This window comes from Aquaspirillum sp. (genome assembly GCF_055136605.1).
On sequence record NZ_JBSQVP010000007.1, the window covers coordinates 1 to 52,068 of the forward strand.

Annotated in this window: 50 protein-coding genes; 12 read left to right on the forward strand and 38 right to left on the reverse strand. The window is 53.1% G+C overall.

Annotated elements, in window-relative coordinates:
* Positions 1 to 145 precede the first annotated feature (145 nt).
* The 15 genes from ACTBZS_RS02320 to ACTBZS_RS02390 all read right to left on the reverse strand — a co-directional run bounded on the left by ACTBZS_RS02320 (position 146) and on the right by ACTBZS_RS02390 (position 16,140).
* Positions 146 to 370 carry a YdcH family protein gene (locus ACTBZS_RS02320; protein WP_460430194.1) on the reverse strand — a complete coding sequence of 75 codons (225 nt, stop codon included), beginning with the start codon at positions 368 to 370 and terminating at the stop codon, positions 146 to 148.
* A gap of 256 nt (positions 371 to 626) precedes the next feature.
* A complete protein-coding gene (gene mmsB, locus ACTBZS_RS02325; RefSeq protein ID WP_022652490.1) occupies positions 627 to 1,517 on the reverse strand; it encodes a 3-hydroxyisobutyrate dehydrogenase in 891 nt (296 codons plus the stop codon).
* 36 nt (positions 1,518 to 1,553) lie between these two features.
* A complete protein-coding gene (locus ACTBZS_RS02330; protein WP_463043157.1) occupies positions 1,554 to 2,702 on the reverse strand; it encodes an enoyl-CoA hydratase/isomerase family protein in 1,149 nt (382 codons plus the stop codon).
* A 19-nt stretch (positions 2,703 to 2,721) separates the two neighbouring features.
* Positions 2,722 to 3,504: an enoyl-CoA hydratase gene (locus ACTBZS_RS02335; RefSeq protein WP_022652492.1), complete on the reverse strand. Its 783-nt coding sequence runs from the start codon at positions 3,502 to 3,504 to the stop codon at positions 2,722 to 2,724.
* The gene (locus ACTBZS_RS02340; protein WP_022652493.1) at positions 3,504 to 4,664 is read right to left on the reverse strand and encodes an acyl-CoA dehydrogenase family protein; all 1,161 of its coding nucleotides are present in this window, start codon (positions 4,662 to 4,664) and stop codon (positions 3,504 to 3,506) included. Before ACTBZS_RS02340 ends, ACTBZS_RS02335 begins: the two co-directional genes overlap by 1 nt.
* A 19-nt stretch (positions 4,665 to 4,683) precedes the next feature.
* Complete coding sequence (locus ACTBZS_RS02345) at positions 4,684 to 5,139, reverse strand: PaaI family thioesterase (protein ID WP_022652494.1); 456 nt, start codon at positions 5,137 to 5,139, stop codon at positions 4,684 to 4,686.
* Positions 5,140 to 5,222: 83 nt separating this feature from the next.
* Positions 5,223 to 6,767: a CoA-acylating methylmalonate-semialdehyde dehydrogenase gene (locus tag ACTBZS_RS02350; RefSeq protein WP_463043158.1), complete on the reverse strand. Its 1,545-nt coding sequence runs from the start codon at positions 6,765 to 6,767 to the stop codon at positions 5,223 to 5,225.
* A gap of 23 nt (positions 6,768 to 6,790) precedes the next feature.
* The gene (locus ACTBZS_RS02355) at positions 6,791 to 8,023 is read right to left on the reverse strand and encodes a phenylacetate--CoA ligase family protein (protein WP_463043159.1); all 1,233 of its coding nucleotides are present in this window, start codon (positions 8,021 to 8,023) and stop codon (positions 6,791 to 6,793) included.
* A 14-nt stretch (positions 8,024 to 8,037) separates the two neighbouring features.
* Positions 8,038 to 8,877: an ABC transporter ATP-binding protein gene (locus ACTBZS_RS02360; protein ID WP_022652497.1), complete on the reverse strand. Its 840-nt coding sequence runs from the start codon at positions 8,875 to 8,877 to the stop codon at positions 8,038 to 8,040.
* A gap of 57 nt (positions 8,878 to 8,934) precedes the next feature.
* Entirely contained in the window at positions 8,935 to 10,254 is a 1,320-nt protein-coding gene (locus ACTBZS_RS02365) for an ABC transporter substrate-binding protein (RefSeq protein WP_463043160.1), read from the reverse strand.
* A gap of 55 nt (positions 10,255 to 10,309) precedes the next feature.
* Positions 10,310 to 11,374: a branched-chain amino acid ABC transporter permease gene (locus ACTBZS_RS02370; RefSeq protein WP_460430189.1), complete on the reverse strand. Its 1,065-nt coding sequence runs from the start codon at positions 11,372 to 11,374 to the stop codon at positions 10,310 to 10,312.
* Positions 11,375 to 11,422: 48 nt separating this feature from the next.
* Positions 11,423 to 12,310 (reverse strand): branched-chain amino acid ABC transporter permease, encoded by an 888-nt coding sequence (locus ACTBZS_RS02375; protein ID WP_022652500.1) that lies wholly within the window; start codon positions 12,308 to 12,310, stop codon positions 11,423 to 11,425.
* A 28-nt stretch (positions 12,311 to 12,338) separates the two neighbouring features.
* Entirely contained in the window at positions 12,339 to 13,127 is a 789-nt protein-coding gene (locus ACTBZS_RS02380; protein WP_022652501.1) for an ABC transporter ATP-binding protein, read from the reverse strand.
* Between the two features lie 12 nt (positions 13,128 to 13,139).
* Entirely contained in the window at positions 13,140 to 15,122 is a 1,983-nt protein-coding gene (locus ACTBZS_RS02385) for an AMP-dependent synthetase/ligase (protein ID WP_463043161.1), read from the reverse strand.
* Positions 15,123 to 15,291: 169 nt separating this feature from the next.
* Complete coding sequence (locus ACTBZS_RS02390) at positions 15,292 to 16,140, reverse strand: 3-hydroxybutyryl-CoA dehydrogenase (protein WP_022652503.1); 849 nt, start codon at positions 16,138 to 16,140, stop codon at positions 15,292 to 15,294.
* Positions 16,141 to 16,339: 199 nt separating this feature from the next.
* Between ACTBZS_RS02390 and ACTBZS_RS02395 the strand changes: the two genes are divergently transcribed.
* The 3 genes from ACTBZS_RS02395 (at position 16,340) to ACTBZS_RS02405 (ending at position 19,286) form a co-directional block, all read left to right on the forward strand.
* Positions 16,340 to 16,792: a MerR family transcriptional regulator gene (locus ACTBZS_RS02395; RefSeq protein ID WP_460430186.1), complete on the forward strand. Its 453-nt coding sequence runs from the start codon at positions 16,340 to 16,342 to the stop codon at positions 16,790 to 16,792.
* A gap of 115 nt (positions 16,793 to 16,907) precedes the next feature.
* On the forward strand, positions 16,908 to 18,095 hold the full coding sequence (locus ACTBZS_RS02400) for an acetyl-CoA C-acetyltransferase (RefSeq protein ID WP_463043162.1): 1,188 nt from the start codon (positions 16,908 to 16,910) through the stop codon (positions 18,093 to 18,095).
* Positions 18,096 to 18,149: 54 nt separating this feature from the next.
* Positions 18,150 to 19,286: an acyl-CoA dehydrogenase family protein gene (locus ACTBZS_RS02405; RefSeq protein WP_463043163.1), complete on the forward strand. Its 1,137-nt coding sequence runs from the start codon at positions 18,150 to 18,152 to the stop codon at positions 19,284 to 19,286.
* Here ACTBZS_RS02405 and ACTBZS_RS02410 read toward each other — a convergent pair.
* Complete coding sequence (locus tag ACTBZS_RS02410; protein WP_460430183.1) at positions 19,283 to 20,035, reverse strand: GntR family transcriptional regulator; 753 nt, start codon at positions 20,033 to 20,035, stop codon at positions 19,283 to 19,285. The two genes, ACTBZS_RS02405 and ACTBZS_RS02410, sit on opposite strands and share 4 nt — an antisense overlap.
* A gap of 385 nt (positions 20,036 to 20,420) precedes the next feature.
* Here ACTBZS_RS02410 and ACTBZS_RS02415 point away from each other — a divergent pair, with 385 nt between their 5' ends.
* The 5 genes from ACTBZS_RS02415 to ACTBZS_RS02435 all read left to right on the forward strand — a co-directional run bounded on the left by ACTBZS_RS02415 (position 20,421) and on the right by ACTBZS_RS02435 (position 27,915).
* The gene (locus ACTBZS_RS02415) at positions 20,421 to 22,115 is read left to right on the forward strand and encodes an L-lactate permease (protein ID WP_463043164.1); all 1,695 of its coding nucleotides are present in this window, start codon (positions 20,421 to 20,423) and stop codon (positions 22,113 to 22,115) included.
* Between the two features lie 80 nt (positions 22,116 to 22,195).
* Positions 22,196 to 22,957 (forward strand): (Fe-S)-binding protein, encoded by a 762-nt coding sequence (locus ACTBZS_RS02420; RefSeq protein ID WP_463043165.1) that lies wholly within the window; start codon positions 22,196 to 22,198, stop codon positions 22,955 to 22,957.
* Positions 22,954 to 24,402 carry a LutB/LldF family L-lactate oxidation iron-sulfur protein gene (locus ACTBZS_RS02425; RefSeq protein WP_460430180.1) on the forward strand — a complete coding sequence of 483 codons (1,449 nt, stop codon included), beginning with the start codon at positions 22,954 to 22,956 and terminating at the stop codon, positions 24,400 to 24,402. The genes ACTBZS_RS02420 and ACTBZS_RS02425 overlap by 4 nt, the downstream gene beginning before the upstream one ends.
* Entirely contained in the window at positions 24,399 to 25,073 is a 675-nt protein-coding gene (locus tag ACTBZS_RS02430; RefSeq protein WP_022652509.1) for a LutC/YkgG family protein, read from the forward strand. The genes ACTBZS_RS02425 and ACTBZS_RS02430 overlap by 4 nt, the downstream gene beginning before the upstream one ends.
* Positions 25,074 to 25,083: 10 nt before the next feature.
* A complete protein-coding gene (locus tag ACTBZS_RS02435; protein WP_463043166.1) occupies positions 25,084 to 27,915 on the forward strand; it encodes an FAD-binding and (Fe-S)-binding domain-containing protein in 2,832 nt (943 codons plus the stop codon).
* Between the two features lie 63 nt (positions 27,916 to 27,978).
* Here the strand turns inward: ACTBZS_RS02435 and ACTBZS_RS02440 are convergent, their stop codons facing one another.
* From ACTBZS_RS02440 to ACTBZS_RS02500, 13 genes are all read right to left on the reverse strand, one after another.
* Complete coding sequence (locus ACTBZS_RS02440; RefSeq protein WP_463043167.1) at positions 27,979 to 29,922, reverse strand: PhoX family protein; 1,944 nt, start codon at positions 29,920 to 29,922, stop codon at positions 27,979 to 27,981.
* A 174-nt stretch (positions 29,923 to 30,096) separates the two neighbouring features.
* Complete coding sequence (locus ACTBZS_RS02445; RefSeq protein WP_460430177.1) at positions 30,097 to 30,297, reverse strand: hypothetical protein; 201 nt, start codon at positions 30,295 to 30,297, stop codon at positions 30,097 to 30,099.
* A 188-nt stretch (positions 30,298 to 30,485) separates the two neighbouring features.
* Complete coding sequence (locus ACTBZS_RS02450) at positions 30,486 to 31,406, reverse strand: SphA family protein (RefSeq protein WP_463043168.1); 921 nt, start codon at positions 31,404 to 31,406, stop codon at positions 30,486 to 30,488.
* Positions 31,407 to 31,550: 144 nt separating this feature from the next.
* Positions 31,551 to 31,742: a 2-hydroxymuconate tautomerase gene (locus ACTBZS_RS02455; protein WP_460430175.1), complete on the reverse strand. Its 192-nt coding sequence runs from the start codon at positions 31,740 to 31,742 to the stop codon at positions 31,551 to 31,553.
* 12 nt (positions 31,743 to 31,754) lie between these two features.
* Complete coding sequence (gene dmpH, locus ACTBZS_RS02460) at positions 31,755 to 32,546, reverse strand: 2-oxo-3-hexenedioate decarboxylase (protein WP_460430174.1); 792 nt, start codon at positions 32,544 to 32,546, stop codon at positions 31,755 to 31,757.
* Positions 32,543 to 33,574 (reverse strand): 4-hydroxy-2-oxovalerate aldolase, encoded by a 1,032-nt coding sequence (gene dmpG, locus ACTBZS_RS02465; RefSeq protein ID WP_463043170.1) that lies wholly within the window; start codon positions 33,572 to 33,574, stop codon positions 32,543 to 32,545. Before dmpG ends, dmpH begins: the two co-directional genes overlap by 4 nt.
* 15 nt (positions 33,575 to 33,589) lie before the next feature.
* Positions 33,590 to 34,540 (reverse strand): acetaldehyde dehydrogenase (acetylating), encoded by a 951-nt coding sequence (locus ACTBZS_RS02470; protein ID WP_463043171.1) that lies wholly within the window; start codon positions 34,538 to 34,540, stop codon positions 33,590 to 33,592.
* A 25-nt stretch (positions 34,541 to 34,565) separates the two neighbouring features.
* Positions 34,566 to 35,360: an SDR family NAD(P)-dependent oxidoreductase gene (locus tag ACTBZS_RS02475; protein WP_463043172.1), complete on the reverse strand. Its 795-nt coding sequence runs from the start codon at positions 35,358 to 35,360 to the stop codon at positions 34,566 to 34,568.
* A gap of 13 nt (positions 35,361 to 35,373) precedes the next feature.
* Positions 35,374 to 36,156, reverse strand: a complete 783-nt coding sequence (gene dmpE, locus ACTBZS_RS02480; protein WP_460430170.1) for a 2-oxopent-4-enoate hydratase — start codon at positions 36,154 to 36,156, stop codon at positions 35,374 to 35,376.
* Between the two features lie 30 nt (positions 36,157 to 36,186).
* Positions 36,187 to 37,641: a 2-hydroxymuconic semialdehyde dehydrogenase gene (locus ACTBZS_RS02485; RefSeq protein ID WP_463043173.1), complete on the reverse strand. Its 1,455-nt coding sequence runs from the start codon at positions 37,639 to 37,641 to the stop codon at positions 36,187 to 36,189.
* Between the two features lie 50 nt (positions 37,642 to 37,691).
* Positions 37,692 to 38,117, reverse strand: a complete 426-nt coding sequence (locus tag ACTBZS_RS02490; RefSeq protein WP_022653263.1) for a GlcG/HbpS family heme-binding protein — start codon at positions 38,115 to 38,117, stop codon at positions 37,692 to 37,694.
* Complete coding sequence (locus tag ACTBZS_RS02495) at positions 38,118 to 39,044, reverse strand: catechol 2,3-dioxygenase (protein ID WP_460430168.1); 927 nt, start codon at positions 39,042 to 39,044, stop codon at positions 38,118 to 38,120. It lies immediately after the preceding gene.
* A 66-nt stretch (positions 39,045 to 39,110) separates the two neighbouring features.
* Positions 39,111 to 39,440: a 2Fe-2S iron-sulfur cluster-binding protein gene (locus tag ACTBZS_RS02500; protein ID WP_463043174.1), complete on the reverse strand. Its 330-nt coding sequence runs from the start codon at positions 39,438 to 39,440 to the stop codon at positions 39,111 to 39,113.
* A 141-nt stretch (positions 39,441 to 39,581) separates the two neighbouring features.
* Between ACTBZS_RS02500 and ACTBZS_RS02505 the strand changes: the two genes are divergently transcribed.
* The gene (locus tag ACTBZS_RS02505) at positions 39,582 to 40,289 is read left to right on the forward strand and encodes a GntR family transcriptional regulator (protein ID WP_460430167.1); all 708 of its coding nucleotides are present in this window, start codon (positions 39,582 to 39,584) and stop codon (positions 40,287 to 40,289) included.
* A gap of 10 nt (positions 40,290 to 40,299) precedes the next feature.
* On the opposite strand, the gene ACTBZS_RS02510 is transcribed toward ACTBZS_RS02505, so the two are convergent.
* The 6 genes from ACTBZS_RS02510 to ACTBZS_RS02535 form a co-directional block, all read right to left on the reverse strand.
* A complete protein-coding gene (locus ACTBZS_RS02510) occupies positions 40,300 to 41,358 on the reverse strand; it encodes a 2Fe-2S iron-sulfur cluster-binding protein (protein WP_463043175.1) in 1,059 nt (352 codons plus the stop codon).
* A 66-nt stretch (positions 41,359 to 41,424) separates the two neighbouring features.
* On the reverse strand, positions 41,425 to 41,805 hold the full coding sequence (locus tag ACTBZS_RS02515; protein ID WP_460430165.1) for a phenol hydroxylase subunit P4: 381 nt from the start codon (positions 41,803 to 41,805) through the stop codon (positions 41,425 to 41,427).
* A 14-nt stretch (positions 41,806 to 41,819) separates the two neighbouring features.
* Positions 41,820 to 43,373: an aromatic/alkene/methane monooxygenase hydroxylase/oxygenase subunit alpha gene (locus ACTBZS_RS02520; RefSeq protein ID WP_460430164.1), complete on the reverse strand. Its 1,554-nt coding sequence runs from the start codon at positions 43,371 to 43,373 to the stop codon at positions 41,820 to 41,822.
* A 34-nt stretch (positions 43,374 to 43,407) separates the two neighbouring features.
* Complete coding sequence (locus ACTBZS_RS02525; protein WP_460430163.1) at positions 43,408 to 43,677, reverse strand: MmoB/DmpM family protein; 270 nt, start codon at positions 43,675 to 43,677, stop codon at positions 43,408 to 43,410.
* Positions 43,674 to 44,690, reverse strand: a complete 1,017-nt coding sequence (locus ACTBZS_RS02530) for an aromatic/alkene monooxygenase hydroxylase subunit beta (protein WP_460430162.1) — start codon at positions 44,688 to 44,690, stop codon at positions 43,674 to 43,676. The genes ACTBZS_RS02525 and ACTBZS_RS02530 overlap by 4 nt, the downstream gene beginning before the upstream one ends.
* 47 nt (positions 44,691 to 44,737) lie before the next feature.
* Positions 44,738 to 45,001 carry a phenol hydroxylase subunit gene (locus tag ACTBZS_RS02535; RefSeq protein ID WP_460430161.1) on the reverse strand — a complete coding sequence of 88 codons (264 nt, stop codon included), beginning with the start codon at positions 44,999 to 45,001 and terminating at the stop codon, positions 44,738 to 44,740.
* 296 nt (positions 45,002 to 45,297) lie between these two features.
* Here ACTBZS_RS02535 and ACTBZS_RS02540 point away from each other — a divergent pair, with 296 nt between their 5' ends.
* The 3 genes from ACTBZS_RS02540 to tolQ all read left to right on the forward strand — a co-directional run bounded on the left by ACTBZS_RS02540 (position 45,298) and on the right by tolQ (position 48,338).
* A complete protein-coding gene (locus ACTBZS_RS02540; RefSeq protein ID WP_463043176.1) occupies positions 45,298 to 46,962 on the forward strand; it encodes a sigma 54-interacting transcriptional regulator in 1,665 nt (554 codons plus the stop codon).
* Between the two features lie 75 nt (positions 46,963 to 47,037).
* Positions 47,038 to 47,595, forward strand: a complete 558-nt coding sequence (locus tag ACTBZS_RS02545; protein ID WP_463043177.1) for an L-threonylcarbamoyladenylate synthase — start codon at positions 47,038 to 47,040, stop codon at positions 47,593 to 47,595.
* 47 nt (positions 47,596 to 47,642) lie between these two features.
* Positions 47,643 to 48,338, forward strand: coding sequence for a protein TolQ (gene tolQ, locus ACTBZS_RS02550; protein ID WP_463043178.1), 696 nt, complete (start codon positions 47,643 to 47,645; stop codon positions 48,336 to 48,338).
* A 148-nt stretch (positions 48,339 to 48,486) separates the two neighbouring features.
* Here tolQ and kdpE read toward each other — a convergent pair whose 3' ends face one another.
* The 3 genes from kdpE to ACTBZS_RS02565 form a co-directional block, all read right to left on the reverse strand.
* The gene (kdpE, locus tag ACTBZS_RS02555; RefSeq protein WP_463043179.1) at positions 48,487 to 49,179 is read right to left on the reverse strand and encodes a two-component system response regulator KdpE; all 693 of its coding nucleotides are present in this window, start codon (positions 49,177 to 49,179) and stop codon (positions 48,487 to 48,489) included.
* Positions 49,179 to 51,821 carry a DUF4118 domain-containing protein gene (locus ACTBZS_RS02560; RefSeq protein ID WP_463043180.1) on the reverse strand — a complete coding sequence of 881 codons (2,643 nt, stop codon included), beginning with the start codon at positions 51,819 to 51,821 and terminating at the stop codon, positions 49,179 to 49,181. The genes kdpE and ACTBZS_RS02560 overlap by 1 nt, the downstream gene beginning before the upstream one ends.
* A 93-nt stretch (positions 51,822 to 51,914) precedes the next feature.
* Positions 51,915 to 52,068: potassium-transporting ATPase subunit C (locus ACTBZS_RS02565; protein ID WP_463043181.1), on the reverse strand; the 154-nt coding region annotated here is incomplete at its 5' end.

The window sequence follows — 52,068 nt, forward strand, 5'->3', positions numbered from 1 at the left end:
CGTAAGATCGTCGGCAGCGTAAGATGTGTATAAGAGACAGTAATAATACTTGGTGTTTGGTAAAGCAAGGGACAAGAAGCGGGGGGGGGCGTACACAAAAACGCCAGCACGATGGCTGGCGTTTAGGTGAATTATTCGGGAAGGGTTAGACAGATGTGGCGTCGGCTTCTTTCAGAATGACGTATAACTGATCTTTCAGATGCAGTTTTTCCTTCTTCAAGTTTTCGATTTCCACAGGTGAACCGGGTTCGATGCGGGCTTCCATGTTTTTAATTCGCTGATCCAGTTCGTTATGCTTGTCGAACAAACGGGTGAAGTGAGCGTCTTCGGTTTTCAAACGGGTAATCAGTTCGCGGTATTCGGGAAACATAGGCGCTGCTTTCCAAAAAATGCACAGACCTGTGCACTGTTTTGTTCCTGTCCCGAGCACCTTATTGCCCAATGACAGGCATCACATTCCCAACTGCCACAGGGCCCCTCCCTGTCACAGCGCCGCCGTTACCGGACGGACTTGCCACGGGTAGCGCAGTTTTGGTTGCGAGCCGAAAGCAGTGCAGCGATGCACTGCTTTGAAGCCATCTTACGCCACAGATTCTATCGGCATCAAGCCTTATTCCGACAAAAACTTAACTATTGTTAAACAAACGCACAATACTGGAAAAATCGAGGCCGCCATGACCTAAACCGCTGTGCAAGGCATATAACTGCCGCGCCTGTGCACCGAGGGGAATAGCTTGTTTGGCACTGATCGCCGCCTCTTCCGCCAAGCCTAAATCTTTCAACATCAAGTCGGTTCCAAAGCCACCGCTATATTCACGGCTGGCAGGAACGTTGTCCATCACCCCAGGCCACGGGTTATACAACTCGGTTGCCCAATTGCGGCCCGAACTCTTAGCGATAATGTCAGATAACACTTTAGGATCTAGACCATTCGCCACCCCCAACGCCAACGCTTCAGACGTGCCAGCCATCAAAATCCCCAACAACATGTTGTTGCAGATTTTTGCCACTTGGCCCGCGCCACTGTCGCCAGCATGGAAAATGTTTTTCCCCATTTTTTCTAACACAGGGCGAGCTTGTTCCAAAGCCTCGGTGCTGCCACCGACGATAAAGGTCAATGTCCCCGCTGCCGCACCGCCAACACCACCAGAAACCGGCGCATCAATCATGGTAAAGCCACGCGCTTGCGCTGCAGCTGCCACTTTACGGGCGGCATCGGCAGCGATGGTGCTGCAATCGATCAACAACGCGCCAGCTGGTGCATGGTCTAACACACCGCCTTCGTTCAGATAGACCGCCTCGACATGCTTACCCGCCGGCAACATGGTAATCACCACTTCGGCCTGTTGTGCGGCGGCAGAGGCAGAATCGGCAGCTGTTGCGCCAGCTTCGGTCAAGCGCGCAACAGCACTGGCTGACAAGTCAAACACCGTGACGGCAAAACCACCTTTTAACAAATTGAGCGCCATTGGGCCGCCCATATTCCCCAAACCGATAAACGCAATCCGTTGTGCCATGATGAATCTCCTCTCGATGCTTTTTTTATCAAAAACCTAGGCTTTGCAACAACACGCCATACCCGCTAAAGGATGCTCTTCTGCCGACCACGGCGAAGCAAAATGTGCTGCAACGTGTTCAGCACTCACCTCGGCTAGGGTGGCAGGGCTCCATTTCGGCGTATTGTCTTTATCAATCAACAACGCACGCACCCCTTCACGGAAATCTGGATGGGCGCAACATTGCACCGATAGCGTGAGTTCCATTTGGAACGCCTCGGCCAAACTCAGATGGCGCGCACGATGGGCGATGGCCCATGACAAAGCAGCAGAGGTAGGCGAGCCGGCAGCCAAACTCTTTGCCGCACGCTTCATCCATTCATCATCGTTTTGATGAGCCAAAATCTGTTCCACCACTTCGGCTAGGGTATCGCCGTCGGTGAGCTGTTGAATCAGATCGAAATGTTTGCGGACAGGTGAGGCAGGTTTTAATGGCTCGGCACGAGCAGAAAACTCGCGCAGCAATTTGGACAATTTGCCGTGGTTTTCTTCGGCAACTTCGCTCCATTCAACATCCGTCAAACGCGCAGCCAACGCCAATTTATCTTCAGCACAGACAAAGAAATCCGCCAAATTGACCACTAAAGCATCATGGGCGTTTAATGGGGCGGCGGTCAGTGCCAAGAACAACCCTACGCGGCCCGGCATCCGATTCAGGAACCAGCTGCCGCCGACATCGGGATAGAGGCCAATGGTGATTTCTGGCATGGCAATGCGTGATGATTCGGTCACCACGCGATGACTGGCGCCCGCCATCAAGCCCAATCCCCCCCCCATCACAATCCCACTACCCCATAACAGAATCGGTTTTTGGTAGGTATGAATCAGATAATCGAGACAATATTCTTCGGTGAAATAGGTCGTGGCGAAGGGGTTCGGTACGGTATCGCCACCCTCGACCAACGCCGTCCGCAATTTGCGGACATCACCACCGGCGCAAAACGCTTTTTCACCAGCCCCTTGCAAGACCACCACTGCCAGCTCAGGATCTTGTGCCCATTCGCGCAGCCGGTTGTCTAACAAGCGGATCATATCGAGCGTCAGGGCATTGAGTGACTTTTCGCTATTTAAGGTAGCAAAACCAATTTTGCGACCATTGGCACTGCGCTGTTCAGCAAAAATAACGGCATCTGTATTTTCTATCACGGCTGTCTCCTTCATGGTGTCAGGCATTCTTCCACTGTGGAGCGCGTTTTTCCAGAAATGCGTTGACGCCCTCTTTTTGGTCTGCGGTATCAAACAAATCGACAAACCATTCCCGTTCTAATGGCAAACCCTCTGCCAACGGTTTATGCCGAGCCACTTGTACCAACCGTTTACACACCGCTACCGAAGTAGGGCTTTGTTTTGCCACTCCTTGCGCCAAGGCCAAAGCTGTATTTAACGCTTCGCCTTTGGCAACCACTTGTTCGACCAAACCGATTTTCTCAGCGGTAGCAGCATTCACTCGCTCGCCACATAAAATCATCCGTTTTGCCCAGCCTTCACCGATCAACCACGGTAAATTCTGTGTCCCACCGGCACAAGGCAGCAAACCGACGGTGGCTTCAGGCAATGCCATTTGCGACTGTTCTTCCGCAATCCGAATATCACATGCCAAGGCCACCTCTAAACCGCCCCCCATGGCATAGCCATTGATGGCAGCAATACTGACACCGCGATAATTCGATAAAGCCTCAAAAGCACGACCAAATAAGCGTGCCATCTCGCGCGCGACCGCCTTATCACCCTCGGCAAACAATTTCAAATCAGCCCCAGCGGAGAAGAATTTTTCGCCTTCGCCAGTCAACACCAAAGCATAAATGTCACGATTTTGGTTCAAATCGGCAATCAGGGTTTCCAACGCCAACAAACTATCGCGATTCCACGTGTTGGCAGGCGGGTTTTGGATAGTGACAACTGCAGTGTGGTCACGGAATTCAACAGCTAAATGGGCATAGGTTTTCATCAGCGTAATCTCTCCAAAGCACCTTCTTGTAAGGCGGCGCGTGCCACAATCACACGCATAATTTCATTGGTTCCTTCCAGAATTTGATGCACACGGTTATCGCGTACATGACGTTCTAGCGGATATTCTTTGATATAACCGTAACCACCGTGCAGTTGTAAGGCATCGTTCGCGACCTTAAAACCAATATCAGTGGCAAATCGTTTTGCCATCGCACAATAGGTGGTGGCATCGGGACTGCGATTGTCGAGTTTCCATGCTGCCAAACGCACCATCTGACGGGCGGCGACCAACTCGGTCAACATATCAGCCAACTTAAATTGCAGGGCTTGAAACTCAGCCAACGGCCGGCCAAATTGTTGCCGCTCATGCAAATAGGCTTGGGCACGATTGAGTGCCGCTTGCGCGGTGCCAATCGAACACGTGGCGATATTGATACGGCCACCATCAAGCCCTTTCATCGCAATGGCAAACCCTTCACCCTCGGCCCCCAAACGATACGCAGCAGGAATTGCCACATTATCAAAAGTAATGGCGCGGGTGGGTTGGCTGTTCCAGCCCATTTTGTGTTCTTTTTTACCGTATTGAATCCCCGGTAGATTGGCCGGTACTAAAAAGGCAGAGATCCCTTTTGGCCCAGCACCACCAGTACGCGCCATCACCACTAGGGCATCCGTCGAACCGGCACCAGAGATAAACATCTTGGAACCGTTTAAGAGGTAGTGATCGCCATCCCGTTCAGCGCGGGTTTTTAACGAAGCGGCGTCCGAACCGGCTCCCGGCTCGGTCAAACAATAACTGCCCCACAGCGCACCAGATGCCAGTTTTGGCACCCACTCCGCCGCCACATCAGGTTCGGCAAACGTCGCTATCATCCACGTCATCATATTGTGGATGGTGATATATGCCGTGGTTGAGGTACAACCGGCGGCCAATTCTTCAAACACAATCGCCGCATCTAGGCGCGACAAACCCAAACCACCATATTGTTCGGGAATATACAACCCACAAAAACCCAAATCCCCCGCTTTACGCAGCGTTTCAAGCGGAAAGGTTTCTTCGGCATCCCATTGCGCCGCAAACGGGGCAAGTTCATGTTGGGCAAAGTCGCGTGCGCTTTCTTGAAAAGCACGCTGATCGTCATTTAAGGCAAAATCCATGACATCCTCGCTATAGGGGTTAACCTGCTTCGGCAATATCAGGCCGATCGGTGACCCGCATCAGGGTTTGCAAACCGACCGCGCAGTCTTTACGGCGGCCTTGTTTTTCTACCCACACATCCATTTCACAGACGGTCAAGGTCCGCCCAGGTTTTTTCACCCGCCCTTCGGCAAATAAACATTCACCGTCAGCAGGCGCAATTAAATTCAATTTAAACTCAACGGTTAACACCGAGTCGGTGGGGCCAAATAGGGTAAATCCGGCATAACCACCTGCCGAATCCGCAATCGTGGCCGTAACCCCGCCATGAAAAAAACCATGTTGTTGCGACAATTCGGGTTTGAATGGCAAAGCGATTAACACCCGACCGGCTTCAACTTCACGCATTTCTGCGCCTAATAAATGCATAATGGCCTGCCGCTGGAAGCTATTGCGGGTGCGTTCGGCAAAATTTGGATCGCTGACATGCAACATCACACAGTCCTTTCTTAACAGCAGGCAACACCCACCCACACAGAGACAACACTGTCTCTGCGTGGACAGACATTTGATACAAATTACTTGAGGCTAATAGTGGTGTTGACTTTATTACCCATCGAAGCAGGGTCATCAAACCAGCGGGTGGTGACAGTTTTGGTTTGGGTATAGAACGCAACCACCTGTTTACCGTATGGACCGAGGTCGCCAAGCTTAGAAGCACGCGAGCCGGTGAAGCTAAAGATCGGCACTGGTACCGGAATCGGCACGTTAATCCCCACTTGGCCAACATCGATGTCTTCTTGGAATTTACGCGCTGCGGCACCGGATTGGGTGAAGATGGCCGTACCGTTGCCGTTTGGATTGGCGTTAATCATCTCAATCGCCTCATCCAAGTTATCCGCCGACATCAACGACAATACTGGGCCAAAAATTTCTTGGTCATAGATTGCCATGCCGGGTTTGACTTCGCTGAAAATGGTTGGGCCCACAAAGTTACCGTTGGGATAACCTTCGACCGTCACTTCGCGACCATCCAGCTCTAATTTGGCACCTTGCTCAACGCCCTTGGCAATTAAGCCCGTCACCCGTTCACGCGCCGCGCAAGAAATCAGCGGGCCAACATCGGGGTTATCTTGACCGGCACCCACGCGCAAGCTCTTGGCTTTGGCCACCAAGTCAGGAATCCAAGTTTGTGCCTCACCGACCATAATCACCACCGGCAAGGCCATGCAGCGTTGACCCGCAGCCCCAAACGCAGCACCAGCCAATTGGTTGAGAGTTTGTTCTTTATTGGCATCAGGCAACACAATGGCGTGGTTTTTCGCCCCCATCATACACTGCACCCGCTTACCGTTCAGGCTGGCACGGTTGTAAACATGGGTACCCACTTTGGTCGAGCCGACAAACGAAATCGCTTTGATATCCGGATGGTCACAGATGGCATTCACCACATCTGCCCCACCATGTACCACATTCAACACCCCAGCCGGCACGCCAGCTTCTAATGCCAGCTTGACCAATTTCATCGTCACCAAGGGATCTTGCTCGGAAGGTTTGAGCAAGAAGGTGTTGCCGGTGGCAATCGCCATCGGGAACATCCACAGTGGAATCATCGCTGGGAAGTTGAAGGGGGTAATCCCTGCACACACACCCAAAGGCTGTAACACGGTGTAGGTATCCACCCCGCTGGCAACGTTTTCTGCAAACTCACCGAGCTGCAAATTACCAATGCTGGCAGCGTGCTCTACCACTTCTAAACCGCGGAACACATCACCCTCGGCATCGGCCAAGGTTTTGCCTTGTTCCGCTGTCAACGTGGCAGCCAAGTCTTTCATATTTTCGCGAATCAGCTGTTGCAGCTTCAGGAAAATACGGGCGCGTGTCCCGATTGGGGTTTTACGCCATGTTTTGAAAGCCGCTTTACCCGCAGCCACCGCCGCATCGACTTCCTCGGCAGTGGTCAACGGCACCCGTGCTAACACTTCTTGTGTCGCAGGGTTGATCACTGGCAACCACTGTTGGGTTTTGGAGTCAACAAACTCACCATTGATTAACAGCTTAACCGTCGGTGCCTCGCCGTTAGCAGCAGGCGTAAACAGCAAGGAATCATTTGCTACGCTCATCAGATGCTCCAATAGAAATAGGGCTATTCAAACTTACGAATGTCATCAATCACTTTGCCATCACGGGCAAGGCTTTGAGGGGGGCACAGTTGCACTTCACCGCGCAATTTGGTGATGTCGCGCATGGTGTCAGCAACCGCTTGTTGTAATGTCGGTGAGGATTCGGTGGTTTCGATTTGCAGCGTCATCACATCGAAATCGTCTGCTCGATCCACCACTAAGCGGGCATGTTGAATTTCTGGGTGGCGTTTCACAATGGCGTGAATTTGTTCTGGATGCACAAACATGCCTTTGATTTTGGCTGTTTGGTCAGCACGCCCCATCCATCCTTTGATCACACGGTTGGTACGACCACATGGGCTAGCATCCGGATGGAAAGCCGATAAATCACCAGTCGCAAACCGAATCAGTGGATAATCCCGATTAAAGCTGGTCACCACCACTTCGCCGACTTCACCTTCAGCAACCCACTCACCTGAACCCGGTTTGACCAGTTCAACGATGATATTTTCATCGAGCACCATTCCCGCACTCGGGGTGGTTTCATACGCAATCAGGCCCAAATCGGCGGTGGCATAACACTGGCGCACCGTAATACCACGGTCGGTAAACCACTGCCGCAAGCTACCGGGTAGCGCTTCGCCGGTGACCACCGCTTTGGTCAATTTCGGCAAACTCACCCCCAGTTCATCTGCTTTTTCCAAGATGATTTTGAGGAAAGACGGGGTACCGGTGTAGGCTGTGGCGCCTAAGTCACGCATTGCGGCCACTTGTAACTCCGTTTGCCCCACCCCACCCGGAAACACCGCACATCCCAAAGCCCGCGCGCCGGAATCCAACATAAAACCGCCCGGAGTGAAGTGATAGGAAAAGCAATTGTGCACAATGTCACCCGCCACAAAACCAGCAGCAGCCAAAGCGCGGCTCATACGCCAAAAGTCTTCGGTTGTGCCCTGTGGTTCGTTAATTGGCCCCGGTGAAGCAAACAAACGCGCCGCCTGTCCTGCGGCAAGCGCCGCATAGCCACCAAACGGCGGTTGCTGTTTTTGCTCGTTGATCAGGGCCGATTTACGGGTAATCGGTAAAGAAGCCAGTGCTGCAAGGCTATTGATCGACGTTGCCTCAACATCAGCCAATAAGCGACCGTAGGCAGGGGCAAACTGTTTCGCGTGGGTGATAAACGCAGGTAGGGCGTGTTCCCATGCAGCCACCCGTTCTGCATGTGGCCGGCGTTCTTGAGGATCGGGATACATCATGTCCATCCTCTCAATTAAGCCAACCAACGCTTACGGCGGCGGTAGTGTTTGACTTCGCGGAAGCTCTTACGACCTTCTTTTGCCAAGCCAAGATAGAATTCTTTCACGTCCTCGTTATCAGCCAACTCTTTTGCTGGCCCATCCATCACCACTCGACCATTTTCAATGATGTAGCCATAATCGGAGTAACGCAGCGCAATCATGGTGTTTTGCTCGGCCAACAAGAAACTGACTTTTTCTTTTTGGTTGAGCTCTTTCACAATCTCGAAAATCTCTTCCACGATTTGCGGTGCCAAGCCCATCGAAGGCTCATCCAACAAAATCATGGTAGGACGCGCCATCATCGCCCGACCGACCGCCACCATTTGCTGTTCACCACCAGAGGTATAACCGGCTTGTGAATTGCGACGGGTTTTCAGGCGAGGGAAGTAGTGATAAATCCGCTCTAAATCGTTTTTCAATTCGGCACGGCTAATCGAACGGGTATAAGCCCCAGTCAACAGGTTTTCTTCTACGGTTAAGTGGCCAAAACAATGACGGCCTTCCATCACCTGAATCACACCACGCTTTACCAAACCATCTGGTGTCATGGCATCCACCCGTTCACCGCGAAACTCAATCGAGCCTTTTGTCACATCACCGCGTTCGGCACGCAACAAATTAGAAATCGCTTTTAGAGTGGTGGTTTTCCCCGCGCCGTTGGCACCCATCAGGGCAACGATATTGCCCTCATGCACATCAAGGGAAACCCCTTTCAGCGCCAAAATCACGTGGTTGTAAATCACTTCAATGTTATTGATTGACAGCAAATAAGGGCTGCCATTTTTTTGTTCGGTATGGGTCGTTGCAGTCATGGCCTCTCCCGATGCAGGTGAACCGACCCCGGGCAACGGGGTCGGGAAGCTCAGCGATTATTGTTCTTTCGAGCAATCGCGTGGTTTGATGTTTTTCTCTTGCGCGTATTTAGTCGCAGAGGCCTTGATCAGTGGATCGAGCACCGCATTGTCTGGGGCAATCCAGTTGGAAACCGGTTTCCAAGCCTTGCCATCCCACTGCATAAAGCGGGTATAGCCAGAGCCTTCGTGGTTAGCGCACGAGGTTTTCACGGCTGGAATCATGTTCGCCACGCCCAAGGTTTTCAGGCGATCTTGCGACAGGTTCAGGTTCTCCAGACCCCAGCGCACTTCATCACCATTCAACGCTTTCTTGCCGAATTTGCCCTGTGCCACACGGATGGCTTCCACCATCATGATGCCGCCGACAATGCCACGGTTGTAGTTAACCGTACCAATCGCGGTTTTGTCAGACAGGTTGCCTTTGCCAGCACCGTAAACGGTTTTCTCAATCTCTTGAATCAGAGGGAAGTTCTTACCGTCAGCGGCGAAAGCCCCTGCGATATAGCCTTTTGCTGCTTCACCAGCTGGCACCACATCTTCTTCCGAGCCACCCCACCACACTGCAACAATCTTGTCGCGTGGGTAGCCAACCTTAGCCGCTGCCTTGATCGCGGCTGGGGTCATCACACCCCAAGAACGCAAAATCACAAAATCAGGTTTCTGACGACGCACTTCCAACCATTGCGACTGTTGCTCTGTTCCTGGTGCAGGCACTTCGATGTTCACCAGCTCAAAACCATGCTTCTTCGCCATTGCGTCGAGCACGGGCAAGGTTTCCTTACCGTAGGCCGAGCCGTGGTAGAGGTTAACGATCTTCTTGCCTTTCAATTTATCCATGCCACCTAAGCGTTGGCCGATAAATTGAATTTTGGCGGTGGCTTGGCTCCAGTAGGAGGTCACCAGTGGGAACACATAGGGGAACACGGAACCATCTTTGGCATCAGCACGACCAAAGCCAATGGTCATCAGCGGGATTTTGTCAGCTGCAGCGCGGTCCATCGTGGCATAAGTAATCCCGGTGGACATGAAGTTAAATGCTGAGGCCCCTGCTTCGCCTTTTTTCTTCAGACGCTCGTAGCATTCCACGCCACGGTCGTTTTTGTATTCGGTTTCACACTCTTCGTAGGTCAGTTTCACCCCACCCACGCCACCTTCTTTCATGTTGACGTAGTTGATGTAGTCAATCATGCCGCCGTAGTACTTCGCCCCGCCGGAAGCGTAAGGGCCGACACGATAGCTTGGGATTGGGATGAACTGTTCTGCTGCCAAGGCAGTTCCTGCTGCCATCAGACCTGCAACCGCAAACGTGAGCGATTTGAGCGCAAAGTGTTTCATGAGTTTTTCCTCCAGTTTGTGCTTTTGTGCATCTAGGTTATGAAACAGGGGTGAATCAGTGCGGGAACGGCCACAACCGCAGTTTTTCTTTAGTAATCTGCCACATCTTAGCCAGACCCAAAGGTTCGACGATCAAGAAGAAGATAATCAGACCGCCAAAAATCATCATTTCCAAGTTCGACAAGAACTGTGTACTCACAATGCCATGCAACAGTTGGCCCAACAGGTTCAACACGATTGGCAGCAACACAATAAATGCCGCACCCAAGAAAGAACCCAAAATCGAACCGACACCGCCGATGATAATCATGAACAGAATTTGGAAAGAACGGTGTAAGTCAAACGCTTGTGCATCCACTGTGCCCAGCAGGATGAAAGCATACAGTGCACCGGCAATCCCGAAGTAGAAAGAACTGATCGCAAAAGCCAACAGCTTGGTTTTCAGAATCGGAATCCCAATCACCTCAGCCGCCACATCCATATCGCGTACCGCCATCCATGCACGACCAGTCGAGCTACGCACCAGATTTTTTGCTGCCAAGGCCAATACCACTACCACCGCAAGAGTGAACAGGTATTTGCTCACTGGGGTATCCAAAGCAATCCCGAATACTTCTAAAGGTGGTGAAGAAATCACACCGGAAGCGGAATGGTTGGTAAACCAGCTGAATTTGGTTAACACCCATTCGACAAAGAATTGTGCGGCTAAGGTTGCAGCTGCGAGATAGAACCCTTTAATCCGCAGTGAAGGCAAACCGAACAAAATCCCCACCGCAGCGGCACACAGCCCCCCTAACACCAAGGCCAACAACAACGGCATACCGGGTACACGAACCAAGAAGTTGTAAGTGGCAAACGCGCCCACCGCCATAAAGGCCGCCGACCCCAGCGACAGCAAACCGGCATAACCCGTCAGGATGTTGAGACCCAATGCCGCCAAGGACAACACGAGGAAGGGAATTAAAATCCCCGACAACATGTATTCCGAAGCAAACATCGGTACTACAAAGGCAGCCAAGGCAAGCAGGGCAAAGATAAACATGCGATCTTGCTTAATCGGGAAGATCACCGAATCGTTTTGATAGCTGGTCTTAAACTGACCAGATTCGCGGTAAATCATGGGTAAATTCCTCAGTGCGTATCGTTAAACGGAGACAGTCAGCACACGCTAGACGCGCTCGATATGTCTTTCACCAAACAGCCCTTCTGGACGCACCATCAAGAACACCAGTGCCAACACATAAGCAAACCAGTTCTCGATACCGCCCGACAGATAAGGCCCCAGATACACCTCGGCCAATTTTTCACCTGCACCCACGATCAAACCACCGACAATCGCCCCAGGTACCGAAGTAAAGCCGCCCAAAATCAACACTGGCAACGCTTTCAACACCACCAAGGTCAGGGCAAATTGCACCCCTAAGCGCGAACCCCACAGCAAACCCGCGACCAAGGCAACAAAACCAGCCACCGCCCACACAATCGCCCAAATATGTTGCAGCGGAATCCCCACCGACAGCGCAGCTTGGTGGTCATCAGCCACCGCCCGTAAAGCGCGGCCCAGTTTGGTTTTCTGGAAGAACAAGGCCAACACTGCAACCAAGGTTCCCGAGATACCAGCAGCAAACAAGTCAAACGAGGAGATAAACACACCACCCACTTCAAACGGCTCGTCGGTAATCCCTAATTCCAAACCGTGAACTTCGGTGCCCCACACCATCTGTGCCAAGCCTTCGATAAAGAAGGACAAACCGATGGTTGCCATAAACAGCGAGATCGGGGGTTGGTTGACAAGACGCCGCAGCACAATCTTTTCAATCCCAATCCCCATTAACACCATCACACCGAGGGTGATAATGAGTGCGGCCCAAAATGGCAGGCCCATGTTTTGAAAGCCCACAAAGGTCAGCGCGGCAAACAACACCAACGCCCCCTGTGCAAAGTTAAACACGCCCGAGGCTTTGTAAATCAGCACAAAACCCAACGCCACCAACGAGTACATCACGCCGGCTAATAAGCCACCGACCAGTACCTCAAGAAAAAACTGAAATTCCATTTCGCTTTCCTTCCTTCTGTACCGACAATCAGTGCGATGTGCCGAGATAGGCAGCAATCACAGCAGGGTTTTGGCGAACTTCTTCTGGGATGCCGTCACCAATTTTTTTGCCGTAATCCAACACCACCACGCGGTCAGAAATATCCATCACCACGCCCATATCGTGCTCAATCAACACAATCGTGGTCCCAAATTCATCGTTCACATCGAGAATAAACCGGCACATATCCTGTTTTTCCTCAACGTTCATCCCTGCCATTGGCTCATCCAGCAATAACAGTGTCGGTTCTGCCGCTAATGCACGGCCAAGCTCAACCCGTTTTTGCAAACCATACGGCAGGCGTCCGACTGGGGTTTTACGAACGTGCTGGATTTCCAGAAAGTCGATGATTTCTTCGACGACTTTGCGATTCTTGATTTCTTCGCGCTGTGTGCGGCCCCAATACCATGCTTGTTGCAGGAAATTGGTGTGCATTTTCAAGTTGCGGCCGGTCATGATGTTGTCGAGCACACTCATGCCCTTGAACAACGCGATATTTTGGAAGGTACGCGCAATGCCTTGTTTCGCCGCCAGATGTGGTTCCATCTTGTCGCGGGTACGGCCTTTGTAGGTCACTTTGCCTTCTTGAGGGTGATAGACCCCATTGATAACGTTCAACATCGATGATTTACCCGCCCCGTTGGGGCCGATAATCGACAACACTTCATGTTCACGTACTTCTAAACTGATGTTGGTCAGCGCCTTGACCCCACCAAAAGACATCGAGATGTTTTCTGCTTTGAGAATCACATCACCGATCTTGCGATTTGGATTCATCTCGCCTCTCCCTTAAGCTGCAGATTGCGCAATGCGCGGATAGCGTTTTGCCTCGGCAATTTTGAGGTCTGCACGCACCATACCGACTCGACCATCTTCAAACTTCACCTGAGTTTCAATCAGGCAATGGTTGACGTCTGCATACAGAGCATCAATCAAGACACCATATTTATCCGCAATAAAACGCCGCCGCACTTTACGAGTCCGGGTCAGTTCACCATCATCCGCATCCAATTCTTTATGCAAAATCAGGAAGCGTTTGATTTGTGAATTACCCAAGCGAGGATCTGCTGCCAAATCGGCATTCACTTTTTCGACACATTCACGAATCAGCTCATACACCGCATCTTGTCCGGCTAAGTCGGTATAACCGGTGTAAGCCAAGCCGCGTTTTTCTGCCCAACTGCCCACCGCCGACAGGTCGATGTTGATAAAGGCACATGCGTGTTCACGTTTGTCACCAAACGCCACCACTTCTTTGATGTAGGGGAAGAATTTGAGTTTGTTTTCGATGTATTTCGGTGCAAACATCGAACCATCGATAAATTTACCCACGTCTTTGGCGCGGTCGATGATTTTCAGGTGTCCATCATCATCAAAGAACCCTGCATCACCCGTGAGCACCCAACCATCTGGGGTCATGGTTTCTGCTGTTGCATCAGGACGATTCCAATAGCTGTGGAATACCCCCGGCCCTTTAAAGATCACTTCGCCGTTGTCATCAATCTTGACTTCAACCCCCGGCACGGGTGTCCCCACGGTATCGGGTTTCACCTGACCGTTTGGCTGGACACACACCATCACATAGGCTTCGGTCGAACCATAGAGCTGTTTGATGTTGATGTTTAAAGCACGATAAAAGTCGAACAGTTCTGGGCCAATCGCTTCACCAGCGGTGTAAGCCAATTTAATCCGCGAAAAACCCAAGACATTTTTAATTGGGCCGTAGACCAAGAAATTACCGAGTTGATAGCCCAGCCAGTCCATAAATGGCACCGGCTGTTTATCCACAATTTTCACACCGACTTTTTTGGCGTGATCCATGAAATAGTTGAACATCCAGCGTTTAATTGGGCTGGCATCTTCCATCCGAATCGTCACTTGGGTGAGCAAGTTTTCATACACACGCGGCGGAGCAAAGTAGTAGGTTGGCCCAATCTCGCGCATGTCGGTCATCACGGTTTCAGACGACTCAGGGCAAGACACGCAGAAACCGGCCACCATCGACTGTGCATAAGAGAACAAGTTATCACCCACCCACGCCATCGGCAGATAGGCCAAGACTTCCTCTTGATCGGTCAGGCCTTCCATCTGCACGCTGTTACGAGCCGTGATAATCATGCTGTTGTAAGTATGGGCCACCCCTTTTGGGTTACCCGTGGTACCCGAGGTGTAGAGCATGATGGCGAGGTCTTCACCTTTACCACCATCAACTTGGCCTTGGAAAAACTCAGGATGTTCGTCGTGATAAATCCGACCCGAGCCCAAGACTTCGGCGCAAGCATGCAAGAAAGGTTGGTTGTAATGACGCATCCCGCGTGGATCGTCATACACCACATGTTCAAGATTTGGCAGGCGGTCGTGGATTTCTAACAGTTTATCAACCTGTTCTTGGTCTTCCACAACAGCCAATTTCACCCCAGCATCTTGCAACACAAAGACCATTTCTTCCGCTACCGAGTCTTGATACATCGGTAATGGAATTGCACCCAAACACTGCGCAGCGGCAATCGTCCAATATAGACGGGGGCGGTTGTCCCCAATAATTGCCACCCGATCACCGCGAACCAAACCTAGGGCAGCAAAACCGCAAGCCAACGCTTGCACCTCGGCGGCAATTTCGCGCCAAGTCCATGTTTGCCAAATCCCTAGGTCTTTCTCTCGCATCGCGGGACGATCACCGCGCACGCGGGCGTGTTCTTGCAACAGCTTGGGAAAGGTATCTGTGCTGTGCCGTGCTTGGGCTGCTGCACCGATGTTTTCCGGTTTCGCCATCGTTGTTGTCTCCATCCTCATTTGTCCTGTGATACCGATTTTTCGGTTACCGTCTCTTGCGGCTTTTTCTAACGTTGACGTTAACGTCAACTTGTTTTGACACAGTAAATCCGATTTATGCGCTCATGACAACTTATTTTTATGCTGCGCCGCAAAAAATCGTGGGTTCTCACTGGTCATAACGATAAAAACCTTGGCCCGATTTACGGCCCAAGTGCCCTGCTGCCACTTTCTGAACCAACAGCGGACAAGCGCGATACTTACTGTCACGGAATTCGTGATACAACACATCCATAATCGCCAAGCAGGTATCTAAACCAATCAAATCCGCCAACGCCAATGGGCCAATCGGATGGTTCATGCCGAGCTTCATCACCGTATCAATTGCCTCGGGCGTGGCAATGCCTTCATACAGGCAAAACACCGCCTCGTTAATCATCGGCATCAACACTCGGTTGGAAACAAAACCCGGCGCATCGTTAACCGATACAGGCGTTTTGCCCAAGCGTTCCGCCAACGCCACAGTGGCAGCGTGGGTAGCATCGTCGGTTTGTAAAGCACGAATAATTTCAACCAGTTGCATCACTGGCACCGGATTCATAAAGTGCATACCAATGGCGCGTTGCGGCTGGCTAACCTGTGCCGCTAAGACGGTGAGCGAGATGGAAGAAGTATTCGAGGCAATAATCGCCTCGGGCCGTACCAAAGCCGATAGCTGACGCAAAATATCAATCTTGATTTCCAGCCGTTCAGTGGCGGCTTCAATCGCAATGTCCACCGCCGCCAAATCAGCCATCTCATTGCTAAACACAATCCGACTTAACACGGCGTCTGGGTCGCTCAGCTGCCCTTTTTTCACCAAACGCGCCAAGCTATTGGCAATCGTCGCTTGCGCTTTTTCTAATGCCTTACTGCTGACATCGGTTAACACCACCGACAACCCCGCCATGGCACAGACTTGGGCAATCCCATTCCCCATCTGTCCAGCGCCCACTACACCGACACTTTGAATTTCCATCGCGTTAGCCCTTTTCAGTAAATTGTTTGACAAACCACAACTACGTTACTATCACGTTTACGTTAACGTCAACATGCAGCATCAAATCTGCCGATGTAAACAATGGTCTTACCACGCGATGTTTTTTGTCATTTCCTGCAATTTTCTCCCTCACCTTCGGGGTGATGAGTAAAATTAGCGACTTTTGCGACCTGCTATCATGATTCACGGTAAAGAAAAGACTTTCACCATCAGCGAGCTGGCGCGCGAGTTTGATGTCACCACCCGAACCATCCGCCACTATGAAGAACAAGGCCTGTTGGCACCAGAACGGCGCGGACAACATCGGATTTATTCTCGTCGCGACCGCATCCGCCTTTTGCTGACGCTGCGCGGCAAGCGGATTGGCCTTACATTACAAGAAATCCGTGAACTGTTTCATCTCTATGATGCTACTAATGATGAAGAGCCCCAGTTGCTTGAATTCATGCGAATTTTGTCGCAACGTGAACGCCTGTTGTTGCAACAAATTGAAGACATCAAACTGGTGACCAAGGAAATTCGCAACCTAAAAGCACAATGCGAACGCCTGCTCGAAAAGCGTTGTGGCGGGCCGGGGTCGTCTAGCGAAGACAGCGAACCAGAACCCGATTTAGGGCTTGACGAGCTGTAAACTGCGTTTTACCGTTGCGGAAACACAACAGACCGACAGCAGCGGTCTTTTTTTCATCAGCAACTTTACGTTAACGTAAACGAAAAGATACCTTACACAAAGACAAGGAAACATCATGAGCCAAGCAGATCCAATTGTGATTGTGAGTGCAGCGCGCACACCAATGGGCGGTTTTCAGGGCGATTTCAACAGCCTCACCGCCAGCCAACTCGGGGCAACCGCCATTGCTGCCGCCGTCGAGCGTGCCGGTATCAGCGGTGAGGATGTCCAAGAAGCGGTGATGGGATGTGTCTTGCCAGCCGGACAAGGCCAAGCCCCAGCACGGCAAGCAGTGTTAGGAGCCAAGCTACCGTTATCGGTCAACTGCACCACTATCAACAAAATGTGCGGTTCGGGGATGAAGGCCATCATGTTTGCCCACGACATGTTAGTCGCGGGTAGCAATCAAGTGATGATCGCTGGCGGCATGGAAAGCATGAGCCAAGCGCCCTATTTGTTGCCGAAGGCGCGTGGTGGTTTCCGTCTCGGTCACGGTGATATCAAAGACCATATGTTCTTAGATGGCCTAGAAGATGCCTACGACAAAGGCAAATTGATGGGTTGGTTTGCGGAAATTTGTGCAGAGAAATACGGCTTTAGCCGCGAAGCACAAGATGATTTTGCGGTACGTTCACTACAACGTGCCCAACATGCGATTCAAAGCGGCTTATTCAAAGCAGAAATCGCCCCCGTTACCGTCGCGGGTCGTAAAGGCGAGGTGTTGATCGAAAATGATGAACAACCACTCAAAGCCAATCTGGAAAAAATCCCTACCTTAAAACCGGCCTTCAAAAAAGACGGCACCGTCACCCCAGCCAACTCCAGCTCAATCTCTGACGGCGCAGCCGCCGTGGTGATGATGAAACTGAGCGAGGCAGAAAAACGCGGCCTGAAACCGATTGCAAAAATTGTCGGTCACAGCACTCATGCCCACGAACCAGCATGGTTCAGCACCGCGCCGGTCGATGCAATGCGTAAATTGCTCAATCAAATCGGCTGGACCACTGACGATGTCGATTTATACGAAATCAATGAAGCCTTTGCCGTGGTTACGATGGCAGCGATGCACGACTTAGCTTTGCCAGCAGACAAAGTGAATGTACGCGGTGGGGCATGTGCCCTCGGTCATCCGATTGGGGCCTCCGGTGCCCGCATTGTGGTGACATTGTTGGCGGCCTTGCAGCAAACCGGCGGCAAACGCGGCATCGCCAGTTTGTGCATCGGCGGTGGTGAAGCCACTGCACTGGCAGTCGAATTACTGTGATTGATGTTCCCACTGCCACCGCAGTGGGACTTACGTTTTTAACAGGAGGCAGACATGCTGCTGTCGAGTGAACATCGGATGTTGCAAGACACCTTGCGCGATTTTGCCGAGCAAGAACTCAAACCTCATGCCGCACAATGGGCACAAAACCACACATTCCCCGCCGAGGCTTTGCGTAAATTAGGCGAGTTGGGGTTATTCGGTATTACGGTACCGACAGAATGGGGCGGGGCCGGTTTGGACACCCTCGCGGCGGCAGTGGCGCTTGAGGAAATTGCCGCTGGAGATGGGTCGGTCTCAACCATTATTTCCGTAACCAACTCAGTCGGGTGTGGCCCGATTGAACGCTTTGGCAATGATTGGCAAAAAGAGCAATTCTTACGGCGCATGGCGAGTGGAGAATGGCTTGGCGCATTTTGTTTGACCGAGCCACATGTGGGTTCGGATGCCGGCGCCATTCGTACCCGCGCTGTACGTGAGGGGGATGAATATGTCTTGAACGGTGCCAAACAGTTTATTACATCGGGGAAAAACGCCGATGTTGCGATTGTGATTGCCGTCACCGACCCCACCGCCGGCAAAAAAGGGATTTCCGCCTTTATTGTCCCCACGTCGACCTCGGGCTACATCGTGGCCAAAGTCGAAGAAAAAATGGGACAAGCCGCCAGCGATACCTGCGCCATCATGTTCGACAATTGCCGTATTCCAGCCAGTCATCGACTGGGGCAAGAAGGTGAGGGCTATAAAATTGCGTTGGCTAACCTAGAGTCGGGACGCATTGGCATTGCCGCACAAGCCTTGGGTATGGCACGCGCGGCGTTGGAATGTGCCGTGGCGTATGCCAAAGAGCGCGAAAGCTTCGGCCAAGTGATTTTTGACCACCAAGCTGTCGGTTTCCGCCTCGCCGATGCCGCCACTCAACTAGAAGCCGCCCGCCAATTGGTATGGCATGCCGCCAGTTTGAAAGATGCAGGTTTACCGTGTTTGAAAGAGGCTTCGATGGCCAAGTTGTTTGCCTCGGAGATGGCTGAACGGGTGTGCTCTGCCGCGCTACAAACCCTTGGCGGCTATGGCTATCTGAGTGATTATCCGATCGAACGGATTGCACGCGATGTACGGGTCACCCAGATTTATGAAGGCACCAGCGACATCCAAAAATTGGTGATTGCTCGTGCCTTAGCCCAAGGCTAGGTTTGCTGCATCCGTTGAGCCCGTGCCATACGGCGGGCCTCTTGCTCCATTTCCATCAAAATGGTCTGCACATAGCGCAGGTGAGTATGACTCTCGGCCTGCGCTGTTTCGGGTTTACCGTCGATAATGGCGCGGAAAATCGCCGTATGTTGCGCCATAATTCGTTCGCGTGTGTCTCCGCGTAAATACAAGCCACCGATATTGGTAATCACATTGCGCTGTAACAAATCAAACAGCCCCTTCGTGGTATGAAATAACACCACGTTGTGGCTAGCCTCGGCAATGGTCAGGTGAAACTGGGCATCTGCCGCGCCTTCACGCGCCAAATCTTGACTGTGATAAGCGGTTTCCAACTCCTCAAACCGCTCGATCAATAATGCCTTATCGACCTGATTCGCCCGTAATGCGGCATAGTAGGCACTGGCCCCTTCAATCGCCAAACGATATTCCAACAAATCACTGTGCACATCGGGATGCCGCTCTAATAAAGCCAGTAATGGATCGGAAAAAGCATGGCCGATGGTGTTTGCCACATAAGTCCCGCCCCCTTGTCGACTTAACAACAAGCCACGAGCCACCAACTTTTGAATTGCCTCGCGTAACGAGGGCCGCGACACCCCAAAACGTGTGGCTAGTTCACGCTCCGGCGGTAATTTTTCGCCCGCCTTAAACCGCCCAGCCAAAATCATATTTTCTAGTTCTGTCATCACCTCGTCAGATAGGCGACGTGGTGTACGCATGGTTGTCATGCCCAGCTCCAAATTGGTCAGACCAAAAACAAGCCATCCAAGTGGCAAGGCGGTCTGACATACAGGTTATGAGAATCGCGGTGGATTCCAGTCAAAATTTAGCGAAATATCATAGCTAATCTACACAATTCTGACAGCAAAGCCAAACCGATTTTTTTACAAATGAAACAATGATTTAAATACAGTCAAGATAGCTTACCCTAACGTAAACAGCCGCAATGCTTCACTGCAACATGGATAAACATTGACAGCCAGTAAACGTTTCATATTCAATGCCACAGGCTGTTTTGTAAATTGGTCATACCAAAAAACAGTCTATCCCTCTCGGCAGAAACCCTGCCCCCCTTTTGATAAAAAGACACACTCCGAGGAGGAGAAACCCAAGATGAGCCTAGGACTACAAGCCCTATTGGCATTTTCGCCGATCTTACTGGCGGCGATTTTGTTGATCGGCCTGCATTGGCCAGCAAAACGCGCCATGCCTGCCGTGTTCATTCTCACCGCCGCCATTGCATTGTTTGGTTGGGAGATGTCGTTTAACCGCGTGTTGGCTTCCACACTGCAAGGCGCCGTGATTACGCTGTCGGTGTTGTGGATTATTTTTGGCGCAATTTTGCTACTGAACACCCTGAAACATTCAGGGGGGATTGCCGCCATTCGCCACGGTTTTACCCACATTAGCCCCGACCGCCGTATTCAGGCAGTTATTATCGCTTGGTTGTTTGGTTGCTTTATTGAAGGTGCCTCTGGTTTTGGTACCCCAGCCGCCATCGCCGCACCCCTGTTAGTGGCAATGGGATTCCCCGCACTGGCCGCTGTGATGCTGGGTATGATGGTGCAATCCACCCCAGTGTCGTTTGGTGCCGTCGGTACGCCAATCATCATCGGTTTGAACAAAGGGTTAGACAGCGCCAGCATCACCGAACGCTTAGTCGCAAATGGTTCTGATTGGTCGCATTATCTGCAGCTGATCACCAGCGAAGTGGCGATTTTGCATGCCTTAACGGGTTTTATCATGCCAGTGCTAATGGTGATGATGATGACCCGTTACTTCGGTAAAAACCGCTCTTGGAAAGAGGGTTTGGAAGCGGTGCCGTTTGCTTTATTTGCTGGCTTGGCTTTCACCATTCCTTATGCTTTAACTGGCTTATTGTTAGGACCAGAATTTCCTTCTTTACTCGGCGCTTTAATTGGTTTGGCCATCGTGGTACCGGCTGCAAAAGTCGGTTTCTTGGTACCAAAGAAAAGCTGGGATTTTGCACCAGCCAAAGAATGGCCTAGCGAATGGATGGGTTCGATTGAAATTAAGCTGGATGGCTTGAACGAACGCGCCCCATTGGCTATCTGGAAAGCATGGTTGCCTTACATTTTGGTCGCGGGTTTATTGGTGTTGTCGCGCGTTAGCCCAGACTTGAAAGCGTTCTTGACCGGCTTGGCTTGGAAAACGGGTGATATCTTGGGTGAGAAGGGCATTACTGAAAGCGTGGCCCCGCTGTATCTGCCCGGGGGGATCTTGGTTTTTGTGGTATTGCTGACGTTCTTTATCCACAACATGCGTGTCTCGGAACTGAAAGCCGCCATCGGTGAATCAAGCAAAGTATTGTTTGGTGCTGGTTTTGTGCTGATGTTTACCGTCCCAATGGTGCGGATTTTGATTAACTCTGGCGTCAATGGTGCAGAGTTAGACAGTATGCCAATTGCCATGGCCAGTTTTGTGGCACAAACCTTTGGCGATGTTTACCCATTCTTTGCTGCGACAGTTGGCGCAATGGGGGCGTTTATTGCAGGCTCCAACACCGTGAGTAATATGATGTTGGCACAGTATCAGTTTGGCGTTGCCGAATCACTCGGCATCACCAGCGCCTTGATTGTAGCGATGCAAGCCGTTGGTGCTGCAGCTGGCAATATGATCGCCATTCACAACGTGGTAGCAGCATCGGCAACCGTCGGGCTGTTGGGCCGCGAAGGGGTGACCCTGCGTCGTACCTTAGTGCCAACACTTTACTACCTGACAGTGGTTGGCATTTTAGGCACGATAGCCATTTATGGTTTGGGCATGACCGACCCGTTATTGAAATAATCACACCGGCTACCGCTTCCCAGCGGTAGCCCATCGCCGAGACAGTGTGGCACGTACCGCACCGCCACGAGGAGACACCGATGACTTCACCGACTCGCCCACAAACGGTTTACCTATTTGGCACCTGTATTGTGGATTTATTCTTTCCTACAGCCGGCATCAGCGCCATCAAACTGTTAGAACGGGAAGGAATTCGTGTGCGTTATCCACAAGAGCAATCCTGTTGTGGACAACCGGCCTATTCCTCGGGCTATCTGGCCGAAGCGCGCACTGTCGCCGCCGCGCAAATCGCGGTGTTCCCGGGTGATGAACCGATTGTGGTGTTATCGGGTTCATGTGCTGGGATGATGAAACACCACTACCCGAGCCTATTCGATGGCTTACCACAACAAACCCAAGCACGGGCTTTTGCTGCCCGTATCTATGAATTGACCGAGTTTCTCACCAAGGTTTTAGACATCAAGCTGTGCGATCTTGGCCAGCCGGTGGAGATTGCTTTGCATACCTCTTGTGCGGCGCGGCGCGAAATGGGCGTGCGCGACACTTCATTAGCCCTACTCAATCAACTGGACAAGGTGGTGTTGAAACAACACGACCACGAGGCGGAGTGTTGTGGGTTTGGTGGCACGTTCTCTGTGCGCCATCCGCATATTTCGGCGGCGATGGTGGAGGATAAGACCAGCGCGTTGAAAGCCTGTGGTGTGCAACAGGTGGTGAGTGCGGATTGTGCGTGTTTGTTGAATATCAATGGAGCACTGGAAAAACAGGGTGCGTCCTTGCGCGGACAACACATTGCCGATTTCCTGTGGCAACGTACCCAACACGTGGAGGCCAAACAATGAGCCACAGCCATCCTCTGCACGATTTCCGTGCCGCCAGCAGCCACGCCGCGCAAGACCCAAATCAACGACACAACACCCGCGCGGCTATGGATTTTTTGATGCAGCGTCGCGCTGCGCAATTTCCCGATGCAGATGAATTAAGTCGGTTGCGCGATTTGGGACAAAAAATCCGCCAACGCGCCTTATCACAGCTGCCAGCGTTATTAGAAACCTTAGAAGCACGTTGCAACGCCAATGGTATTCAAGTGCATTGGGCAGACACCCCTGCCGAAGCTTGCGACATCATCGCTAAGCTGATGCAGCAGGCCAACAGCCAAGAAATTATTAAAGGCAAATCGATGGTGAGTGAGGAAATTGAACTCAATCACTACCTCGAAGCACAAGGTATGACGGCATTGGAAAGTGATATGGGGGAATTTATTGTGCAACTGGCACATGAAAAACCCTCGCATATCATCATGCCAGCAATTCACAAAACCAAAGTCGATATTGCCCATTTATTCCACGATGAACTGCCCCGCACACCGTATACCGAGGATGTAGACGAGCTGATTCAAATTGGCCGCCATGCCCTGCGACAGCGTTTTTTTACCGCCAAAGTCGGGTTGTCTGGTGTCAATGTCGCGGTGGCAGAAACAGGCACCTTGGTATTGGTGGAAAATGAAGGCAATGGCCGCCTCACCACCAGCGCACCTGAGATGCACATTGCCATCACTGGCATTGAAAAAGTGGTCGAAAAACTCAGCGATGTGCCGCCGATTTTAAGCTTGCTGACACGTTCGGCGACTGGCCAGCCGATTACCACTTATGTCAACATGATTTCTAGCCCACGCAAAGCGGGTGAGAAAGACGGCCCACAACAGGTGCATTTGGTGCTGTTGGATAATGGCCGCAGCCAAGCCTATGCCGATTTGCAACTGCGCGAAACACTGCAATGTATTCGCTGTGGCGCGTGCATGAACCATTGCCCTGTTTATACCCGCATTGGTGGCCATGCCTATGGCACAACCTATCCCGGGCCGATTGGCAAAATTATCTCGCCACATCTGTTAGGGCTAGATGACACCAAAGACTTACCGAGTGCTTCGACCCTATGTGGCGCCTGTAGCGAAGTCTGTCCTGTGCGGATTCCCATTCCAGAGCTGTTATTACGTCTACGCCAAGAATCAGTTACCCCCGAAAACGAACCTAATCACCCTCACACAGTACGCGGACAAGGTGCGAAATACCGCGCCACCGAAAAATGGCTGTGGCGCAGTTGGGCACGTATCTATAGCAAACCCGCGTTGTACCGCGCCAGCCGTTTTGCCGCCACCCGTTTACGCGGTCTGCTACCACACGATGTCGGTGCATGGACAATCGCCCGTGCAAAACCACAACCCGCAGCAAAATCATTACACGAGTTGGTTGCGGAATATCAAGCCACACAGGGGAATCAGCCATGACCGCGAAAACCCGTATTTTATCTCGTCTGCGTGCCGCGCCTTCTCAACAAAAAGCTGCGCCGAGTGCAGAGGATTACGCCGTCGCGCAACAACCGTGGCGCTTTGACAGCACCGAACGCACCAGCCGATTTAAAGACCTATTGACTGCCGTACAAACTGAGATTCATGACTGTACTAGCGAGACTTGGCCGCAAACACTGGCAGAACTGGCGGCACAAAAAGGGTGGCGGAATCTGTTGTTACCGGAAAACTCGCCGCTCAACAACGCGATTGAACAGACATGGCAAAACAGTGTCAGCGCCCTACCACCGCTGCAACACTACGATCAAGCCATTGAAGCATGGCGTGAGGCCCTATTTTTTGATACCGATGCAGCCATCACCGGCTGTCATGCTGCCATTGCTGCCACGGGCTCGATTGTTTTATGGCCCAGCCCCAGCGAACCACGCTTAATGAGCTTAGTCCCACCGACCCATATTGTGGTGGTGAAACAGAGTCAGTTGGCGGATAACCTGCTTGATCTAATGCAACAACAGCAATGGCAACAGGGGATGCCCACCAATCTCGTGTTGGTATCTGGCCCCTCTAAAACATCGGACATTCAGCGCGTCACGGCCTATGGTGCACATGGCCCCAAAGCCCTGATTGTGTTGTTCCTCACTGATTGCTAAGGCTGTTGCCATGACCCAACAAGCTCCCGACCATTTAGACCGTCGTTATCAACGCTTTTACCAGCTGTTATGCGAATTTCTGCCCAGTGAGCGTTTAATCACCCATCCCTTATTGACCTATGCCTATGGCACAGATGCCAGCTTTTATCGCCTCACCCCAAAAATCGTGGTGCGCGTTGAAAGTGAACAGGAAGTGGTTAAGCTATTACAACACGCACGCCGTGAAGGGATCCCAGTGACCTTCCGTGCAGCAGGGACATCGCTATCTGGTCAGGCCATCAGCGACTCGGTGTTAATCCTTTTGGGCGATCAATGGCGGGGGCACGATATTCTCGATGATGGACAACGGATTCGTCTGCAACCGGGAGTGATTGGGCAATGGGCTAACGATTGGTTAAAACCCTATCAACGTAAAATCGGCCCTGATCCTGCGTCGATCAATGCCGCCAAAATTGGGGGGATTGTTGCCAATAACTCCAGCGGTATGTGCTGCGGCACGGCACAAAACACCTATCACACCCTCGATTCGATGCGATTGGTGTTGGCGGATGGTACGGTGTTGGACACAGCCGACCCCATCTCGGTCGATGCTTTCCGTCACAGCCACGCCGCATTGTTACAACAGCTCAGTGAATTGGCCCACCACGCCAAACATCACCCCACGCTTGCTGACAAAATTCGCCATAAATACCGCCTGAAAAACACCACCGGCTATGCGCTCAATAGCCTGATTGATTTTGATGATCCCATCGATATTTTGATGCACCTGATGGTGGGCTCGGAAGGCACACTGGGCTTTATTTCTGAAGTGGTCTATCGCACAGTCGAAGACCCTCCCTATAAAGCCTCGGCATTGGTGGTATTTGCTCATGCAAAAACCTGCTGCCAAGCGGTCGCCGCGCTGAAAAGTGCACCGGTCAGTGCAGTGGAATTGATTGATGGTCGTGGCATCGCCTCAGTTCGCAATAAACCCGGGTTACCCGCCTTTATCCAAGATCTTGATTTGCAAGCCTGTGCGCTGTTAATCGAGAGCCGAGCTAATAGCAGTGAACAATTGCAACAGCAGCTGGCCGAGATTCACGACACTTTACAACCCTTCCCAATGATAGAGCGCACCCCTTTCACCACAGTTGAGGCGGAATATGCCGCTTATTGGGCGGTGCGTAAGGGCTTATTCCCAGCAGTCGGGGCGGTGCGTGAAACCGGCACCACGGTGATTATTGAAGATGTCGCCTTCCCCGTGCCCGACTTGGCCGCCGGTGTTGAAAAGCTGCAAGCCTTGTTTGAGCAATTTGGCTATCACGAAGCGTTGATCTTTGGTCATGCCCTAGAAGGTAATTTGCATTTTGTGTTTACCCAACGCTTCGACGAACCGCAGGAAGTGGCGCGCTATGATGCGTTTATGGATGCAGTGGCGCAGTTGGTGGCGGTGGAATATGGCGGATCGTTAAAAGCCGAACACGGCACTGGCCGCAATATGGCCCCCTACATTGAATTAGAGTGGGGCAGCGAGGGTTATGCCTTGATGGTGGCAATCAAACGCGCCTTTGATCCGTATGGCGTGCTGAATCCCGATGTGATGATTAGCAGTGATGCCGCTATCCATTTAAAAAACCTCAAAGCACTGCCGGCTGCCCACGAGATTGTGGACAAGTGTATCGAATGTGGTTTTTGTGAACCGGCTTGTCCCGCACGTGAACTGACCCTAAGCCCACGACAACGGATCACAGTTTGGCGTGAAATGCAGGCCCTACGCGCCAGTGGCGAACAACCCGAGCGGTTGGCACTGTTAGAGCGTGACTATCCGTATATGGGTATCGACACCTGTGCCGCCACGGGTTTATGTCAACAAAACTGTCCAGTTGGCATCAACACCGGTGATTTCATTCGTGCCCTGCGTGCTGAAGATGCCCCCGCCCAACACGAACAAGCGCGTTATTTGGCAGAGCATTTTTCTGGTGTCACTCAGGCTGCGCGCACCGGTTTAAAAGTGGCTCATGTGGCTAAAGTGGTGTTAGGGGATCGCCTGTTACAGCAGCTCAGCAAACAAGCGCGCCAATTTGTCCCTGCCCTCCCACAGTGGAACAGCGCCTTACCCACTGCCGCAGCGCGGCCACCACGACCGCAACATCATGCAGCACGCAAAGTGGTGTATTTTGCCAGCTGTGTTAGCCGCACCATGGGCCCAGCCAGCAACGACAGCGACTCACGCTCATTGATGCAAGTGACGGTGGCCGTGTTAGAACGGGCCGGTTATGAAGTGATCTTCCCTGCGGCGCTGGATGAACAATGCTGCGGACAACCTTTTGAATCCAAGGGCCATTTCTCGTTAGCAGAACAAAAACGGCAGCAAGTGTTTGATGCCCTAGCACAAGCCAGCCAACACGGCCAATATCCTATTTATGTGGATACCAGCCCCTGTGCCTTGCGTTTATTAAGCGCCAGCGACCGCCAGCAGCTAAACATTTTCGATTCGATTCCCTTCCTCACCGAGCATGTGCTACCGCATTTAACGGTGAAACCAGTTAATGAATCGATTGCCGTGCATCTCACCTGCTCGAGTCGCAAAATGGGTGTGGATCAGCATTTGCTGCGCTTGGTCAAAGCCTGCGCCCAACGGGTTACTGTCCCTGAGTTTATCGGGTGTTGTGGTTTTGCTGGTGACAAAGGCTTTAGCACGCCGGAACTCAACGACCACGCCTTACGCGACTTATCACACCAAGTCAGTCATTGTGATAGCGGTGTTTCCAGCAGCCGTACCTGTGAAATCGGCCTGTCTTCACATAGCGGCTTGCACTATCGACATGCGGTGTATCTACTCGACCGCGCTAGCCAGTCATAATGCCAGCGGCGGAGTGTTTGCTCCGCCGCCGCTTTGCTAGCTCAATGCCAAATTTGCTCTGGCTTAAACTTCCCCAATCACCCCACCATCTTCACGACGAATCACCACCGTTGCTGCACGAGGCCGACCGCCTTGAGCACCATCAGGCCAACTTGAAATGGCTTTGGGTGCAGCCGGATCGCTACGCTCACTCGCTGGCTCCCCCGGATGTTGGATGTTGACAAACATGGTTTTCAAGTCAGGGGTAAAGGCCAAACCGGTCACTTCACAACCATTAGGCCCAGTCAAGAAGCGGCGTGTTTCACCCGTTTCTGGAATGGTAGCCAGCATTTGGTTATTACCCATGCCGGTATAGTCTTTTTGGTTTAAGGTACTGGTGGACACATCGGTTTGAATCCACAAAATACCATTGCGACTGAACACTAAACCATCAGGGCTACCATACATATCGCCTTTGATATTGCCCTTTTTGTCGCCGTCGCGCTCGGGATGACCAGCAAGGGCATAAATATCCCACTTAAACTGGGTGGCAGTGGGTTGGTTACCTGCCTCGTGCCAACGAATGATATGACCAAAGACATTCTTCGCCCGTGGGTTAGCCGCATCCGTCGCTGGTTTGCCATCGGTCCCCCGTTCGCTGTTGTTGGTCAGCGTACAGTACACCTCCCCTGCTTTATGTGGATGAACAGCAATCCATTCAGGCCGGTCCATCTTAGTTGCACCAACACGGTCGGCTGCCAAACGGGTTTTAATCACTACCTCGCCTTGATCAGCAAAGCCATTGGCAGCAGTCAGGCCATTTTTACCGTGAGTCAGTTCTAACCATTGTCCCGAACCATCGGCATCAAAACGTGCCACATATAAGGTGCCATGCTCTAACAAATCGCGATTGGCCTTGCGGTCGTAACGATTGAACTTGTCGCGGCTAACAAATTTGTAAATGTATTCAAACCGTTGATCATCACCCATATACACCACAGCACGCCCATCTTCGGCAATCGTCACCGTCGCGCCTTCGTGTTTGATCCGCCCTAACGCAGTACGTTTGATTGGCTTCGCCTTAGGATCAAAGGGATCAATCTCTACCACCCAACCAAAGCGATGCGGTTCATTTGGATTGATTTGGCGATCAAAACGGAAATCGACTTCAGCCCAACGATAGCCAGCATCAGTCGCTTTAATCCCGTAGCGTTTATCGTCCTCGCTCAGCTGTCCATTATTAGCAAAATAATCGCTCCAGTTTTCCTCACAGGTGAGATAAGTCCCCCACGGGGTGGGCCCACTGGCGCAGTTATTAAAGGTGCCCAACACTTCGACCCCGCGTGGATCTGCTGCGGTTTTCATCAAAGCATGACCGCGAGCAGGCCCGCCGATCTGAATGGGGGTCAGAGCATGGATGCGGCGGGCAAATTGAGAGGGGCGCACCACTTGCCAACCTTTTTGTCCACCCAAGTCTTGCACCTCAATGACAGAGACGCCCACTGCATGCTGTGCTTTACGCACTTTTTCTGCATTCCACGTCTTCATGCCATCGCTGTGCAATAGGCCATCATCGGTGTATTCATGGTTGATCGCCAACAAACCTTGTTTGGAATGGGCCGAACCAAAGGGCAGTGGAAAATAGGCCATGCCATCATGGTGCATCCCCGCTTGGACGGCTTGTTCTTCGGCGCTATTGCTGGCATCAGCTTTGAAAGCAGGCATCTTGCCTTTGACACCAATTGGATCACCCCACGCATACAACACCTCGGCGCGGTAGCCTTTTGGTACCACCACGGTATCGCTGGTAGATAAGGGAACGGCCTCAAAGCCAAGCGAAACAGGGGCAGGTGTGGCAGCTTGGGCAATGGCACTGAAGCTAGAAGACAACAGCCCAGCCGCAGATAAGGCTGCTCCGCCTTTTAATAATTGGCGGCGCCCCAGTTGGGTTTCTAAAACATCACTGAAAATCGGATTGCTGCTGGTATTAAGAACGCTATCGTCGGTTTTAAGCAGGGGCTTACCCATGGCTCGCTCCATTAGGCAAAAAGTTGGAAAAGTGCGCCTAAGTTACGAGAAGCGTGTGAAAAAACGATGACAGCCAAGGAGAAAGCAGCTTATTCGCTACCAACAGCAGTCAGGCAAAGGACAATACAATTAGGGCAGACGCACAGTCTGCCCACTAGAGAGAATACATCGCAATCAAGCTGCTTGACGGGCTAACGCGGGATGTCGTGGGTGGTGGCTGCTGGAGGGGGTAGAGGAAGCAGCAGCGGTGGTATCGGTCAGAAAAGCGAGTAAAGCAGCCTCGGCAATTTGTGCGCGGCTACAGCCACGGTCTTCCGCTAAACGTGCCAAACGATGTTCGATCTCGGCCGACAAACGCAATGAAATCACAGACATGGCAAGCTCCTTGTTCAGTGTTGCAATCGAGATGGAGGCAATGTTGCTGTGCCATAACCACAGACGGTGCCTCATCTTTAATTAAGCATAAACCATGCCGAAAAAAAAGAGGCCCGAAAAATCGGGCCAGAAGGAGCGCTGCAAGAGAAGATTGCGCGAGCGATTGCGTGTCAGAACAACATCAGCAATTAAAAGCGGTGCACATATTTAAACCAGACTTTATTACCAGCAAAACGGTTTTCCACCGCTGTTTCATGCTGCCATTTAAAAATGAACTGATCGCCAGATTTGCCGGTGTATTGAATATGCGGGCCAAAGGCAAACACCTGACCTCGGTTACCGTCGGTGCCAACTTTGCGACCATTTAACTCATCATCGGTGGTTTGCTTCAGATAATAGCCGCCCAAACCATAGGCCCATTCCCCTTGGCGATAGCCAAGCAAATAGTCCATGTGGAACTCATCACCCGATTGATAATTGGTGCTGTTGTTTTTGGTTTTGATGTTGTACATGAGCTTCGCCGATGCCTCAAAACCATTGTTTGCCAAATAAGTCACCGCCAAAATCGGCTCAAAACTGTAGTAATTGGCGCCAATACTGCGGCGTGGGTCTTGGCTATCCCATGCCCCAGTGGGCAAATTGATATCCACACCAGCTGCCACATGCCAGTTTGGGCTATGCCATGACAATACAAACGGATTTACCGTCACATCACCCAAGCCAACACGCGATTTGCTGCCACCTAAGCGCGGTAAATCAAGATCTTGGTACACCACCGGCAAAATGGCGTGCATTGCCCAGTTCGCACCGAGGATTTTTACATCGGTGACATGCACCAAACGCAGGGCATCAAAGAAAGCTTTAACAGTGGCTTTTTCTGTGCCACCTTTGCCATTTGGCAATTTCACCGTATTGCCATTGCCATCTTTCAACGTACCGGAGTAATAGCCCATGTAGTTGATAAAGTAGGTGCCAGGGGGTGGCAATGCACCAGACAAGAACGTTTCCGCACCATTTGGGTACTGGTCACCGCCTTCTTTGGCCTGAGCTTGTAACGCAACGGCGGCCAGCGCCACGGCGATACAGTAATGGGTTTTATTGCGCAGCATCTTAGGTGTTTTCCTCTATTTTTAGATTTTTCTGTGTCATGTCACCGCAAGCAGCGGTGCATTCACAGTGTGGCAACAACAGGCGAGTTATTGATGTTGACTGTTGTTGCCCTGTTGCTTCTCCTAGCAGCACCGCAGGGATCGCTAACGTCCCAAATCTTTTGCCGACACCCCACCAATCCCAAAATGCTCTTTTGGCATTTCATGGATGATGATCCGCACTTGTTCGGGTTTGACATCAACCGATTCTGAAATAGCACGGGTCATTTCGGCAATCAGCTTACGCTTTTGCTCCACTGTCCGGCCCTCTAATAAATGCACTTCTGCGATAGGCATATCTCTGTCCTTTTATTCCACAAAGCGAATGGAGGTACTGCCCAAGTTTTGCACACGCAAGGTCACATGATCCCCCGGTGCCACCGCCACTGCTTCGGTAATGCCACCCGACAACACCACCGTCCCCGCTGGCAATTCCTCACCACGTGCACCCAGATGGTTTGCCAACATCGCCACCGCAGCTGCAGGATGGTTCAACACCGCTGCACCTGCACCCAAAGCCACCGGTTGGCCATTTTTCTCTAACACCACGCCCAAGGTGCGTAGATCTAACCCTTCAACCGAGGTCATGCTGCCACCCAACACAAAACGGGCCGACGAACAGTTATCCGCAATCACACTTTTTAGATCAAACTTAAAATCGCGATAACGGCTGTCGATCACCTCAATCGCTGGCATCACAAAATCGGTCGCCGCCAAAACGCTACCAATATGGCAACCTGGGCCTTTTAATGGCTTTTTCAAAACAAAAGCAATTTCTGGTTCAACTTTAGGGTGAATCAGCTCGGAGACTTTCGCCTCACCGCCATCCACCACCGAGAAATAATCGACCAAGAAACCAAAGCATGGACTATCCACGCTCATCTGCTTCATTTTGGCGTAGGACGTCAAACCCGCCTTATAACCGACAATCCGCGCACCGCGTGCTAATTTACGGCGGCGAATTTCATCCTGAATCGCATACGCATCTTCCCAGTCCATCTCGGGATGATCGTCCGTGATTTTTAGGGTGTCTTGTGCATTCAGCTCACAATTTTCTAAGTATTCTGCTAAACGCAAAATGGTTGCACGTTCTAATTTCATGTCAGTAATCCCCGTTCCCGCGCCATCGTGATAGCGGTATCCTCAATCATGTCTTCCTGCCCACCCACCATGCCACGGCGACCCAGTTCTACCAAAATATCGCGCGCTGGCACGCCATATTTCACCGAAGCGCGTTTTGCAAACAGCAGGAACGAACCATACACACCGGCATAACCCAAGGTCAGCGCATCACGGTCAATCCGAATCGGGAAGTCCATCATCGGCACGACTAAATCTTCAGCAACGTCGGTGATTTTTGCCACATCGACACCGGTTTCAATGCCCATCAAACTACAGACGGCAATAAACACTTCCATCGGGGTATTCCCCGCCCCTGCGCCCAAACCCGCTGCCGCCGCATCAATCCGGTTAGCACCGACTTCAATCGCTGCAATTGAGTTTGCCACGCCCATCGCCAAATTGTGGTGGCCGTGGAAGCCCAATTCAGTTTCTGGTTTTAACGCTTCACGCACTGCACCCAAACGCGCTTTGACACCTTCGGGCAATAGATGACCCGCAGAGTCGGTGATATAGATACAGTTCGCGCCATACCCTTCCATCAGCTTGGCTTGTTTCACCAAACCCTCGGGGCTATTCATGTGCGACATCATCAAAAAACCGACGGTGTCCATCTCTAACTTACGCGCCATGGTGATGTGTTGTTCTGACACATCGGCTTCGGTGCAATGGGTGGCGACACGGATGGTGTGGACGCCCAAATCACGCGCCATTTTCAGATGATCAACCGTACCAATGCCGGGCAATAACAAGGCCGATACTTTGGCTTGTTGCATCAAAGGAATCACGGTCGAAAGGTATTCTTCATCGGTATGCGCGGGGAAACCGTAGTTGACGGAGGAACCGCCCAAGCCATCGCCGTGGGTCACTTCAATCAAGGGCACGCCGGCTTGATCGAGGCCACAAGCAATGGTCTTCATCTGTTCCAAGGTCATTTGATGACGTTTCGGGTGCATACCATCGCGCAAGGTCATGTCGTGAACGGTAATTTTGCTTCCTGCCAGACTCATTTTGTGCTCCTTGATTTAATGTGAACCACAACCCGCCAGACGCGGCTCGCCACTGACGGTGGCAGGGCTTAATGTCAGACGACCGGCAAGGATTTCTTCCGCAAACATTTCAGCCGTGCGCGCCGCAGCAGCGGTCATAATGTCGAGGTTGCCAGCATAGGTTGGCAAAAAGTCGCCCAAGCCTTCGACTTCGAGGAATACCGACACCCGATTGCCATCGAACACCGGACCATTTACCAAACGGTAACCCGGTACATATTTTTGGACTTCGCCAATCATGGCGTGAATCGAGGCAGTAATAGCTTCGCGATTGGGTTCACCTTCCACCAAGCAATGCACTGTGTCGCGCATAATGAGTGGTGGTTCGGCGGGATTGATGATAATGATGGCCTTACCCTTTTTCGCCCCACCGACTTTTTCTACCGCACCGGCGGTGGTACGGGTGAATTCATCAATGTTTTTACGGGTACCCGGGCCAGCAGATTTTGAAGACACTGTCGCCACAATCTCACCGTAATTCACCGGCTGTACCCGCGAAATCGCCGCCACCATTGGGATGGTCGCTTGACCCCCACAGGTCACCATATTGACGTTCATTTCACGCTTGCCAACGTGTTCCAACAGATTCACCGGCGGCACGCAATAGGGACCAATGGCGGCAGGCGTTAAATCGACCATCAACACGCCCAACTCATTTAATTTGCGCGAATTTTCTGCGTGCACATAAGCACTGGTGGCATCAAAAGCGATTTGGACTTCATCTGCCAACACATGGGGCAACAAACCATCCACGCCCTCGGCAGTGACTTTCAACCCCAATTCAGCCGCCCGTTTCAGGCCTTCCGATTCTGGGTCAATCCCCACCATCCACAGCGGTTCAAGCACAGGACTGCGCTTTAATTTATACAGCAAGTCGGTACCGATATTGCCGGGGCCGATCAGCGCGCATTTGATTTTTTTGGTCATGGTGTGTTCCTTGAAGAAATGAGGTTCAACACATCGAGGACAGAATGCCGCCCTCGACGCGCAAGGCGGCACCGTTGGTGGCAGCGGCACGTGGGCTACACACATAGGTCACCAGTGCCGCCACTTCTGTTGGATCAATAAAACGCTTTAAAAGTGAGGTGGGGCGCGCCTCGGCAAAGAACCGGCGTTCGGTTTCTGCCAGATCAAGCCCTTGTTCAGCGGCCAATTTGGCAAAAAACTCACTCACCCCTTCAGTACGGGTCGGCCCCGGCAGGACGGCATTGACAGTGACGCCGGTGCCGGCGGCAGACTGTGCTAAACCGCGAGAAATCGACAGTTCTGCCGCCTTGCTCATCCCGTAGTGCACCATCTCGGTCGGTGGATTAACCCCCGATTCACTGGAGATAAAGACAATTCGTCCCCAGTTGGCCGACTTCATCAGCGGCAAATAGTGACGCGATAACCGGACACCACTCATTACATTGGTATCAAAGAAGCGTTGCCACTCATGGTCAGAAATAGCTTCAAAAGGAACGGGGTCAAAGATGCCAAGGTTGTTGACCAAAATATCCAGTTGGGGATAGGCATCAATCACCGCTTGGCAACCCGCTGCCGTTGCCAAATCTGCTGCCACGCCGCCCACCTTGGCGGTCGGCAGTTGCGCCAGCAACCGCGCTTGCGCCGCTGCCACACCGGCAGCTGAACGACCATTCAACACCACCGCCACCCCTTCACGGGCGAGCTCAGAGGCAATCGCAAAGCCAATGCCGGCAGTTGATCCGGTAATAAGGGCGGTTTTACCTGCAAGCAACAAATCCATGATCGGCGGTGCCTTATACGAAACGAACAGAGCAACCACCGATGCCACCGATGGTAACGCGCAAGTTGTCGCCTTTTTGAATCGGCACCATGGCCCCCATTGCGCCAGACAACACAATGTCACCCGCTTTCAATGGAATACCAAGACGGCCCAAGGTGTTCGCCAGCCAGACCATGGCATTGACGGGATGACCTAAGGTTGCGGCACCGGCACCGGTAACAACAATTTCACCGTTTTTCTCTAACACCATGCCACACAAGGCCAAATCGACTTTGCTGATATCCACCAGCTGATCGCCCAACACAAACACCCCACACGAGGCATTGTCGGCAACGGTATCTTGGATTTTGATTTTCCAGTCTTGAATGCGCGAATCGACAATTTCAAAACAAGCCATCACCCCTTCGGTGGCTGCCAACACATCCACAGCGGTCACCCCCGGGCCTTGCAAATCTTTTTTCAGCAAAAAGGCAATTTCGCCTTCGGCCTTTGGCTGAATCAGGCGATCAAACGGAATCGCCTCGCCTTCGTTGTACAACATGCCATCCAGCAGATAGCCAAAGTCGGGCTGGTGCACCCCCAACAAATTCATCACCGCTTGGCTGGTCACGCCAATTTTTTTCCCGACCACACGCTCACCTTTTTCAATCCGGCGTGCAATCATGCGTTGTTGAATGTGGTAAGCATCTTCGATAGAAATATCGAGGCCACGCGAGGTCAGTGGGGTGATCGTGCGGCATTCGGTTAACGCGCTATACAACTCATCGCCCAACTCGTTGATCTTGGCTTGTTCCATCTCAAAGGTATCCTTAGGTTGCAGTGGGCATTACAGCTTGATGCAGACGTTTTTCAGCTCGGTGTAGAACTCCAGCGAATGCACACCGCCTTCACGCCCGATGCCCGATTGTTTCGAGCCACCAAACGGGGTACGTAAATCACGCAGGAACCAGCTGTTTACCCACACCAACCCCACTTCTAATTGCGCGGCGATCCGATGGGCGCGGTTAATGTTTTGCGTGTAGACCGAAGCTGCCAAACCATAGTGGGTGTGATTGGCACGGCGGATGACTTCTTCTTCGCTATCGAACGGCATCACTGTGGTGCAAGGGCCAAAAATTTCTTCCCGCACCACCGTAGCGTTGTCGTCTAGGCCAGTCCAAATCGTCGGTTGCACCCATGCCCCTTGCGCCAGCTCAGCCGGCATTTCGGGGATGCCGCCACCGGTGATGACTGTTGCGCCTTCTTCCACGGCTTTTTTGTAGTAGGACAAGACTTTGTTGCGGTGTTCTTGGCTGACCAGCGGGCCCATATTGGTCTGGCTATCGCTAGGCACACCCAATTTCAGTTTTTCTGCACCGGCTTTAAGACGCGTTACAAAGGCATCAAAAATCGAGCGTTCGACATACACCCGTTCGGTGCCCAAACATACTTGGCCACAGTTGGCAAAACATGAACGCAATGTGGCTTCAATCGCCACCTCCATATCGCAATCAGCAAACACAATCGCTGGGTTTTTACCGCCCATTTCTAACGACACCGGACGTGCACCCTCGGCAGCGGCTTTCATAATTGCTGCGCCAGTGCGCGTTTCACCGGTAAAGGTGATGGCATTCACCCCTTGATGGGTGGTGAGGAATTCACCGGCCGACTGTGGGCCAAAACCATGCACAACGTTATAAACCCCTTTTGGCACACCGCAGGCATTCATCACCTCGCCGAGCAGGGTGGCGGTTTGTGGCGTTTCTTCAGAAGGTTTCACCACCACGGTATTACCGCAGGCCAAGGCTGGGCCGACTTTCCATGTCATCAACAACAACGGTAAATTCCACGGACACACCACACCCACCACACCCACCGGACGGCGTACCGCGTAGTTAATCGCGCCCTTGCCATCTGGGGTGGCCATTTCAAAAAATTCGGTCGGCGCGTTTTTAATTACGTCAGCAAAAATTTTGAAATTGGCAGCACCGCGTGGGATATCGATATGCGAGGCCAAGCTTTTTGGCTTGCCAGTGTCGGCACATTCGGCCTCTAAAAACTCATCAAAGCGGCGGGTAATCTCATCCGCCACTTTGTTTAAAATCTCAGTACGTTCTTGTACCGTCATCTTGCCCCAAGGGCCTTCTAATGCAGCACGTGCAGCAGCCACCGCCGCATTGACTTCGCTTTGACCAGCTTCATGCACCATGCCAATCAAGCTGTTATCAACTGGGGTGCGTTTTTCAAACTGTTTTGAGGTGGCGACAAACTCGCCGTTAATAAAATTCAGGATGTCTTTCATGGTGCACAGTGTCCTTATTCAAACGTAGAGAAAAGCGCATTAGGGTGAACTTAAGCCAAGCCAATCGCCGCCAGACCGGCGCGGGCACATTCTTCATCCTCAGCCTCTGACGCACCGGACACCCCGATGCCGCCAATCCAATCTTGCCCAACAGTGATCGGGAGTCCGCCGCCAAAGACCACCAAACGGGGCTGTGATGAGAAACCCAGCTTCATGCCATCATCGTGGCCGATATGTTTCATCCAATCTTTGGTTGGAAAACCGAAACTGGCTGCGGTGTAGGCTTTGTCGATGGCGATATCAACCGAATGTAAAAAGGCACCGGGCATCCGCAAGAAGCTCATCAGATTGCCGCTGCGATCAACAACGGCGACGTTGATACGCCACTGGCGGGCTTCGGCATACAACACCGCCGCACGGGCGGCGGTGGCCGCCGCCTCCCATGTGATACCGGGCAAGAGGGTGGCGGCTTGCATTTAGCTCACCACGCTCAGGAAGGCGTCGTTCAGCTGACGGTCGTGATAGAACACGCCACGGCCCACTTCTTCCCAGCTCCAAGTAATCGGGTGCATGTCGGGATAGTGTTGATAGCCGCCACAGAAGGTTTCCAGACGGTTGCCGGAAGGATCGAAGAAATAAATCGTGGTGCCTTGGGTGATGCCGTGGCGAGTTGGGCCAATGTCAATCGATACCCGATGGCGGCTCATGATGTCGGCTGCGCGCAACACTTGTTCCCAGCTTTCCATCAGGAAAGAGACATGGTGCAATTTGCCATCTTCAGGATGACGCACCATCGCCAAATCGTGGGCCTTAGCACTACAGGTAATCCAGGTTGCCAAGTCGGTTTCACCGTCTTCCAGCTTGACGCGCTCGACCAACGAGAAACCCAACACTTCGGTAAACAGTTTCAGGTTGCCATCGATATCGCCACCGTAGATCAGCGCATGGTCCATGCGAACTGGACGAATCCCCGGGCCATCGATCACATCTACGTCTGGGTCGTAATACCCCATGCCGTTACCGACGTCGGTTTTTTCGGCATACAGTTCAATGGTGTGGCCAGTGGGCAACACAAAACGCACACGCTCACCGGTTTCTAACAACTCACCAGCGGGCATACGCTCGGTTTTTACACCATAGGCCTGCAATTTTTGTTCGAAGTCATCTAAGGTTGCTTTGTCCAGCACCTTAAAGCCAAAGAAATCGAGCCCTGCACGATCGGTTTCGCGCAAGATAATGCTGTTGTGGTCGCGTTCTTGACGGGTTTTGAAGTACACGCGGCCTTGGCTGTCACGGCCAGTTTCCACTAAGCCCATCACTTCGGTGTAGAACTTCACCGATTCTTCCATATCCAACACGCGCAGTTGTGCATGTCCTGGACGCAATACGCCGGTCATCGCCATGATGTTTTCTCCTTGTTTAGCTTCTTCTCTATTTCAGCCGTGATTGGCCATTGCTTCGACTCGCTGTTATGCCAATGGCTTGCGGACATAACAGACATTTTTTTTCATCGAACCCAAAACCTGGACTTCCAAATCTGAGCTTGGCCGAATGCGACACGCCAACACGCGCCCAGCCGCTTCATCTTCTTTGCTGATGTGATCGCGGTTCATCACCTTTGCTTGGTATTCACCCGACAACACCGCCACCTTGCACACCCCACACCCGCCTTGGCGGCAACCGACAGGAATCCCCTTACGACCGAGGTTTTCCATCCCAGCTAACACCGTCTGGTCGGAACGGCAGCGATAGCGTTCTCCGGTATCAGTAATCAGCACATTAAAGGTTGGCGTTGCCATGCTGTTCTCCCGTGAAACATTACGATACAACTTGTTTTTCTCGATGTAAACATTTTTTCTCGAGATTTTTTTGTGCTGCAAAAAACCCTGTTCAGCGTAAAATCTCGAGTATTCGTTTTTTGCAGAAAACTCTAACTCTTTATGTCTCAAGACTCTTTACACGCAGCGGCTATCGAACCCAACAGCCCAAAAACCTTGGCTGAGAATGCCTATCTTCAGCTGCGCCACGACATCGTGACAGGCAAACACCGCCCGGGCAGCAAGCTGCGCGTTGAACACCTGAAAAAGCAATATCAAGTCGGTGCCGGCACGTTGCGCGAGGCGCTATTATTGCTGGTCACCGATGCCCTTGTTACTGTCCAAGGCCAACGCGGTTTTCGAGTGGCGCCGATTTCACTGGACGATTTTCAGGACATCACCCGCGTGCGGACGGTGCTCGAAGCCGAGGCATTGGCCCAATCTATCGCGCATGGCGATGAAGTCTGGGAGAGCAATGCCGTTGCTGCGTTTCACCGCCTAACGCGAGTGGAGGAAAGATTGCACCAAGGCGATGTTGGCTTTGATGAATGGGAAGCCCGTAACCGCGCTTTTCATTCCAGCCTGCTCGCCGCGTGCCCCTCGCGTTGGACGCTGCATTTCCTGTCTATCCTGTATCAACAATCCGAGCGTTATCGCCGTTTGGTATTAGGCAACCCCACCGTGCCGCGTGATGTCCACGCTGAACACCGTGCTTTGCTCGAAGCCACCCTACAACGTGATGCCAAAACTGCCTGCCGGCTGTTAATTCACCACATCGAAAAAACCCTCGAAGTGGTGCGGCGGCTACCTGCTGACAGCTTTGGCGAATAGCCCACGCTCACTACACATTGCGGAATAAAGGACTCCGCACCTGTTGTGCATCTGCAGCACTAAAAAACTTCTCGGTGTAAATATCACGCTCAAACAACCGGCCCTGCATCAATGTGGCAATCGATGCTTCGATCATGGCCGGTGGCCCACATAAATAGGCTTTCACGCCACGAAAATCGCCAGCAAAGTGTTCTCGAGCAGCTTCATGGGCATGACCACGGAAACCTGCCCACGCGGAGTCTTCCGGTTCAGCCGATAACGCTGGCAGATAGGTAAAGTGGCTGTGTTGTGCGGCCAACTCGGTAAACAAATCGTGGTAGTACAGCTCAGATAATTGCCGCGCCCCTTGCACCAAGGTAATTGGCAACTGACAGCCTTCGGCCAGTAAATCGAGAATCATCGATTTTGGGCTAGATAATCCCGACCCACCGGCGATAAACAACAGCGGCTGTTGCGCTGATTTACGGACAAAAAAGCGTCCGTATGGCCCAGACAAGGCCAGACGGTCACCTTCTTTGAGATTCTCATGTAGCCATGTCGTGGCTTGTCCACCGGGGACATGACGGATATTCAGTTCTAATTCAGCGTCTTGTGGTGCATTTGCCAGCGAAAAGGCACGGGCTTGTTCCACCCCAGGCACTTGCAAATTGACATATTGCCCTGCCTGAAAAGCAAGCTGTTCGCCTGCGGGAAGCTGGAGAAAAATACCTTTGATGGTGGGTGTCAGGTCAACAATGCGGCTAACCGTTGCCACATGGTCGGTGACGGGATGGTTGGCAGCATCGGGCTCTTCTTCAATTTCGGCTTCAATCACCACATCCGATTGCAAGGTGGCACAACACGCCAAGCATTTCCCTTCGTCGCGTTCGAAATCCATCAGCGCAAACGGGCTGGCTTCGCCGTGTTCAATCTCACCATCGTTGACTTGGATTTTGCAGGTGGCACACAAGCCATGACAGCAAGCATGTGGCAGCCAAATGCCTTTCCGTAAACAGGCATCTAAAATGGTTTGGCCCTCTTCGACATCAATCGTCTCGCCGAGGGGTTCAATCGTCAGTTGGTAGCTCATGGCCAAAAATTCCGAGACAAAGACAGCCAGCACCCCCACCAAGGGCAGTGGTGCTGGCCGTGGGGGTTAGCTACAAGAACCGCGAATGCCGGTTAAACCGGGGGTGCGGAAGCGAATCACGTCTTTATGCCCCAAGCCATTGTCAGCCAACGATTTGTCAAAATCGGGTTGGAAAGTCTGACCTGATTTAAACCATTGCGCCTGTTGCCAATCGATATTGGCAAAGTCAGGGTGATAGCCAAAGGCCCCGGGCAACACATGGCTCACCACATCACCAAAGCGCATCGCTGGTGGAAATGGGAACGCAAAGGGAGCACAGAACAACAGGTGATCTTCCCAACCGATATACAACAGTTGGTTGCCATGAAATTTATCCGCGCCATCTTTTGGCTGCCCTTGATAGTCTTTCATCGGAGGGGGGTTACGCAGATCTGCGGTTGTCGTCATGATGTGGTTTCCCTTCACACGTTCTGGGTGGCCATGCCGCGCCACTGTTCGAAGTTTTTCTGATCTTCCGACCCTTCAAAGCTGAGGTTATCGGCGCCAAATTGGATGTGATACCACTGCAACACAGCGGCCAAGGGGTCGAAGTCGGGGGCGGTGGGGTCAACGCCTTCGGGGAAACAGTTACCCTGATAGATTTGATGCACCGGCAACCACGACTGCATATATTTTTCCGGCTCATCTTCAAAGATGTGCTGGCAATGGTCAGAACAGAAGTGGTATTTCTCACCCTTGTAGGTGGTTTCGCGATAGGCGATTTTGGTTGGATCGTCTGGCTCGGTGAACAACATCGGAATTTGACAGGTCTGGCACAACATCGGCAGCGTTTTGTTATAGAAACGATTACCGGCGGCCTCTTGTTCACGCCAATATTCAAAACGTGGACGGTAGTAGCGGTCGAAGCTGTCAGGGTATTTCGACGACAACCAATCCATTTCTTCGGGGGTTGGCATCCAAGTGTGGAATGCCGCTGCCGCACCGTATTGATAGAAAGTCGCCCACGCTTGATGCGAGATGTGGTCTTTTTCTTTAATCGCGGTTTCAACACACTTCGGCATGGTGATGCCATAGCGCGCCAAATCTTTGAACAAGGCACCGGCGTTTTGCTCGAAATAGATATCCCATGCTTCGCGCCAGCTCATCACGCGTTTAGGCAGCATGTAATCCATCATCATCGCCACCAAGGTCAACATCCGCACACCGCGCCATGTCCACTTATCAATCCATTTCTGCACAATCGGCAGATTGTCGGGGTCTTGTTCCAACAGGAATTTGATCACTTCCAGACCCAAGGTCATGTGACGGGCTTCGTCTGATTGAGCCGAGAAACCGAAGGTAACGGTGCCCATATCGCCGTTAAACGCCGCACCCGACATAAACGGCACAAACAACAGATTGGTCAGCACATATTCAAAGCTAAACCCAATCGCGACCATAAATTCAAATGGGCCGGCGGAGATAGCATCGTCAAAGAACGATTTTGGCACCGACAAGTACCACACCCGATCGTGCATGTGACGGAAATCGTGCATGCCGTTGTAGAACTTGTTGTAGTTCGAGATGGTGTGAATTTGGGTTTGAACGTGGCGAATTTCGTCAATTGCCTGCATTTGACAGGCAATGCGCGGGCCCACGCCACGTAATTGACGGCCAGTGTGGGCAAAACCACGGTGAGCCATATATTCCAGCGGTGATACGCCGGTGATAAACAGCTTCAGGGCATTGATATAACGGGCATCGGTGACATTGAGATGGCCATTATTTTGTGCAAACGCATCAATAATTGCGTACAGCTTGCGTTCTTTTTCCGATTGGTATTTCCAATAGGCATCCATGGTCAAACGGAAAGGGTCTTCCCATTTGTCCCAATCATGGATTTTGATGCCTTCCATCTTGTCATACGGAAACACCTTATCCATTGGCTGATAGGTGGTTTCCCAACCCAAGCCACGGGTCATGTGTGCGTATTTCTCTTTCAGGCCAAGTTTGCGGCCACTGGTTTTCATATCCATTGCAACACCTCGTATGCTTTAACAGCGGCCCAACTTAGTTGGCCCAAGACAGGGTGAATTCGTCGTCGGTTTCATCGATATTGCCCGACAGGGTAATCAAGTGCAGATGCAGTTCCTGCAAATCAAAATCACGCCCCAACAGCTCCTCAATGCTATTGCGATGAATGGTCAGCGAGCCTTCAGCATCAATCTTGACCATCGCCGGTGCTTCATTCAGTTCAGCGTGAGGGTTGTCGGCCAAAATGGCTTCGATAATCGGACGGGTATCGTCATTGGTTTGCAGGGCGATAAAAACCTTACTCATGCGGCCACTCCTTCAGTTTGGGCAGCACGCACGCCCAGTTTTTGCATACGAGCTGAAAATTCTTGGGCGATGTCTTCTAACACGGCCGCACCCGTCTCTGGTAAAGCCAGTTGTGCCACCGGCGCCAATGCCACTTGTGCGCGTTGTTGCCAATGCGCCACCCACTGTGCCAACTGTGCTGCGTTGTCGGGCGATTCGGCTGCTGCGGTTTTTAAAGTGGCATCGAGCCATTTGTTGGTTTCGGTTTTCCAATCGCGCATAAACTGCGTCATCATCGAGATGGCAGTACCACCTTGCAGATTGATGGCATCATCAAAGGCTTCGTACACCAAGGGATATAACAAGCCATCGAGCACCACGTTTTGCGCGACCAACAACTCAAACCAGTCATCCAACACAAAGGTGTCCTCAACATAGCGGCGCAATTCTTGCCATTCGGCTTGCTCCAACCACGCTGTTTTAGCAGTGTCTAAAGCATCCGGGCCGCTTAAGGTCAAACCAATGCGGGTCAGATATTGGGCAATACCCAGACGATCCATGGCATGGAACATCGCCGCCTGTGTGATGGCCGTGCCGTAGCCATACGCACAAAGATAGGTGTTGTTCATATTGCCGCCCCATTCCAGATGGCGCAGTGGCAATAACACCTGCAGGGCCTGTTCACGACAGGATTCTGGCAACAGCGCGATCAAACCGCGATCTTCGACAAATTCAAAGGCCGATTCCGCCGCATCTTGTTGTCGTGCCCGTGCCATGGTGTAGGTGCCATAATAAAACTGGCGCGGATCTTTGAAGCTATACCAATCTTTCATCACGATTTGGGTACGGCGGCTGTCAAAAATTTCAAATTGCGGTGCCCAATAAGGGCGATAGTGGAAATTCGCGGTCGGCTGCAGGTCTAACGTGGCCTCTTGGTAACGCGATGCCGCTTTGTCTTGCCCTTGACGGCGGGCAATATGACTAAAAGTCTGGCGTTTGGGGCGAATCGCCACAGTACGCAAATCAATCTGCATTCGTCTCTCCTCGTTATTGTGTGATGTGAATAGCAGGTAAATGAGGCTTAGGCCTCACGTGGGCGTTGTGTCAGTTGACTGTCGCCACTCCGCCATTGCTGTTTGTCTGCATCAATTCGGTCGCTGCTGTCGCTGTCCATTTGGATCACTTGGTTATCACGACAAAACGCTTCGAAATGTTCCACAGGCAAAATCATTTCTACGAACAGCTCTGGTTCACCGATAGCAAAGTCAAATTCGATGAACTGTTGCCCACGCATCCCAGTCACGCGAACGAATTTCGGCAATGTGGCAGGTAGAACTGATGACATGATGAGCTCCAAGGCAAAACTCGGTGGTGAGCAATTTATTCTTATCAAGAAGCGTGCCACGGCAATAAATCTTTGTTTTTGCTGAAAACACGCATTTTTGTTGCGGCGCAGCATCTATAAAAAATTGATGATTTGGTAAAATATCGATTTTTTATTTGATCAAATGGTAAATTGCTCTACATTGAGCTGCCCAAGCGCGCTAAATTTGTAAAAATCACGCGCTTTATCCGCCATCCACCGGCGCAGCACAGCCCTCAAAGAAGGGCGAACACGACACACAACGAGGAGAGAGAAGCATGGCGGCAATCAAATACCCCAAAAATCACGATCTGCGTGAGCTGGTGCATTTCTCGGCAGAAACCGGCCATATTTGGCTGGCAGAAAGCCGAATGTTGATGCTGCATGTGGCCGCGATGGCGGTATTACGGCGAGAAATCATCAGCTTGGTTGGGCTGGAACATGCGCGCAATTTGCTCACCCGTGTCGGCTATGTCTCAGGGATGAAGGATGCGGAAATTGCCCGCAAGATACGCGGCAATGGCGACAAAATCGACGCTTTTGTCGTCGGTCCACAGTTGCACATGCTAGAAGGCAGCGTGCAGGTTACGCCGGTCAAAGTGGAATTTGATATGGCGCAGGGTGAGTTCTACGGCGAGTTTTTATGGAAAGACTCGTGGGAATCGGATAGCCATGTCAAAGAATTTGGCCATACCGACCACCCAGTGTGCTGGATGCAAATTGGCTATGCCTCTGGTTATACCTCGGCTTTTATGGGGCAGTTTATTCTGTTCAAAGAAGTGGAATGCGCCGCCAGCGGCAAACCGCAGTGCCGCATCATCGGTAAACCGTTACAAGAATGGGAAGATGCCGACGACTACCGCCATTTCTTCGCGCAAGATTCGATTTTGTCGCAATTACTTGAACTGCAAAAACAAGTGGATTGTTTACGACAAAGCATCAGCCGCACCCCACCCTGTGATGGCATGATTGGCAGTTCTGAACGCTTTCGCCATGCCTGTCATCTGATTCAACGCGCCGCCGCCAGCCAAGTCACGGTATTACTACAAGGTGAAACCGGTGTGGGTAAAGAACGCTTTGCCCGTTTATTACACAAACAAAGTGGCCGCCGAGATAAACCTTTTATCGCCGTCAACTGTGCCGCCATCCCAGAAAATCTGATTGAAGCGGAACTATTTGGGGTGGAAAAAGGCGCTTATACCGGCGCGCAACAAACAAGGATGGGCCGGTTTGAACGTGCCGACGGTGGCACCTTATTTTTAGATGAAGTCGGCGAATTGCCACTGGCGGCACAGGCAAAGTTATTGCGGGTCTTACAAGAAGGCGAAATTGAACGGCTGGGCGATCATAAAGTGCGTAAGGTGAATGTCCGTTTAGTCACCGCCACCCACGTTGACCTTAAACAAGCCGTCAGCGAAGGCCGTTTCCGCGCTGATTTGTACTACCGGATTCATGTCTATCCGGTACATATTCCCCCACTACGCGAACGACAAAGCGACATTCCGCTGTTGGTCAATGCGATGTTGGAACGCTTAAGTGTGTTACATGAAAAACCGACGGCAGGCATTACCGACCGTGCGCTGGCGGCGTTATTACAACATCCGTGGCCGGGCAATGTGCGCGAGTTGGAGAACACCATTGAATTGGGTTTGATTTTGGCCGAGCCGGGGAGCTTGATTGAAGTCAATCATCTGTTCCCACAACAGCAGGCCATGAACAATACCGGCCTTGACCAAGGTGGCCACTTACAAGCTGCCACGCCAACAGCAGAACATGATTTATATGAGCAGATGTTAAACAGTGGGCTGAGTTTTGATGATATTGAGCGCAATTTTTTGAATCATGCGGTCAAAAAAGCCGATGGCAATTTATCGCGGGCGGCAAGGATGTTAGGCATTACGCGGCCACAATTGGCCTATCGCTTAAAAAAGACCAGCGCCTAGACAAGACGACATAGCAAAAATCGCTGCCAATCTGTCAGAATACCGGCCTTCATTTGCCGGATTGAGCTGTTGTTCATGTCACGTCTTCCACCTGCAGCATTCTTACGTCGGGCCCAACATCATTTGCGCCAAGCCGGCGTGATTGCTTATGCCACTGAATCGTGTTTTGGCCTTGGTTGCCATCCGTTATCGGCAAAAGGGTTAAAGCGCGTCATTGCCTATAAAGGACGGCCTAATCATAAGGGCATGATTGTAGTGGCCGCCTCGTTAGCCCAATTACGTCCCTTGCTCGCGCCGTTATCGGTGGATGCCGAAGCAATGTGTCAACGCTATTGGCCCGGTCCGTATACGCTGTTGCTGCCTGCCGCCAAGCGAGTGTTGCCGCTCTTACGCGGACGCCATCGCACATTAGCCGTTCGTGTGACAGCACACCCGTTTACACAACGCCTCTGCCAAGCACTGGGCCCGTTAGTGTCCACCTCGGCCAATCGTGCCGGACAACGCTCGCTGCGTTCGGCAGCCGCCTGCCAACGGCAGTTTAGGAAACAAGTCCTCACGCTCCCCGGTCAGATCGGCAAACGGCGCAAACCTTCAACCATTATTGATGTCCAAACTGGGCGTGTGTTGCGCTAATTTTGCCCCCATATAGGCGGCTTTGTTGTCGCAGAGAAAGGATTACTGTGGAATCTGCTCCGCAATCATTGTCTGTTGTGCAGTTAATACTCGATGCCACCTTACCCGTGCAGTTCATCATGGCTTTGTTAGTATTGCTGTCGATTATTTCGTGGATGCATATTTTTAATAAGTGGCGCAGTCTGGGTAAAGCCAATCGCCATGTCGAAAATTTCGAGCGATTGTTTTGGTCGGGTACCGATCTGAACACCATTTACCAACGTGTTGCCACCGAGCCGGACAGTGTTGGCACTGAAAAAATCTTTGCGGCTGGTTTTGGTGAATTTATGAAACTGCGGCGACAACCGGGGGGGGAATTGTCCGACATCATGGATGGCACCCGCCGCGCCATGAAAGCAGCCGCCCAACGTGAAATCGACGAACTCGACCGCCATACTGCTTTCTTAGCCACGGTCGGTTCAATCAGCCCGTATATTGGATTGTTGGGAACCGTCTGGGGGATTATGCATGCCTTTATCGGTTTGGGAAATGCCGGTACTGCCACGCTGGCCACCGTGGCACCAGGGATTGCTGAAGCGTTGATTGCCACTGCGATTGGTTTATTTGCGGCGATTCCGGCGGTGATTGGTTACAACCGTTTTTCACATGAAGTTGACCGCCTCGCCCTACGTTTTGACACCTTTATGGAAGAGTTCTCCAACATTCTGCAACGCCAAGCCGCACGGATGCCGTTCAGTAATTAGCATTTTTACTCAATACGTGGAAAGCCTCGGGGTCGGGCCCGAGGTCAAGCACAAGGACGCTAACAGCGGCCTATCAATGACCTTTCCTTATGTGTTGCAGTAGGTTTACACCATTCAAGGATCAAACCATCAAAACATTCAGCCCCAATTAATCTTGCTTAAGCCGATATCCAATACCAGTTTCGGTTAACAAATAATCCGGTTTTGTAGGATCTCTCTCTATTTTTTGCCGTAGATGAGCCATGTAGATGCGCAGGTAGTGGTTGTGCTCCACGTGTGCCGGGCCCCACACCTCTTTCAGCAACTGGCGGTGGGTCAGCACCTTGCCGCGCTGCGCGATCAGCGCTACCAGCAGCCGGTACTCCAGCTGCGTCAGGTGCAGCGGCTCGCCGTCACGGCTGACGCTGCGCAGGCCCAGGTCCACCACCACGTCGCCCAGCGTCACCTTGTCGCTTTCGCTGGCGGCGCTGCTGCCGCGACGGCGCAGCTGGGCACGCACGCGGGCTTGCAGCTCGCCGGTGCCGAACGGTTTGGTCAGGTAGTCGTCGGCGCCGGCGTCCAGCGCGGCGATCTTTTCGCCCTCGTCCACGCGTGCTGACAGCACAATCACCGGTACGCTGCTCCAGCTGCGCAGGTCTAGCAGCAGCGCCACGCCGTCGCCGTCGGGCAGGCCCAGGTCCAGTACCACCAAATCGGGTTTGCGGGTGCCGGCCTCGATCAGGCCGCGCGCCACGCTGTCGGCCTCGTACACGCGATGGCCGTCTTCTTCCAGTGCGGCTTTGACAAAGCGGCGGATCACCGCCTCGTCCTCGATGACCAGAATGCTGGCGACGTTGTTCACTACAGGTTCTCCGGGTCGAAATCCAGCGCTGGCTGCGGCGCCAGCGGCAGGCTAAGGGTAAAGCAGGCACCGCCGGCCGGCAGGTTGGCCGCGCTGATGCGGCCGCCGTGCACGTCGGCAATGGTGCGGCAGATGGCCAGCCCCAGGCCGACGCCGCTGATGGCCGACTCGCGCTCGCCGCGGGTAAAGGCGGTAAACAGCGTGTCGGGGTCGCCCGGCGGCAGGCCGCGGCCCTGGTCAGCCACGCTCAGCAGGATGTGCTGAGCGCTGGTGCGGGCCGCAAGCGTGATGGTGCTGCCGGCGGGGCTGTATTTGAGCGCATTTTCCAGCAGGTTGACCAGCAGCCGCTCCAGCAGAATGGGGTCGGCGTACAGCATCGGGCAGTCCAAGGGCGCGTCCACCTGCAAGCGGTGGCTGGCGGTGGCACCGCCCAGCGCGGCGATGGCGCTGCCGAACAGCTCCTGCGGCGGCAGCCAGTCGCGGCGCAGCGTCACGCCGCCGGCCTGCAGGCGGGCCATTTCCAGCAGGTTGGTCACCAGCCGCGAGATGCGCTGGCTTTGCGTCTGCAGCGTGGCGGCCTGCGCGGCGTGCGGCGACGCCTCGCGGGCAAGCTGGCGCTGCAGCGTTTCGGCCTGGCCGGTCAGCGCGGTAAGCGGCGTGCGCAGGTCGTGCGACAGCGCGGCCAACAGCGAATGGCGCAGCCGTTCCGATTCCATCGCCACCAGCGTTTGCTGCGCCACGGCAATGTAATGCAGCCGTTCCAGCGTTTGCGCCGCCAGCGCCGCCACCGCCTCGGCCAGGCGGCGGTTGTCGGGTTCGGCCAGCGTGGCGGGGTCGGCCACGCGCAGTACCAGCACGCCGCGGGTGCGCATCGGCGCTTTTAGCGGCAGGTACAGGCACGGCGCGTGTGGCAGCGTGTGCGTAGCCACCCCGGCCGGGGCGGCATGGTCGTAGCACCAGCGCACGATGGCGGCGTCTTCGTCCAGCGCGTCGCCAGCCTGCGGCTGCAGCGCGCCGTCTTCGTCGTCCGGCGGTAACCACAGCCGGATATTGGCACCGAGGCTGGCGTGCAAAAAGCGCTGGCTGATTTCGCCTACCTGTTCCGGCAGCAGGGCTACGCCCAGCTCGCGCGCCATCTCGTACAGCGTGCGGGTGTGCGCCTCGCGCTGGCGCGCCTGCGCGGCGCTGTGGCGCTGGCTGGCCACCAGCTGGCCGGCCACCAGACCAACGATCAGCATCACCGCGAAGGTAATCAGGTACTGCACGTCGGACACGGCAAACGAGAAATGCGGCTGCACGAAGAAAAAGTCGAACAGCGCCACCGATAGCACCGCGCTCAGCGCCGCCGGGCCGCGCCCGTAGCGCACCGCCACCCACAGCACGCCCAGCAGGTAGAACATCACCAGGTTGGTGGGCTCCAGCACGCCGTGCAGCGGGCTGGCCAGCAAGGTGATGGCCACGCACAGCAGGCTGGCCGCCAGCCAGCCACGGCGGCTCAGCGGCCACTGCGGCCAACGTAGCCAGGGTCGCGCACCGGTAGCCGGCGCCGGCCCGGACAGCAACAGCAGGTCGAGGTCGGCGGCGTGCTGCTGCAAGGCCTGCTGCAGGCGGCGCCCGGCCAGCGGCGCCGGCATCGCCAGCAGCGACAGATTATGGCGGCGCGCGTAGTCGGCCAGCAGGCGCGCTGGCGAGCTGCCACTCAGCACCAGCGTGGTGACGCCCTGCTCGGCCGCCTGTTGCAAGGCGGCCAGGGCGGCGGCGCGGGATGCCGCGCTGCTGCGGCCGTCGTCCACCCACACCGCGTGCCAGGCGGCATCCAGCTGCCGCGCCAGGCGTTGGCTCTGGCGCACGCTGTCGGCGCCAAAGCGGCCATCCACCAGCAGCAGCAAGCCGTGACGGGTGGCCCACACCGGCGCCGCCTGTTGCGTGGCGCGCTGCGCCTTGACCTGGCCGTCTACCCGGTCGGCCATGCGCCGTAGCGCCAGTTCGCGCAGCGCGATGAGGTTGCCTTTACGGAAGAAGTTGGCCGCCGCGCGCTCGGCCACCTCGGGCAGGTAGACCTTGCCGGCGGCCAGCCGCTGCAGCAGGTCGTCCGGCGGCAGGTCCACCAGCCGCACTTCGTCGGCCTGGTCGAACACGTGGTCGGGCACCGTTTCGGCCACCTCCACGCCGGTCACGCGGCTGACGATGTCGCGCAGGCTGTACAGGTGCTGCACGTTCATCGCGCTGTACACGTCGATGCCGCTGGCCAGCAGCTCTTCCACGTCCTGCCAGCGTTTGGGGTGGCGGCTGCCGGCGGCGTTGCTGTGCGGCAGCTCGTCTACCACTACCAGCGCCGGGCGGCGCGCCAGGATGGCGTCGATATCCAGCGCCGCCACCGCCTTGCTGCGGTGGTCCAGCTGGCGGCGCGGCAGCACCGCCAGGCCGTGCAGCATGGCTTCGGTATCGGCGCGGCCGTGGGTATCTACCCAGCCCACCAGCACGTCCAGGCCCTGGGAGCGTTTTTCCTGCGCCTCGGCCAGCATGGCGTAGGTTTTGCCCACGCCGGGCGCGGCGCCGAAAAACAGCTTCAGCCGGCCACGCGGGCGCGGCCGGCTGGCCAGCAGGGCGTCGGGGTCGGGGCGACGGTCGGGGTCGGTCATGGTTCTGGCTTATCGTGATCGGTTACTGGAAACAGCGGCAAGGTTGGCCGCAAGCGGCCAACCTTGTGCGTCACATGGCGCTTGCCGATGGTATCAGCTGCCAGCCAGCGCCAGGTTCAGCTGCAGCACGTTCACCCGTGCCGTGGCGTCGCTGCCGAACCAGGCTGGCTCTGCCTGCTGGCGCACCAGCTGCGCCAGCTTGCCGGCGTCCAGCTGGCGGGCGGCGGCTACGCGCGGTACCTGGTAC

What these genes read in the sequence shown, in the direction of transcription:
- ACTBZS_RS02385 (WP_463043161.1), bottom strand. Translation starts at nt 15,122, where the DNA reads ATGGCGAAACCGGAAAACATCGGTGCAGCAGCCCAAGCACGGCACAGC.
- ACTBZS_RS02395 (WP_460430186.1), top strand. Translation starts at nt 16,340, where the DNA reads ATGATTCACGGTAAAGAAAAGACTTTCACCATCAGCGAGCTGGCGCGC.
- ACTBZS_RS02445 (WP_460430177.1), bottom strand. Translation starts at nt 30,297, where the DNA reads ATGTCTGTGATTTCATTGCGTTTGTCGGCCGAGATCGAACATCGTTTG.
- ACTBZS_RS02345 (WP_022652494.1), bottom strand. Translation starts at nt 5,139, where the DNA reads ATGTTGCATGTCAGCGATCCAAATTTTGCCGAACGCACCCGCAATAGC.
- ACTBZS_RS02510 (WP_463043175.1), bottom strand. Translation starts at nt 41,358, where the DNA reads ATGAGCTACCAACTGACGATTGAACCCCTCGGCGAGACGATTGATGTC.
- ACTBZS_RS02360 (WP_022652497.1), bottom strand. Translation starts at nt 8,877, where the DNA reads ATGACTGCAACGACCCATACCGAACAAAAAAATGGCAGCCCTTATTTG.
- ACTBZS_RS02375 (WP_022652500.1), bottom strand. Translation starts at nt 12,310, where the DNA reads ATGGAATTTCAGTTTTTTCTTGAGGTACTGGTCGGTGGCTTATTAGCC.
- mmsB (WP_022652490.1), bottom strand. Translation starts at nt 1,517, where the DNA reads ATGGCACAACGGATTGCGTTTATCGGTTTGGGGAATATGGGCGGCCCA.
- ACTBZS_RS02420 (WP_463043165.1), top strand. Translation starts at nt 22,196, where the DNA reads ATGACTTCACCGACTCGCCCACAAACGGTTTACCTATTTGGCACCTGT.
- ACTBZS_RS02505 (WP_460430167.1), top strand. Translation starts at nt 39,582, where the DNA reads ATGTCTCAAGACTCTTTACACGCAGCGGCTATCGAACCCAACAGCCCA.
- ACTBZS_RS02530 (WP_460430162.1), bottom strand. Translation starts at nt 44,690, where the DNA reads ATGCAGATTGATTTGCGTACTGTGGCGATTCGCCCCAAACGCCAGACT.
- dmpE (WP_460430170.1), bottom strand. Translation starts at nt 36,156, where the DNA reads ATGGAACAAGCCAAGATCAACGAGTTGGGCGATGAGTTGTATAGCGCG.
- ACTBZS_RS02485 (WP_463043173.1), bottom strand. Translation starts at nt 37,641, where the DNA reads ATGAAAGACATCCTGAATTTTATTAACGGCGAGTTTGTCGCCACCTCA.
- ACTBZS_RS02515 (WP_460430165.1), bottom strand. Translation starts at nt 41,805, where the DNA reads ATGACGACAACCGCAGATCTGCGTAACCCCCCTCCGATGAAAGACTAT.
- ACTBZS_RS02495 (WP_460430168.1), bottom strand. Translation starts at nt 39,044, where the DNA reads ATGGCGATGACCGGCGTATTGCGTCCAGGACATGCACAACTGCGCGTG.
- ACTBZS_RS02410 (WP_460430183.1), bottom strand. Translation starts at nt 20,035, where the DNA reads ATGACAACCATGCGTACACCACGTCGCCTATCTGACGAGGTGATGACA.
- ACTBZS_RS02475 (WP_463043172.1), bottom strand. Translation starts at nt 35,360, where the DNA reads ATGGATTTGTTGCTTGCAGGTAAAACCGCCCTTATTACCGGATCAACT.
- ACTBZS_RS02525 (WP_460430163.1), bottom strand. Translation starts at nt 43,677, where the DNA reads ATGAGTAAGGTTTTTATCGCCCTGCAAACCAATGACGATACCCGTCCG.
- ACTBZS_RS02425 (WP_460430180.1), top strand. Translation starts at nt 22,954, where the DNA reads ATGAGCCACAGCCATCCTCTGCACGATTTCCGTGCCGCCAGCAGCCAC.
- ACTBZS_RS02560 (WP_463043180.1), bottom strand. Translation starts at nt 51,821, where the DNA reads ATGACCGACCCCGACCGTCGCCCCGACCCCGACGCCCTGCTGGCCAGC.
- ACTBZS_RS02400 (WP_463043162.1), top strand. Translation starts at nt 16,908, where the DNA reads ATGAGCCAAGCAGATCCAATTGTGATTGTGAGTGCAGCGCGCACACCA.
- ACTBZS_RS02320 (WP_460430194.1), bottom strand. Translation starts at nt 370, where the DNA reads ATGTTTCCCGAATACCGCGAACTGATTACCCGTTTGAAAACCGAAGAC.
- dmpH (WP_460430174.1), bottom strand. Translation starts at nt 32,546, where the DNA reads ATGAAATTAGAACGTGCAACCATTTTGCGTTTAGCAGAATACTTAGAA.
- ACTBZS_RS02430 (WP_022652509.1), top strand. Translation starts at nt 24,399, where the DNA reads ATGACCGCGAAAACCCGTATTTTATCTCGTCTGCGTGCCGCGCCTTCT.
- ACTBZS_RS02440 (WP_463043167.1), bottom strand. Translation starts at nt 29,922, where the DNA reads ATGGGTAAGCCCCTGCTTAAAACCGACGATAGCGTTCTTAATACCAGC.
- ACTBZS_RS02535 (WP_460430161.1), bottom strand. Translation starts at nt 45,001, where the DNA reads ATGTCATCAGTTCTACCTGCCACATTGCCGAAATTCGTTCGCGTGACT.
- ACTBZS_RS02405 (WP_463043163.1), top strand. Translation starts at nt 18,150, where the DNA reads ATGCTGCTGTCGAGTGAACATCGGATGTTGCAAGACACCTTGCGCGAT.
- ACTBZS_RS02365 (WP_463043160.1), bottom strand. Translation starts at nt 10,254, where the DNA reads ATGAAACACTTTGCGCTCAAATCGCTCACGTTTGCGGTTGCAGGTCTG.
- ACTBZS_RS02545 (WP_463043177.1), top strand. Translation starts at nt 47,038, where the DNA reads ATGTCACGTCTTCCACCTGCAGCATTCTTACGTCGGGCCCAACATCAT.
- ACTBZS_RS02470 (WP_463043171.1), bottom strand. Translation starts at nt 34,540, where the DNA reads ATGACCAAAAAAATCAAATGCGCGCTGATCGGCCCCGGCAATATCGGT.
- ACTBZS_RS02540 (WP_463043176.1), top strand. Translation starts at nt 45,298, where the DNA reads ATGGCGGCAATCAAATACCCCAAAAATCACGATCTGCGTGAGCTGGTG.
- ACTBZS_RS02490 (WP_022653263.1), bottom strand. Translation starts at nt 38,117, where the DNA reads ATGCAAGCCGCCACCCTCTTGCCCGGTATCACATGGGAGGCGGCGGCC.
- ACTBZS_RS02520 (WP_460430164.1), bottom strand. Translation starts at nt 43,373, where the DNA reads ATGGATATGAAAACCAGTGGCCGCAAACTTGGCCTGAAAGAGAAATAC.
- ACTBZS_RS02355 (WP_463043159.1), bottom strand. Translation starts at nt 8,023, where the DNA reads ATGATGTATCCCGATCCTCAAGAACGCCGGCCACATGCAGAACGGGTG.
- dmpG (WP_463043170.1), bottom strand. Translation starts at nt 33,574, where the DNA reads ATGAGTCTGGCAGGAAGCAAAATTACCGTTCACGACATGACCTTGCGC.
- ACTBZS_RS02450 (WP_463043168.1), bottom strand. Translation starts at nt 31,406, where the DNA reads ATGCTGCGCAATAAAACCCATTACTGTATCGCCGTGGCGCTGGCCGCC.
- ACTBZS_RS02335 (WP_022652492.1), bottom strand. Translation starts at nt 3,504, where the DNA reads ATGAAAACCTATGCCCATTTAGCTGTTGAATTCCGTGACCACACTGCA.
- ACTBZS_RS02370 (WP_460430189.1), bottom strand. Translation starts at nt 11,374, where the DNA reads ATGATTTACCGCGAATCTGGTCAGTTTAAGACCAGCTATCAAAACGAT.
- ACTBZS_RS02350 (WP_463043158.1), bottom strand. Translation starts at nt 6,767, where the DNA reads ATGAGCGTAGCAAATGATTCCTTGCTGTTTACGCCTGCTGCTAACGGC.
- ACTBZS_RS02500 (WP_463043174.1), bottom strand. Translation starts at nt 39,440, where the DNA reads ATGGCAACGCCAACCTTTAATGTGCTGATTACTGATACCGGAGAACGC.
- ACTBZS_RS02380 (WP_022652501.1), bottom strand. Translation starts at nt 13,127, where the DNA reads ATGAATCCAAATCGCAAGATCGGTGATGTGATTCTCAAAGCAGAAAAC.
- ACTBZS_RS02415 (WP_463043164.1), top strand. Translation starts at nt 20,421, where the DNA reads ATGAGCCTAGGACTACAAGCCCTATTGGCATTTTCGCCGATCTTACTG.
- ACTBZS_RS02390 (WP_022652503.1), bottom strand. Translation starts at nt 16,140, where the DNA reads ATGGAAATTCAAAGTGTCGGTGTAGTGGGCGCTGGACAGATGGGGAAT.
- ACTBZS_RS02435 (WP_463043166.1), top strand. Translation starts at nt 25,084, where the DNA reads ATGACCCAACAAGCTCCCGACCATTTAGACCGTCGTTATCAACGCTTT.
- ACTBZS_RS02455 (WP_460430175.1), bottom strand. Translation starts at nt 31,742, where the DNA reads ATGCCTATCGCAGAAGTGCATTTATTAGAGGGCCGGACAGTGGAGCAA.
- ACTBZS_RS02340 (WP_022652493.1), bottom strand. Translation starts at nt 4,664, where the DNA reads ATGGATTTTGCCTTAAATGACGATCAGCGTGCTTTTCAAGAAAGCGCA.